Annotated in this window: 57 protein-coding genes and 3 pseudogenes (1 of these 60 only partly in view); 30 read left to right on the top strand and 30 right to left on the bottom strand. The window is 70.5% G+C overall.

Translation table 11 applies throughout. The features are described from left to right. Positions 1–70: the beginning of an enoyl-CoA hydratase/isomerase family protein gene (locus ACNYS0_RS40910; protein WP_422481683.1), read on the bottom strand. Its footprint begins 770 nt before the window's first position; only the first 70 of its 840 coding nucleotides appear in the window; its start codon is at positions 68–70; the stop codon falls past the left edge of the window. Between the two features lie 123 nt (positions 71–193). On the opposite strand from ACNYS0_RS40910, the gene ACNYS0_RS40905 reads away from it, so the two are divergent. After that, positions 194–832, top strand: a complete 639-nt coding sequence (locus tag ACNYS0_RS40905; RefSeq protein WP_422481681.1) for a LysE family translocator — start codon at positions 194–196, stop codon at positions 830–832. On the opposite strand, the gene ACNYS0_RS40900 is transcribed toward ACNYS0_RS40905, so the two are convergent. Further along, complete coding sequence (locus ACNYS0_RS40900; protein WP_422481679.1) at positions 822–1,817, bottom strand: SDR family NAD(P)-dependent oxidoreductase; 996 nt, start codon at positions 1,815–1,817, stop codon at positions 822–824. The two genes, ACNYS0_RS40905 and ACNYS0_RS40900, sit on opposite strands and share 11 nt — an antisense overlap. A 62-nt stretch (positions 1,818–1,879) precedes the next feature. Between ACNYS0_RS40900 and ACNYS0_RS40895 the strand changes: the two genes are divergently transcribed. The 3 genes from ACNYS0_RS40895 to ACNYS0_RS40885 all read left to right on the top strand — a co-directional run bounded on the left by ACNYS0_RS40895 (position 1,880) and on the right by ACNYS0_RS40885 (position 4,539). Beyond that, positions 1,880–2,455, top strand: coding sequence for a TetR/AcrR family transcriptional regulator (locus ACNYS0_RS40895; RefSeq protein ID WP_422481677.1), 576 nt, complete (start codon positions 1,880–1,882; stop codon positions 2,453–2,455). Positions 2,456–2,527: 72 nt separating this feature from the next. Next, entirely contained in the window at positions 2,528–3,115 is a 588-nt protein-coding gene (locus tag ACNYS0_RS40890; RefSeq protein ID WP_422481675.1) for a TetR/AcrR family transcriptional regulator, read from the top strand. Next, the gene (locus ACNYS0_RS40885; RefSeq protein ID WP_422481673.1) at positions 3,112–4,539 is read left to right on the top strand and encodes an MFS transporter; all 1,428 of its coding nucleotides are present in this window, start codon (positions 3,112–3,114) and stop codon (positions 4,537–4,539) included. The genes ACNYS0_RS40890 and ACNYS0_RS40885 overlap by 4 nt, the downstream gene beginning before the upstream one ends. 42 nt (positions 4,540–4,581) lie before the next feature. Here ACNYS0_RS40885 and ACNYS0_RS40880 read toward each other — a convergent pair whose 3' ends face one another. After that, a complete protein-coding gene (locus ACNYS0_RS40880) occupies positions 4,582–5,115 on the bottom strand; it encodes a MarR family winged helix-turn-helix transcriptional regulator (protein ID WP_422481671.1) in 534 nt (177 codons plus the stop codon). 58 nt (positions 5,116–5,173) lie between these two features. Here ACNYS0_RS40880 and ACNYS0_RS40875 point away from each other — a divergent pair, with 58 nt between their 5' ends. Beyond that, complete coding sequence (locus ACNYS0_RS40875; RefSeq protein WP_422481669.1) at positions 5,174–6,118, top strand: amidohydrolase family protein; 945 nt, start codon at positions 5,174–5,176, stop codon at positions 6,116–6,118. Between the two features lie 26 nt (positions 6,119–6,144). Here the strand turns inward: ACNYS0_RS40875 and ACNYS0_RS40870 are convergent, their stop codons facing one another. The 4 genes from ACNYS0_RS40870 to ACNYS0_RS40855 form a co-directional block, all read right to left on the bottom strand. Beyond that, positions 6,145–6,789 (bottom strand): LysE family translocator, encoded by a 645-nt coding sequence (locus ACNYS0_RS40870; protein ID WP_422481667.1) that lies wholly within the window; start codon positions 6,787–6,789, stop codon positions 6,145–6,147. Between the two features lie 121 nt (positions 6,790–6,910). After that, entirely contained in the window at positions 6,911–7,843 is a 933-nt protein-coding gene (gene hemC, locus ACNYS0_RS40865; protein ID WP_422481665.1) for a hydroxymethylbilane synthase, read from the bottom strand. Positions 7,844–7,904: 61 nt separating this feature from the next. After that, positions 7,905–8,585 carry an HD domain-containing protein gene (locus ACNYS0_RS40860; protein ID WP_422481663.1) on the bottom strand — a complete coding sequence of 227 codons (681 nt, stop codon included), beginning with the start codon at positions 8,583–8,585 and terminating at the stop codon, positions 7,905–7,907. A gap of 47 nt (positions 8,586–8,632) precedes the next feature. Further along, entirely contained in the window at positions 8,633–9,214 is a 582-nt protein-coding gene (locus tag ACNYS0_RS40855) for a TetR/AcrR family transcriptional regulator (protein ID WP_422481661.1), read from the bottom strand. A 178-nt stretch (positions 9,215–9,392) separates the two neighbouring features. Here ACNYS0_RS40855 and ACNYS0_RS40850 point away from each other — a divergent pair, with 178 nt between their 5' ends. Beyond that, a complete protein-coding gene (locus ACNYS0_RS40850) occupies positions 9,393–9,944 on the top strand; it encodes a hypothetical protein (RefSeq protein ID WP_422481659.1) in 552 nt (183 codons plus the stop codon). Between the two features lie 438 nt (positions 9,945–10,382). Beyond that, the gene (locus tag ACNYS0_RS40845) at positions 10,383–10,793 is read left to right on the top strand and encodes a hypothetical protein (RefSeq protein WP_422481657.1); all 411 of its coding nucleotides are present in this window, start codon (positions 10,383–10,385) and stop codon (positions 10,791–10,793) included. A gap of 29 nt (positions 10,794–10,822) precedes the next feature. Here the strand turns inward: ACNYS0_RS40845 and ACNYS0_RS40840 are convergent, their stop codons facing one another. Next, positions 10,823–11,575, bottom strand: coding sequence for a PIG-L deacetylase family protein (locus ACNYS0_RS40840; RefSeq protein ID WP_422481655.1), 753 nt, complete (start codon positions 11,573–11,575; stop codon positions 10,823–10,825). Positions 11,576–11,605: 30 nt separating this feature from the next. Beyond that, positions 11,606–12,910, bottom strand: a complete 1,305-nt coding sequence (locus tag ACNYS0_RS40835) for an alpha/beta fold hydrolase (protein WP_422481653.1) — start codon at positions 12,908–12,910, stop codon at positions 11,606–11,608. 157 nt (positions 12,911–13,067) lie between these two features. On the opposite strand from ACNYS0_RS40835, the gene ACNYS0_RS40830 reads away from it, so the two are divergent. After that, positions 13,068–13,541 carry a flavodoxin family protein gene (locus ACNYS0_RS40830; RefSeq protein ID WP_422481651.1) on the top strand — a complete coding sequence of 158 codons (474 nt, stop codon included), beginning with the start codon at positions 13,068–13,070 and terminating at the stop codon, positions 13,539–13,541. Positions 13,542–13,548: 7 nt separating this feature from the next. Here ACNYS0_RS40830 and ACNYS0_RS40825 read toward each other — a convergent pair whose 3' ends face one another. Both ACNYS0_RS40825 and ACNYS0_RS40820 read right to left on the bottom strand, forming a co-directional pair. After that, positions 13,549–14,016: a nitroreductase/quinone reductase family protein gene (locus ACNYS0_RS40825; RefSeq protein ID WP_422481649.1), complete on the bottom strand. Its 468-nt coding sequence runs from the start codon at positions 14,014–14,016 to the stop codon at positions 13,549–13,551. A gap of 91 nt (positions 14,017–14,107) precedes the next feature. Next, positions 14,108–15,136, bottom strand: coding sequence for a LacI family DNA-binding transcriptional regulator (locus ACNYS0_RS40820; RefSeq protein ID WP_422481647.1), 1,029 nt, complete (start codon positions 15,134–15,136; stop codon positions 14,108–14,110). A 278-nt stretch (positions 15,137–15,414) separates the two neighbouring features. Here ACNYS0_RS40820 and ACNYS0_RS40815 point away from each other — a divergent pair. Beyond that, positions 15,415–18,513, top strand: a pseudogene (locus tag ACNYS0_RS40815) (family 78 glycoside hydrolase catalytic domain). Positions 18,514–18,778: 265 nt separating this feature from the next. Here the strand turns inward: ACNYS0_RS40815 and ACNYS0_RS40810 are convergent. Further along, the gene (locus ACNYS0_RS40810; RefSeq protein WP_422481645.1) at positions 18,779–20,272 is read right to left on the bottom strand and encodes a serine/threonine-protein kinase; all 1,494 of its coding nucleotides are present in this window, start codon (positions 20,270–20,272) and stop codon (positions 18,779–18,781) included. Positions 20,273–20,518: 246 nt separating this feature from the next. Between ACNYS0_RS40810 and ACNYS0_RS40805 the strand changes: the two genes are divergently transcribed. After that, entirely contained in the window at positions 20,519–20,869 is a 351-nt protein-coding gene (locus ACNYS0_RS40805; RefSeq protein WP_422481643.1) for a hypothetical protein, read from the top strand. 15 nt (positions 20,870–20,884) lie between these two features. Here ACNYS0_RS40805 and ACNYS0_RS40800 read toward each other — a convergent pair whose 3' ends face one another. Genes ACNYS0_RS40800 through ACNYS0_RS40775 form a run of 6 tightly spaced genes read right to left on the bottom strand, consistent with a single transcriptional unit; the run spans position 20,885 to position 26,952 of the window. Then, positions 20,885–21,910, bottom strand: coding sequence for a LacI family DNA-binding transcriptional regulator (locus ACNYS0_RS40800; protein ID WP_422481641.1), 1,026 nt, complete (start codon positions 21,908–21,910; stop codon positions 20,885–20,887). Next, positions 21,903–22,223, bottom strand: a complete 321-nt coding sequence (locus ACNYS0_RS40795) for an L-rhamnose mutarotase (protein WP_422482903.1) — start codon at positions 22,221–22,223, stop codon at positions 21,903–21,905. The genes ACNYS0_RS40800 and ACNYS0_RS40795 overlap by 8 nt, the downstream gene beginning before the upstream one ends. Positions 22,224–22,246: 23 nt before the next feature. Continuing rightward, a complete protein-coding gene (gene rhaS, locus ACNYS0_RS40790; RefSeq protein WP_422481639.1) occupies positions 22,247–23,326 on the bottom strand; it encodes a rhamnose ABC transporter substrate-binding protein in 1,080 nt (359 codons plus the stop codon). A 24-nt stretch (positions 23,327–23,350) separates the two neighbouring features. Next, positions 23,351–24,346, bottom strand: coding sequence for an ABC transporter permease (locus tag ACNYS0_RS40785; protein ID WP_422481637.1), 996 nt, complete (start codon positions 24,344–24,346; stop codon positions 23,351–23,353). After that, entirely contained in the window at positions 24,339–25,394 is a 1,056-nt protein-coding gene (locus ACNYS0_RS40780; protein ID WP_422481635.1) for an ABC transporter permease, read from the bottom strand. The genes ACNYS0_RS40785 and ACNYS0_RS40780 overlap by 8 nt, the downstream gene beginning before the upstream one ends. Positions 25,395–25,440: 46 nt before the next feature. Further along, complete coding sequence (locus ACNYS0_RS40775) at positions 25,441–26,952, bottom strand: sugar ABC transporter ATP-binding protein (protein WP_422481633.1); 1,512 nt, start codon at positions 26,950–26,952, stop codon at positions 25,441–25,443. A gap of 276 nt (positions 26,953–27,228) precedes the next feature. On the opposite strand from ACNYS0_RS40775, the gene rhaI reads away from it, so the two are divergent. The 7 genes from rhaI to ACNYS0_RS40740 all read left to right on the top strand — a co-directional run bounded on the left by rhaI (position 27,229) and on the right by ACNYS0_RS40740 (position 36,431). Next, the gene (gene rhaI / locus ACNYS0_RS40770; protein WP_422481631.1) at positions 27,229–28,395 is read left to right on the top strand and encodes an L-rhamnose isomerase; all 1,167 of its coding nucleotides are present in this window, start codon (positions 27,229–27,231) and stop codon (positions 28,393–28,395) included. A 52-nt stretch (positions 28,396–28,447) separates the two neighbouring features. After that, positions 28,448–30,487, top strand: a complete 2,040-nt coding sequence (locus ACNYS0_RS40765) for a bifunctional aldolase/short-chain dehydrogenase (protein WP_422481629.1) — start codon at positions 28,448–28,450, stop codon at positions 30,485–30,487. 299 nt (positions 30,488–30,786) lie between these two features. Further along, positions 30,787–32,229, top strand: a complete 1,443-nt coding sequence (locus tag ACNYS0_RS40760; protein WP_422481627.1) for a rhamnulokinase — start codon at positions 30,787–30,789, stop codon at positions 32,227–32,229. A gap of 91 nt (positions 32,230–32,320) precedes the next feature. Next, the gene (locus ACNYS0_RS40755) at positions 32,321–33,097 is read left to right on the top strand and encodes a (Fe-S)-binding protein (RefSeq protein ID WP_422481625.1); all 777 of its coding nucleotides are present in this window, start codon (positions 32,321–32,323) and stop codon (positions 33,095–33,097) included. Continuing rightward, positions 33,094–34,575, top strand: coding sequence for a LutB/LldF family L-lactate oxidation iron-sulfur protein (locus tag ACNYS0_RS40750; protein WP_422481623.1), 1,482 nt, complete (start codon positions 33,094–33,096; stop codon positions 34,573–34,575). The genes ACNYS0_RS40755 and ACNYS0_RS40750 overlap by 4 nt, the downstream gene beginning before the upstream one ends. Then, entirely contained in the window at positions 34,572–35,216 is a 645-nt protein-coding gene (locus ACNYS0_RS40745) for a LutC/YkgG family protein (RefSeq protein ID WP_422481621.1), read from the top strand. Before ACNYS0_RS40750 ends, ACNYS0_RS40745 begins: the two co-directional genes overlap by 4 nt. A gap of 51 nt (positions 35,217–35,267) precedes the next feature. After that, a complete protein-coding gene (locus ACNYS0_RS40740) occupies positions 35,268–36,431 on the top strand; it encodes an ABC transporter ATP-binding protein (protein WP_422481619.1) in 1,164 nt (387 codons plus the stop codon). A gap of 39 nt (positions 36,432–36,470) precedes the next feature. Here ACNYS0_RS40740 and ACNYS0_RS40735 read toward each other — a convergent pair whose 3' ends face one another. The 4 genes from ACNYS0_RS40735 to ACNYS0_RS40720 form a co-directional block, all read right to left on the bottom strand. Beyond that, on the bottom strand, positions 36,471–37,634 hold the full coding sequence (locus ACNYS0_RS40735; RefSeq protein WP_422481617.1) for an NAD(P)/FAD-dependent oxidoreductase: 1,164 nt from the start codon (positions 37,632–37,634) through the stop codon (positions 36,471–36,473). A 76-nt stretch (positions 37,635–37,710) separates the two neighbouring features. After that, a complete protein-coding gene (locus tag ACNYS0_RS40730) occupies positions 37,711–38,673 on the bottom strand; it encodes an ABC transporter substrate-binding protein (protein WP_422481615.1) in 963 nt (320 codons plus the stop codon). Next, positions 38,667–39,347: an ABC transporter permease gene (locus ACNYS0_RS40725; protein ID WP_422481613.1), complete on the bottom strand. Its 681-nt coding sequence runs from the start codon at positions 39,345–39,347 to the stop codon at positions 38,667–38,669. Before ACNYS0_RS40725 ends, ACNYS0_RS40730 begins: the two co-directional genes overlap by 7 nt. Beyond that, complete coding sequence (locus tag ACNYS0_RS40720) at positions 39,344–40,039, bottom strand: ABC transporter permease (RefSeq protein ID WP_422481611.1); 696 nt, start codon at positions 40,037–40,039, stop codon at positions 39,344–39,346. The genes ACNYS0_RS40725 and ACNYS0_RS40720 overlap by 4 nt, the downstream gene beginning before the upstream one ends. Positions 40,040–40,167: 128 nt before the next feature. On the opposite strand from ACNYS0_RS40720, the gene ACNYS0_RS40715 reads away from it, so the two are divergent. Further along, on the top strand, positions 40,168–41,133 hold the full coding sequence (locus tag ACNYS0_RS40715; protein ID WP_422481609.1) for a pirin family protein: 966 nt from the start codon (positions 40,168–40,170) through the stop codon (positions 41,131–41,133). A gap of 668 nt (positions 41,134–41,801) precedes the next feature. On the opposite strand, the gene ACNYS0_RS40710 is transcribed toward ACNYS0_RS40715, so the two are convergent. Further along, the gene (locus ACNYS0_RS40710; RefSeq protein WP_422481607.1) at positions 41,802–42,017 is read right to left on the bottom strand and encodes a hypothetical protein; all 216 of its coding nucleotides are present in this window, start codon (positions 42,015–42,017) and stop codon (positions 41,802–41,804) included. A gap of 46 nt (positions 42,018–42,063) precedes the next feature. Then, positions 42,064–42,297: a hypothetical protein gene (locus ACNYS0_RS40705; RefSeq protein ID WP_422481605.1), complete on the bottom strand. Its 234-nt coding sequence runs from the start codon at positions 42,295–42,297 to the stop codon at positions 42,064–42,066. 253 nt (positions 42,298–42,550) lie between these two features. Between ACNYS0_RS40705 and ACNYS0_RS40700 the strand changes: the two genes are divergently transcribed. From ACNYS0_RS40700 to ACNYS0_RS40675, 6 genes are all read left to right on the top strand, one after another. Then, the gene (locus ACNYS0_RS40700) at positions 42,551–42,694 is read left to right on the top strand and encodes a hypothetical protein (protein WP_422481603.1); all 144 of its coding nucleotides are present in this window, start codon (positions 42,551–42,553) and stop codon (positions 42,692–42,694) included. 521 nt (positions 42,695–43,215) lie between these two features. Then, positions 43,216–43,452, top strand: coding sequence for a hypothetical protein (locus ACNYS0_RS40695; RefSeq protein ID WP_422481601.1), 237 nt, complete (start codon positions 43,216–43,218; stop codon positions 43,450–43,452). Further along, positions 43,449–43,664: a hypothetical protein gene (locus ACNYS0_RS40690; RefSeq protein ID WP_422481599.1), complete on the top strand. Its 216-nt coding sequence runs from the start codon at positions 43,449–43,451 to the stop codon at positions 43,662–43,664. The genes ACNYS0_RS40695 and ACNYS0_RS40690 overlap by 4 nt, the downstream gene beginning before the upstream one ends. Then, positions 43,661–43,870, top strand: a complete 210-nt coding sequence (locus tag ACNYS0_RS40685; protein WP_422481597.1) for a hypothetical protein — start codon at positions 43,661–43,663, stop codon at positions 43,868–43,870. Before ACNYS0_RS40690 ends, ACNYS0_RS40685 begins: the two co-directional genes overlap by 4 nt. Continuing rightward, complete coding sequence (locus ACNYS0_RS40680; protein ID WP_422481596.1) at positions 43,867–44,139, top strand: hypothetical protein; 273 nt, start codon at positions 43,867–43,869, stop codon at positions 44,137–44,139. Before ACNYS0_RS40685 ends, ACNYS0_RS40680 begins: the two co-directional genes overlap by 4 nt. After that, positions 44,115–44,252: a hypothetical protein gene (locus ACNYS0_RS40675; RefSeq protein ID WP_422481594.1), complete on the top strand. Its 138-nt coding sequence runs from the start codon at positions 44,115–44,117 to the stop codon at positions 44,250–44,252. Before ACNYS0_RS40680 ends, ACNYS0_RS40675 begins: the two co-directional genes overlap by 25 nt. Before the next feature lie 76 nt (positions 44,253–44,328). On the opposite strand, the gene ACNYS0_RS40670 is transcribed toward ACNYS0_RS40675, so the two are convergent. Beyond that, positions 44,329–44,562, bottom strand: a complete 234-nt coding sequence (locus ACNYS0_RS40670) for a hypothetical protein (RefSeq protein ID WP_422481592.1) — start codon at positions 44,560–44,562, stop codon at positions 44,329–44,331. An 819-nt stretch (positions 44,563–45,381) separates the two neighbouring features. Next, entirely contained in the window at positions 45,382–45,594 is a 213-nt protein-coding gene (locus ACNYS0_RS40665; RefSeq protein WP_422481590.1) for a hypothetical protein, read from the bottom strand. 285 nt (positions 45,595–45,879) lie between these two features. Between ACNYS0_RS40665 and ACNYS0_RS40660 the strand changes: the two genes are divergently transcribed. After that, positions 45,880–46,500, top strand: coding sequence for a dihydrofolate reductase family protein (locus tag ACNYS0_RS40660; protein ID WP_422481588.1), 621 nt, complete (start codon positions 45,880–45,882; stop codon positions 46,498–46,500). A 115-nt stretch (positions 46,501–46,615) separates the two neighbouring features. Here ACNYS0_RS40660 and ACNYS0_RS40655 read toward each other — a convergent pair. Beyond that, positions 46,616–46,999, bottom strand: a pseudogene (locus ACNYS0_RS40655) (BCCT family transporter); the annotation flags it as partial. After that, positions 46,972–47,570: pseudogene (locus ACNYS0_RS40650) on the bottom strand (BCCT family transporter). The pseudogenes ACNYS0_RS40655 and ACNYS0_RS40650, both read right to left, overlap by 28 nt. Positions 47,571–47,777: 207 nt before the next feature. Between ACNYS0_RS40650 and ACNYS0_RS40645 the strand changes: the two are divergent. Together ACNYS0_RS40645 and ACNYS0_RS40640 are read left to right on the top strand one after the other, a co-directional pair. Further along, positions 47,778–47,957, top strand: a complete 180-nt coding sequence (locus ACNYS0_RS40645; protein ID WP_422481586.1) for a hypothetical protein — start codon at positions 47,778–47,780, stop codon at positions 47,955–47,957. After that, complete coding sequence (locus ACNYS0_RS40640; RefSeq protein WP_422481584.1) at positions 47,954–48,463, top strand: DinB family protein; 510 nt, start codon at positions 47,954–47,956, stop codon at positions 48,461–48,463. Before ACNYS0_RS40645 ends, ACNYS0_RS40640 begins: the two co-directional genes overlap by 4 nt. A gap of 296 nt (positions 48,464–48,759) precedes the next feature. Here the strand turns inward: ACNYS0_RS40640 and ACNYS0_RS40635 are convergent, their stop codons facing one another. Then, on the bottom strand, positions 48,760–50,676 hold the full coding sequence (locus tag ACNYS0_RS40635) for an FAD-dependent monooxygenase (protein ID WP_422481582.1): 1,917 nt from the start codon (positions 50,674–50,676) through the stop codon (positions 48,760–48,762). Positions 50,677–50,762: 86 nt separating this feature from the next. On the opposite strand from ACNYS0_RS40635, the gene ACNYS0_RS40630 reads away from it, so the two are divergent. The 3 genes from ACNYS0_RS40630 to ACNYS0_RS40620 all read left to right on the top strand — a co-directional run bounded on the left by ACNYS0_RS40630 (position 50,763) and on the right by ACNYS0_RS40620 (position 52,861). Further along, the gene (locus tag ACNYS0_RS40630) at positions 50,763–51,503 is read left to right on the top strand and encodes an IclR family transcriptional regulator (protein WP_422481580.1); all 741 of its coding nucleotides are present in this window, start codon (positions 50,763–50,765) and stop codon (positions 51,501–51,503) included. 167 nt (positions 51,504–51,670) lie between these two features. Then, positions 51,671–51,919 carry an SCO4226 family nickel-binding protein gene (locus ACNYS0_RS40625; protein ID WP_422481578.1) on the top strand — a complete coding sequence of 83 codons (249 nt, stop codon included), beginning with the start codon at positions 51,671–51,673 and terminating at the stop codon, positions 51,917–51,919. 162 nt (positions 51,920–52,081) lie between these two features. Then, complete coding sequence (locus ACNYS0_RS40620) at positions 52,082–52,861, top strand: class I SAM-dependent methyltransferase (RefSeq protein WP_422482902.1); 780 nt, start codon at positions 52,082–52,084, stop codon at positions 52,859–52,861. Between the two features lie 250 nt (positions 52,862–53,111). Here the strand turns inward: ACNYS0_RS40620 and ACNYS0_RS40615 are convergent, their stop codons facing one another. Further along, positions 53,112–53,351: a lipoprotein gene (locus tag ACNYS0_RS40615; RefSeq protein WP_422481576.1), complete on the bottom strand. Its 240-nt coding sequence runs from the start codon at positions 53,349–53,351 to the stop codon at positions 53,112–53,114. Positions 53,352–53,434 lie beyond the last annotated feature (83 nt).

Raw genomic sequence — 53,434 nt, 5'->3', positions numbered from 1 at the left:
CCTTCCCGACATCGAGGCGCATCCGCCGCTCGTCGCCTTCGGGGATGCGGGTGTCGATCGTGTCGATCATCCGCGCAGGGTAGCGGCAGGGGGCCGCATCCTGAAGACACGTGCGCCTGTCGAACCGTGCACCCGGGCCACCGGCAGGGGCGAGTGCGCAGGTCGTATCGGCATTGTCGTACGCTGGCCTTCCATGGCAATAAGTACCTCGCTGTGGTCCTTCGCCCTCGTCGTAGGGCTTCTCACTCTCACTCCCGGTCTCGACACCGCCCTGATCCTGCGCACCTCGGCCCTCGGCCGGCGCAGAAGAGCCTGGGGCGTCGTCCTCGGAATCCAGTCCGGCACCCTCCTGTGGGGCGCACTCACCTCCTTGGGAGTCACCGCGCTCCTGACGGCCTCGCACCTCGCCTACGTGACGTTGCGCTGGGTCGGCGCCGCGTATCTCGTCTGGATGGGTGTCCGCATGCTGCGGGAGACCTTCCGGGGCCTGCCCGCGGCCGACATCGACGACTCGGAGCTGCTCTCGGGGAAAGACTCGGTGGCGGGCGGCTGGCGACAGGGGACGCTCACCAACCTCCTCAACCCGAAGATGGGCGCCTTCTACGTCGCCGTGCTGCCCCAGTTCGTCCCCGCTGGCACCGGGCATTTCGCCATGGGGCTGTTGCTCACCGCGGTGCACATCCTCATCGGCCTGGTGTGGTCGGCCGTCCTCATCGGGGCCGCCCGCGTGCTGCACGGCTGGCTGCGCAGGCCTCGCGCCCGTCGCCTGCTCGACCGGATCACCGGGACCGTCATCGCCGGCTTCGGAGTCCGGCTCGCCCTCAGCGACTGAACGACGTACCCGTCGCCTGGCGGAGCAGAGCGGCCGAGACGCCCCAGAGACGCTCGGCAGCCGCAGGATCGAGCGCCCACTCCTTGACACCGTGCGGGTGGTCCGCGAGTTCGGCGTCGTTCGGCACGGTGTACGCCTCCCGCCCGTCGTCGAGGTAGTGGCCTCCGGTGTGGGCGAACTGCGGGGCAACGGCCGCGACGACGCCGGTGGCGGCGCCCTGCTCGACCGTCTTGTACGTGAAGACACCCGCGGCCTCGGCGGCGTCGAGCGACGCCTTCTGCTCCGGAGTGAAGTTCCGTTGCAGCCCTGTGGCGACACCACCCGGGTTCACCGCGTTGGCCACGATGCCGTCGGACGCCCAGCGAAGGCTCGCCTCGACGGCGAAGAGCGAGTTCGCCGTCTTGGACTGGGCGTAGGCGAGCTGCGGGCCGTATGCACGACGCTCGAATTGCGGGTCGGCGAAGTCGACGCCGGCACGCATGTGTGCCGTGGAACTGACCGCGACGATCCGCGCCCCGTCGCGCTCGTCCGCTCCTCGCGCCAGCGCGCCACGCAGCCCGACGGCCAGGGCGAAGTGGCCGAGGTGGTTCGTCGCGAACTGCAACTCCCAGCCCTCACGGGTGCGTTCGAGACCTCCGGTGACCACGCCCGCGTTGTTGATCAGCAGATGGAGCGGCCCGTCCCAGGTGTCGACGAACCCCGCGACGGAGCCCGTATCAGCAAGGTCGAGCCGGACGACCCGCGGCCGGGTCCCACCGGTCGCCTGCGCGATCCGGTCGGCGGCGGCCGCTCCCGCGACCACGTCACGGACTGCGAGCGTCACCTCCGCCCCCGCGGCGGCCAGCGCACGCGCCGTCTCGGCGCCGAGCCCGGAGGAGGCTCCGGTCACGACCGCGCGGACACCTGCGAGATGGACGCCGCGCAGCACTTCATCGGCGGTGCTGGAGGCGGTGAAGGGCGTGGTGATGAGAACACGGTCAGCCATGCGACGACTATACGCACTGCACAGTGTTTGTATAGTTCGCATACCGCTCCTACGATCAGTCCATGAGCAGCCCCGACGCCGCCACCCCTGACACCGACCGCCGATCCCGGGTCCTGGACTCCGCCATGGCCACGTTCGCGCGATTCGGATACCGGAAGACCTCGATGGAGGAGGTGGCGCGGGCCGCGGACATCTCCCGGCCGGGCCTCTACTTCCTCTTCTCATCGAAGGAGTCCCTGTTCCGCGCCGCGGCCACCCGCACCCTGGAACAGGACCTCGACGCGATCGAGCACACCTTGGCCGACACCGACCGCCCTCTGTCCGACCGCCTCGTGGACGCGTTCGACCGATGGACCGGGCGGTACATCGGCCCGCTGGCGGGCGACATCGCCGCGGCCATCGAGGACAACCCGCACGTCCTCGGCGAGATCACCGAAACCGCGCCACGCCGCTTCGAGGAACTGATCACCGACGCGATCACCCACGGTTCGACACACGAGTCGGCGCGGAAGCCCGTCGCCCCTGCCGCCGTCGCCCAGACATTGATCAGCACATCGATCGGCCTCAAGCAGCAGGCCCGGACTCGGGAGTTCTACGTGGCCCGGATGAGGACCGCCGTCTCGCTGCTGGTGCACTGAGGACGACACAGGCACGCACGCACACCTTCAAGTCAGTAGACACTGTCTACCGCCATCCGGTAGACAGTGTCTATGCAGACGAACCGCTCCACCGGCGACAGCCTCCGCGACCGCCTCATCGACACCGGCGTGGCACTCGTGGACACAGAGGGCGCGGCAGCGCTGTCGCTGCGCGAGATCGCCCGACGGGCGGGTGTCTCGCACGGCGCGCCCCGCCGCTACTTCCCGACCCACCTCGAACTGCTGTCGGCCATCGCACGGCGCGGCTTCGAAGACCTCGGCGAGTGCGTCACGCGAGCGCTCGCCGACAGCGATCAGGGCCCGCGCACCCAGGTGGCCACCCTCTCCCGCACCTATCTCGACTTCGCCGCGCGACACCGCGGCATGTACGAGCTGATGTTCCGTCACGACCTGCTGGAGAGCGGCGAGTTGGGTCTGCGCGAGACCAGCCTTCCGCTGTTCAAAGTTCTCACGGAGCTGGTCGCCGCCGCCCGGCCCGACAGTCAACCCGCCCTCCTGGCCGGCGCACTGTGGGCGAATCTGCACGGCGTCGCCCAACTGTGGGGCTGGGGAAGCCTCCAACTGGCCGTCGCCGCCGAGGACATCGAGCCGTTGCTGGCCACGGTGCTCGACGCCCATCTGGGCCCGGCAGCCCGATGAACGCTTCCGCTCGTCGGCGCATCACGCTCACGGGCAGTGTCGTCGGCGCGGTCCTCGTCGCGCTCGACGGCACGGTCCTGACCGTCGCCCAGCCCGCGCTCCAGGACGACCTCGGCGCCTCCCTCGCACAGGTCCAGTGGACCAGCACCGGTTATCTCATCGCGGTGGCGAGCCTGCTGGTGTTCGCCGGGCGGCTCGGTGACCGCTACGGGCACGCGCGGCTCTTCGGGTACGGGACGCTCGGATTCGCGGCGGCCTCCGCCGGTATCGGCTTCGCGCCGGACATCCGCTGGGTGATCGGGCTGCGCATGCTCCAGGGGGTGTGCGGCGCACTGCTCCAGCCGGCGACGCTCGGCATGCTGCGGGCGGCCTACGCGGCCGATTCGCTCGGCATGCCGATCGCGCTGCGCACCAGTGCGATCGGTGTCGCGGCAGCCGCGGGCCCGCTGGTCGGCGGGGCGCTCACGGCCCAACTGGGCTGGCGTTCGGTGTTCTTCCTCGGGGTGCTGCCCGCCGTCGTGATCGCCGTGATCGTCCTGGCGGCGCGCCGGGACGCCGTCCTCGAGCGACCCGATGGCGTACCCGCCGATGACCGGACGGCTGCGCCCGCACCACGCGCCGTCGGGCTCGATCCGGGCGGCGCGCTGCTGCTCGCCGTGGCGCTCGGCTGCCTGGTGGCGACGCTGGCCGGGCTGCCGGGAGCCGGGTGGACGACGGGCACGACGCTGTTCGCGGCCGGTGCGGGTGCGTCCGCGGTGGGCTTCGTCGCGCACGAACGCCGCACGGCGGACCCGCTGCTGCCACCCGCCCTGCTCGCGTCACCGGCCGTCGCCCCCGCGCTGGCCATCCTGCTGACGGCGTCGGCGGCCCTGTTCGGCACGCTGTTCACGGCCACGTACTTTCTTCAGGACGTGCTCGGCCTCGACCCGCTCGGCACGGCGCTGCGCATGCTGCCCGCCGCCCTGTGCATGGTGCTGGCGGCGCCGCTCACCCCGGTATTGCTGCGCCGCTATGGGAGCCGGGCGACGACATCGGGCGGGATGCTGTTCCTGGCGGCGGGGGTGTTCGGCTTCGGCCGCCTCGACACGTCATCGCCCCAACTGGCCATCACGGTCTGCGCGTTCGCGATGGGAACGGGCTTCGGCACGGTGATGGTCGCCGCGACCGAATCGCTCGTCCGCCACGCCGACCTCGGCGCGGCCGGGGTGACGGGAGGCCTCCAGCAGACGGCGATGAACGTGGGCCCGACGCTCGGCGTGGCGACGGCGACGACGCTCCTCGCGACCGGCGCGGACTTCGTGGCATCGATGGGCGTGACGCTGACGGCACTCGCGGTCCTGCTGCTCCTCACCTGCGCGGCCGCCGTTCGACTTCCCGCCGGTGCGGCGCAGCGCGTGACCCGGGCGCGTACGCGAGCACCCTAGGGCGGCCAAGGCGGCGACGGCGAGCCCGGCACCTCCCACACGTCAGCCCTGCGCCGCCTTGCCTCCGACCGTCGAGCGCGACGCGGTGTCGCCGATGACGCCTGCGAGCCGCTGGAGCTGGGCGGCGAGCGCATGGCGCTCCGCGGGCGTGAAGTGCGCCAGGGCCTGGAACTGGCGCGCCCTCAGTTCGGCCCGCATGGCGGCGAGCCGGTCGGCGCCGTCCTCGGTGAGGCGGATCAGGACCTGCCGTTCGTCGCGTTCGGAGCGCCGCCGCGTGACCACTCCGTCGGCCTCGAGCTGTTTGAGCATACGAGTGGCAGTGGGGACGCTGACCTCCGCGCCCGCGGCGAGCGCCCCGACCGATACCCCCTCCCCCCGGACGTCCCCCACCAGCGGTTCCAGCATCGCCACCTGAGACATGGACAGACCGGCCCCTGACTGGCCGACGGACGCGGCACGAGACCGACGCATGGCGTAGAAGAGCTGGTCGGCGGCGCGCGCCAGCTCCTCCACGCCCGCCTCGTCACTGCCGTCGTCCCGCTGCTCTCCACCTGCGCGCTTGCCCACGTCTCCCATGACCGTTAGCTTACTAAATGAATCTGTTAGCAGGCTAACCAATAGGGAGCTAACCACCATGGACCTTCCCGCCCGCATCGACGTCCACCAGCACCTCGTCCCGCCCGTCTGGGCGCGGGCCCTCGACTCACGCGGCCTGGACTCGGGCGGCTGGGCCATCCCGTCCTGGACCCCGGAAAGCGCGATCGCGATGATGGATCAGCAGGGAATCGCCACCGGCGTCCTGTCCGTCACCGCGCCCGGCGTGCACCTGGACGGCGACGCTGCCGCCCGTGACCTCGCCCGCGCCGTCAACGAGTACGGCGCCGAAGTCGTCAAGGACCGCCCCGACCGCTTCGGCCACTTCGCGAGCGTTCCGCTGCCCGATGTCGACGCCGCCGTGGCCGAGGCCGTCCACGGGCTCGACACCCTGCGCGCCGACGGCGTGGTGCTGATGTCCAACGCCCATGGCCGCTACCTCGGCGACCCGGACTTCGAGCCGCTGTGGGCGGAGCTCGACCGCCGCGCGGCCAACGTCTTCGTCCACCCCGCCCAGCCGCCGATGCCGTTGCTCCCGGGCACCCCCGCCCCGCTCGCCGACTACGTCTTCGACACCACCCGCACCGCCCTGAACCTGGTGCTCAACGGCGTCATGAGCCGGTACCCGAACGTGCGCGTGATCCTCTCCCACGGCGGCGGCTTCCTTCCGTACGCCGCCTACCGGTTCACCGGGCTGACCTCGATGGTCGTCGACCCGGACCGCACGGAGGAGGACGTCCTGCGGGACCTCAAGCGGTTCTACTTCGACACCGCGCTGTCCGCGAGCCCCAGCGCCCTGCCCGCTCTGCTGGCCTTCGCCGAGCCCGGCCACGTCCTCTACGGGAGCGACTGGCCCTTCGCCCCGCAGGAAGCCGGAACCTACTACAACCGGTATCTGACGTCGTACCCCGACTTCACGCCCGGGCAGGCGAAGGCCATCGACCGCGACAACGCCGAGGCGCTCTTTCCCCGCCTCGCCCGCTGACCGCGCGCGACACCGGCGGGGGCCGCTCAGCCGGAGACCGGCGCCCGGGACAGCGCGGTGCGCACCGCGAAGACGCCGAGCAGTCCGCCCGCCGTGAACCGCTGTGCGGTCATGGCGCGGGGGCGGGCGGCCAGGAATCCCGAGACCCGTGCGGCACCCAGCACGATCAGGGTGTTCACGGTCATCCCCACGACGATCTGTACGCCGCCGAGTTGGAGCAGCTGCCCCCAGGTGGGCCCGGCGTGCGGATCGAGGAACTGGGGCAAGAGCGCGGCGTACAGGAGCGCGATCTTGGGGTTGAGCAGGTTGGTCAGCAGCCCCATCGAGAACAGCCGGGCGTCGGACACCGGAGGCAGGTCCCCCGCCGGGGCGAACGGCGAGCGCCCGCCGGGCTTGAGCATGCTCCAGGCCAGGTAGGCGAGGTACGCGGCGCCGGCCAGCTTGACCACCAGGTACGCCACCGGCACGGCGGCGAACAGCGCGGACAGCCCCGCGGCCGCGGCCAGCAGATAGGCCACGAAGCCGACGGCGGTCCCGCTCAGGCTGACCAGGCCCGCCCGGCGGCCCTGGGTGATCGCGCGCGAGGCCAGGTGAATCATGTTCGGCCCCGGAGTGAGCGCCATGCCCAGTTCGATCAGGGCCACTCCCCCGACCGCGGTCGCACTGATCACCGGTCACCCTCCTGGTCACTCACCGGACACCCGAACATCCGTGCCACAGATTACGCGATCGGGAGAGTCCGCCGATCGGACCAGCCCTCACCAGCCCTCAGGGCCTCAGTGCCTCAGCGCCTCAGTGCGGAATCCCGTCGATCAGTTCCCGCGCCCCCTGCCGCAGCAGCGCGACCGCCACCGACATCCCCAGCGTCGCCGGGTCCAACGGGCCCGCCCACTCCTGCGCATTCAGCACCCGCTTGCCGTCGGGGGTGAACACGCAGCCCCGCAGCGACAGGTCGCCGGAGCGCTCAGCACGGGCGTAACCGGCGATCGGTGAATTGCAGTGGCCCTGAAGGACGTGCAGGAACATTCGCTCGGCGGTCGCCTCGCGCCAAGTGTCGCGGTCGCCGAGCCCGGTCACCGCCTCCAGGGTCGACTCGTCGTCCTCGCGGCACTGCAACGCCAGGATTCCGGCGCCGATCGGCGGGCAGATCCGCTCCGGCGCGAGGACCTCCGTGATGACGTCGGTGCGGTTGATCCGCTCGAGGCCGGACAGCGCGAGGAGCAGGACGTCCGCGTCGCCCGCCGCCATCTTCTCCATGCGGCGGTTGGCGTTCCCGCGCATCGGGACGCATTCCAAGTGCGGGTGCGAGGCAGCGAGTTGGGCGACTCGGCGAACCGAGGACGTGCCGACGCGGGTGCCCTCGGGCAGCTCGTCGAGGGTGCGGCCCGCCGGGTCGATCAGGGCGTCCCGTACGTCGTCCCGCTTGAGGTACGCGCCGAACGTGCAGCCCTCCGGCAGCGGCCGGTCCGCCGGGATGTCCTTGAGGCAGTGCACGGCGAGGTCGGCCTGGCCGTCGAGCAGCGCCCGGTCGACCTCCTTGGTGAAGGCGCCCTTGCCGCCGAGCACCGACAGGTCGCCCATCCACTTGTCACCGCTGGTCGTGACCGGCACGACCTCGGTACGGATGCCGGGGTGGAGCGCGGCGAGTTCGGCGCGGACGCGCTCCACCTGGGCCAGCGCCATCGGCGACGAACGGGAGACGATACGGATCAACTCGGCTGACATGCCGACACGATAGCCCCTTCGGCGTCGCGGGAATCGACACCCGTGCGCGGAGCGACCGCACTCAGCGCGGCCCGGACCGCCGCGACCAGCCGCGCGCCTCGCCCTCGTCGATGAGTCGCTGCCCGGCCTGCCACAGGGACGTGGACGCGTCCCCGATGACCGCTTTGCGGGCGCGGACGTCGTCGGCGGTGACGCCAGGGGTGCGCCAGGTGCCGCCGCGCGCCATCCAGTTGAGGAGCAGGGGCTGGAGCCGGTCCATCGCCTTGGCGAACACCGCCTCAGGGGTGCGCCGTTCCTCGAACTCGTTCCACAGCGCCCTCATGCGCCGACCCTGGTCCGCGGGCAGCAGCCCGAACAGTTCGTCGGCCGCGGCACTCTCCCGCTCCTCCTGGTCGCGGCCCGCGGCGCTGTCGTACAGGGGCGTGTCGCCGGCGTAGATCTCCACCAGGTCGTGCAGGAGCACCAGTTGGACGGTGTGCCCGACATCGATGGGACGGTCGGAGTGCTCGGCGAGGACGAGCACCATCATCGCCAGGTGCCACGAGTGCTCCGCGTCGTTCTCGCGGCGCTCCGCCGCGGCCAGCGGCGACTGCCGGAGGACGGTCTTGAGCTGATCCACCTCGACGAGGAAGGTGAGTTGGTCCCGCAGCCGGTCGTCGAGGCCTTCGGGGAAGGGCGTCTTGTCGGCGAGCAGGCCGCGGCGCTCGTCACCCACGCCACTCACGCCTTCGTCGTGACTCATGCCGCCATCGTGGCATGCGTGGGCCGACACACGGCGGCGCGCCCCGTTCAGGACGCAGGGCGCAGGATGCCTTCCACCCCGTGCAGGAACGTCTCGGAGATGAGCCCGGGGTCGAAGAGGCAGCCGGCGGCCATGGCGCCGTCCCGGAGCATCACGAAGTGCCGCCCTGCCGCGTCCGCGGGCGCGCAACCGGCCTGGTCGAGCAGTTCGACGGCGGTTTCCAGGAACCACTGCCGGTGCGCGAGCACGGCCTGGTGGACCGGGTGGGACGGGTCGGGGTACTCGGCCGCGGCGTTCAGGAAGGCGCAGCCGCGAAAGCCCGTGGACCGGATGCCCTCGGTGATCGTGCGGGCGACGGCGCGGACCGTGTCGGGGGCGGGCAGCTCCTGGGCGCGGACGGCCTCGACCTGGCCGCGGATGCCCTGGTCGGCCTGTTGCAGGTAGGCGAGAACAAGGTCTTCCTTGCCTTTGAAGTGCCGGTACAGCGTGGCCCGGGTGACCTGGGCCTCTTCGATGATCCGGTCCACGCCGACCGAGTGGATCCCCTCGGTGTAGAAGATGCGGGTCGCCGTGGAGAGCAGCCGCGTCCGCGCCTCGGACGTCCTGCCGCCTGTCGTGCTCGCGCTCATGGCGCCACCGTACCAGGCATACGAGGGAGAACGTTCGGTCTTGACGACGGGCCGTGGACGGCTTTAGATGAGAAGAGGAAAGAGACCGAACGTTCTCCCTCGGTCGAACGCCGCGGGCGTGCCACGCCTCCTTCTCCGCTTTCCTCCGCTTGTTCTCCGCCCTCCGAAAGGGATCCTCATGGAAACCGTCGTCTCCACGCCCGCCCCCACGACGAACCCCGTCGCGTCGCTGCGCCGCCTGTACCTGCTCCGCTTCGCCTTCGCCGCCGTATGGGCCGGCCTGCTGTTCGCGAGCGCGGACAGCCTGGGGCCCCTCAGCAAGACGCTGCTGGTGCTCTATCCCCTGTTCGACGTGGCCTGCGCGATCGTCGACGTCCGCTCGGCCAGGGCCGACCGCGGGCCGGTGCTGGGCCTCTACGCGAACATCGCGCTCAGCGTCCTGACCACCGCGGGGCTGATCGCGGCCGTCTCCTCCGGCATCCCGTCCGTGCTGCGCGTGTGGGGCGCCTGGGCCATCACCGCGGGCCTCGTCCAACTGGCCGTCGGTGTCCTGCGGCGCGGCATGGGCGGACAGTGGCCGATGATCGCCAGCGGCGGCATCTCCGCCCTCGCCGGAGCCTCGTTCGTCGCCCAGGCGGCGAAGGACGGCGCGTCGCTGACCAACCTGGCCGGATACGCCTTCCTCGGCGGTGTGTTCTTCCTCGTCTCCGCGCTCCGTCTGCGGCGCTGAGGCGGACGAGCGCGATCCCTCGGCGCCGTCCACCCCCGACCGGCCGTCCTCGACGTCGAGGACGGCCGTCTCCGTGGTCCCGGAAGCGGCCGCCACCCGCCCGTGGCCGACACCAGCCACACGGGCGAAGCCGTCCGACACGGCCGGCACCTCGACGACGCGCTGCCCGTCCGGCCGCCTGCCTGCGCGCTCCTGCTCACCACCGGGCGAGCAAGGGCGCGCCCTTGTTCAACCACTGCGGAGTCGATCCGGCCATCCTCACCAGAACCCTCCACCTCGGCCCCCGAGAAGCAACACGATGCAACACGAAGATTGCACCGGCACCCTCCGCCACGACTGCCACGAACACCGCTGCTGCCCACCCTGCCCCTACGAGCTCTCCCACCGTTGCGCCCGCGAATGCCACTGCTTCGAACGTCGCGCCTGTGAGGACTGATCATGACCCGCGCACTCCGCACCGCCCGCGCCCACCTCTTCGCCGCGGCCGCGCTCACCGTCGGTGCCGTCCACATCGGCATGACCGAAGCCCCGTGGCACTGCTTGCCCGGCCTGTGCTTGGCCGCGGTGCTCGTCCGGTCCGCGCTGCGGTCCTACGCCGAGCACCAGACACTCCTCTCCGAATGCGAGCGGGCCCGGCATGCGGCGATCGTCGAGGAGCTCGACACAGCCGTCGAGTGCTGTCGCCTCGCGCACCTCTCGGGCGGCTACGCCCATGGCAAGGGCTGCATGCTGTCCGCGGACGCGTTCGCCGAGCTCTACACCGCGTGCTGCGCCGAAGGGTTCGTGTCGCGCGGCGCCCGGCACTGGCCCACGTGCCGGGTCAACTCGGCGCGGAGCAGCGCCCTATGAGCGGCGGGGCCCCACCCGGCGCGCGGGCCCTACCGCCCGAACACCTCGAACGGCACCGCCGGTTTCCCGCCGAAGCGCTCCGCCGCCGCCTGCGCGTTCCCCGTGAGGAAGGTGCGGCAGTACGTCTCCGGGTCCTCGTCGGTCAACACCTCGATGTACGTACGGTGTTCGAGGAGCGAGGCGATGGAGCGCTCCAGGCCGACCGTGGCGTCGACGGCGTGCGTGGGCTGCGCGGAACCGGCGATGGCGACCCACCGCACCCCGTTCCACGGCTCAAGTCCCTGTTCGGTGAGCTCGGGGAAGATCCACCGGTTGCCCGCGTCGCCCGCCGCGTCGAGCGTGGCCCGGCCGACGGCGACGTGGTCGGGCGTGTTCCAGGCGACGCCGCCCCAGGTGTCACGGTGGTTGAGGGTGATGACGAGTTCCGGACGGTGCCGGCGGATGGCGGCGGCGATGTCGCGGCGCAGCGCGATGCCGTACTCGATGACACCGTCCTGGTGGTCGAGGAACTCGACCGTCTCCACACCCACGACGGCCGCGCCGGCCCGCTGCTCCTGTTCGCGCAGCGGGCCGCACTTGGCGGGTTCGACGGTGTCGATGCCGGCCTCGCCGCGGGTGGCGAGTACGTAGGTGACCTCGCGGCCCGCGTCGGTCCAGGCCGCGATGGCGGCGGAGCAGCCGTACTCCAGGTCGTCCGGGTGGGCGACGACGGCAAGGGCCCGCTGCCAGTCCTCCGGCATGGGCTTCAGCGGGACTTGGGCGTTCGAATCGGGCAGGGTCATGCGGGCAAGCCTATGACTCCGCCCGAAGGCTCACACCTCTCCGCGCACCATCGCCAGCAAGCGGTCGAGGACGCGCGGGCCGCCCGCCCGCAGGCCGTCGTGCTCGAACTCGTTCGTCACCCAGGGGCGCAGGCTGCGGATGGTGCGGGCGGTGCGCAGGGCGTGCTCCGTGTCGACGTACATGTCGTCGTGGTAGACGGCGGCGACCGCCGGGACCTCGTTCGCGGCGAGCCGGGTCGGGTCGTACAGCGGCGCCCAGTCGGTGCGCGCCGCGACCCGCTCGGCGACCTCGCGCAGCGGGCGCAGCGCCGGGTCGCAGTCGAACTGCCACGGGTGGATGGTCTCGCCGGTGAACAGGAGCGGCCCGCCGTCCGCGAGCGCCTTCTCCCCGTCGAACTGCGGGAATTCCCCGCGCACGCGCTCCGCTGACCAGTCGGTGGCCCGCCCGCCCTGCGCGTAGATCGCCTCGTGAAGGACCGCGTACAAGGGGTGGGGGCGGTACGAGAGCGCGCCCGCGAGCTGTTCCTGGAACGCGTCGGACAGCTCCCGCCCACCCGGGGTCCGCACGAACGCCTCCTCAAGGAGGTAGTGCAGCCGGTCGCTGCCGTCGCCCGCGCCGAGCCAGATGCCGAGCGACTGGAAGGCGGGGACGGTCAGGCGGTAGCCGTTCGGAAGGACCGGCTCGTGCTCCTGGACGTACGCGGCGATCTCCTTCGCCCGCTCGACGTCCATCGGGTAACGGGCGTAGTGCGCCCGGACCTTGCGCTCGACGCGCGGGTACGCGGCGCGGTAGACGTCGTCGGCGTGGCCGTCGAGCGTCGGCAGGCCGCCCGTGATGATCGCGGTCTCCAGGCCCTCCGGCGCGGACGACAGATAGCGGACGGCGCAGAAGCCGCCGAAGCTCTGCCCGAGGATCGTCCAGGGCGCGCCGCCGGTGACCTCGCGGCGGATGTACTCGCAGTCGCGCACGATCGAGTCGGCGCGGAAGTGGCCCACGTACGCGGCCTGCTGTTCCGCGTCGCCGCGCAGGGGGAGCGTCTGGCGGTTCACGGTGGCGGAGGCGCCGGTGCCGCGCTGGTCGAGCAGGAGGACCCGGTAGTCCTTCAGGGCCCGGCCGAGCCAGGCCGCCGGGCCGGAGAAGCGGTTGGCACCGAAGCCGGGACCGCCCTGGAGGTAGAGCAGCCACGGCAGGTTCTCGTGCGCGCGCCCCGGGGCGACGGCCTCGCGCGCGAAGAGCTCGATGCGCTCTCCGTCGGGGACGTCGTGGTCCAGGGGGACGGAGAACCGGCGGTCGGTCAGGACGACCCCGGCCTGGCGGTAGGTGGCGGCGCTCAATGCGGCTCCTGTGCGGTGGGCGGTGGTGCGGGTGGTGCGTCCGGCCAGTCTCCCACCCCCATGATCGACACCTTCTGCCACATCCGGTTGTCACATCCGGGGCTCCTGACCGGTTCTCCCTTTTGAAAGCTCAGGAGCCACAGAAAGGATCGTCCCGATGAAAGCCGTCATCGTGTGCCACTCCGTGTCGCACGGCAATACGCGCCGTGTCGCCGACGCCATGGCCGAGGTACTGGACGCGAAGGTCCTCGGCCCCGACGAGGCCGACCCCACGGAGCTCGCGGAGGCCGACCTCGTGGGATTCGGCTCCGGCGTCTTCCACACCAAGCTGCACCCGCTTCTGACCGAGTTCGCCGGGTCACTGCTACCCACCACTCGCGGCCGGGCCTTCGTGTTCGCCACCAGCGGGCTTCCCGAGACACCTGTGACGCGTTTCGCGCGCCCCTTGGTCCGTCTCCTGGAGAGCAAGGGCTTCGTGGTGGACGGGTCCTTCTCGTGCCGGGCGTTCGACACCTGGGCGCCCTTCAAGGTCGTCGGAGGCATCAATAAACACCGGCCGAACGACGCGGATCTCGCCGCGGCGCGGGAGTTCGCCACGCGGCTACGGGAAGTCCGTGGGCCGGTCTCCTGACAGCGGTTCAAGAAAGTGGTTCGAGGACCACCACCGTGGTCTCGAACGACCGCTTCGCCGCGTACGCGTCCAGGTTCGTCTCGATCGCGCGCCAGCGGTCCCACAGCCGCGCCCGCTCCTCGCCCGTCGCGGCACGCGCGCGTACCGTCCGCCGCCCGGTGACCAGGTGGACGCTCGCCTCGGGGTGTGCCTGGAGGTTGAGCCACCAGGCGGGCTCGCCCTCGCCCCAGCCGTTCATCGCCAGCGTGACCAGGTGCGGGCCGTCCTCGACGTAGGCGACGATGACGCCGCGCGGGCGGCCGGTGCGGCGGCCCGTGATGGTCAGGCGCAGGGTGCCCCATTTGCCGGGGCGCGGCTTCCAGAGTCCGATCCGGCCGCCGAAGGCCCGGTACGCGCCCCGGTGCACCGACCAGGCCAGGCGGATGAACCAGCGCGGCGGCAGCCACGGCGCTTTCGTACGGTCCCCGGTCGGCATGGCGGCCTCCCCACGCACGGTTCGGCGGCGGTTGCGCAGCACGCTAACCGCGGGCGACCGCGCCCGGTAGGGCCGAACGGTCCGCTGACGCTCAGCGCGCGCCCAGGCTCGATCCGCGCACCACCAACTCCGGTTGCAGCACGACCCGCCGATGCTCGTGCGCGCTCTCCGGGTCGTCCGCCGCCTCGATCTCCTCCAGGAGCAGGTCCGCGGCAAGCGCGCCCATGTGCACCGCGGGCTGGCGCACCGACGTGAGCGGGACCGCCGCCGCCGACGCGAACTCGATGTCGTCGTAGCCGACGATCGCGATGTCCTCGGGGACCCGGACCCCGGCCGCGTACAGGGACTGGAGGACACCGAGCGCGAGGAGGTCGTTGGCGCAGAAGACGGCGGTGGGGCGCTCGGTGAGGCCGAGGAGACGGGCGCCCGCGTCGCGGCCCGCGGCCACGTCGAGGCGGTCGGTCGGGAGTTCGCGCAGCACGGAGGACGGGAGGCCGGCCTCCTTCAGCGCGCGCAGGGCGCCCTGGCGGCGGTCCGCGACCTGATTGAGGGTGGGCGGTCCGCTGACGTACGCGATGGAACGGTGGCCCGCGTCGACGAGGTGGCGCACGGCGAGCGCGCCTCCGTTGACGTCGTCGACCGAGACCGAGCACTCGGTGGCGCCCTCCGCGACCCGGTCGACCAGCACGAACGGGATGTCGTGCCTGCGGAAGGCCTCCACGGTGGGGCCGGTCGCCTCTGCGGGCGTCAGCAGCACCCCGCGCACCCGCTGCTCGGCGAAGAGCGACAGGTAGTCGGCCTCCTCTGCGGGGCTCTGCGCGCTGTTGCACACCATCACCCCGAGCCCGGCGTCGCGGGCGGCACGCTCGGCGCCGCGTGCGACATCCACGAAGAAGGGGTTGCCCATGTCGAGGACGAGCAGGCCCATGATGCGGCTGCGTCCGGCACGCAGCTGGCGGGCGGACTCGCTGCGGACGTAGCCGAGCCGCTCGATGGCGGCCTGGACGCGGGCACGCGTCGCGTCGGCCACGGCCTCGGGCCGGTTGATCACATTCGAGACCGTGCCCACGGACACCCCCGCTTCACGGGCGACGTCCTTGATCCCCACGGACTGTCCCATCGGGTGTGGTCCTCCTGGTGAGCTGGTGCGGCAGTCGGAGTGTACGTGGCGGGGGCCGGTCGGTGTTCGATACGCCGGACGATCGGGTGAATCGTTTCGGTCAGTCCGGGGGTCCGGACCAGCGGGGACGCCACCCGCCGCACCTCCATACGCGCGATCTGCCGTACTAGTAAGCCCAATACACCTCACGCATACCTCGTGCACGCCTCTTGCCTCTCGCGGCGCGGACCTGAATCGTTTGAACCGGAACACCTTCACCGACGAAGGGACACCCCGAGATGCGCAGCGACATACGTCGCAGAACCGTCCTCGCCGCGAGCGCGGGCGCGGTGCCCGTCATCGCGGCAGCGGCCCCGCCCGCCGCCGCGGCCCCCATGAAAGCCGCCGCTCTCCCGACGCCCCCGGGCGGCGCGGTCACCGGCCTCACCACCGAGCACCGCGTCGACCCCCTCGGCACCGATGCCACCCGCCCCCGCTTCGGGTGGCGGCTCGGCTCCCAGAAGCGCGGCCTGGCGCAGGGCGCGTACCGGATCCGGGTGGCTTCCAGCGCGGAGCGGCTCGCCCGCGCGGACGTGTGGGACAGCGGCCGCGTGACATCGTCCGACTCGGTGGCCGTGCGCTACGACGGGCCCGAACTGCGGCCGTCCACCGGCTACTTCTGGTCCGTGACGGTGTGGGACGCGGACGGCCGCGAGGTCGGCACCTCCCCCGCCGCCCGCTTCGAGACGGCCCTGCTCAGCAGCGACGGCGTCACCCGCTGGGACGGCGCCCAGTGGATCGGCATGAAGGGCAAGAAGCCCAACTCGGCGGGCGCGCCGCTGCTGCGCGGCCAGACCGCGCTGCGCAAGGGCGGCCGGGTCCGCGAGGCGCGCCTGTACGTCACGGCGCTCGGCGTCTACGAGGCGTACGTCAACGGCGAGCGCGTCACGGTCCCCGAGGGCGAGGGCCGCACGGCCGAACTCCTCACCCCGGGCTGGACCAACTACGACACGAGCGTCAACTACATGACGTACGACGTCACGGACCTGGTCACACGGGGCGGCGGCCGCGACGTGACGCTCGCCGCCGTGCTCGGCAACGGCTGGTACAATGCCCGCGTCTCCGAGGGCAGCACGTACTACTCCAAGGACGGCAACCCGCTCGCCCTCAAGGCCAAGCTGCTCGTCCGGTACGCCGACGGCAGCACGCAGAGCATCGTCACGAAACCCGGCGCCGCCTGGAAGGCCACCGACACCGGCCCCTATCGCGCCGACGACATCTACGACGGCCAGACCTACGACGCCCGCAAGGAACTCCCCGGCTGGACGGCGAGCGGCTTCGACACGTCGGCTTGGTCGGACGTCGAGGAGGTCGGCTACGCCGCGAAGTACCCGGACGCCAAACTGACCGCCTACCCCGGCGAGACGGCCCGCCTGATGGCGAAGTGGGACCGCACGCCGCAGTCGTTGACGGTCTACTCCGAGGTCACGGGCGAGGAGTCGAGCGCCAACGGCAAGGGCCACATCGTCCCCGACCCCGCCCGCTCCACCAGCGGCAAGCCGGGCCCCGTCACCCTGCGCCCCGGTGACACCGCCGTCTTCGACCTCGGCCAGAACATGGTCGGCGTCCCCCGCTACACGCTGCGCGGCCCGGCCGGAGCCGAAGTCGTCGTCAGGTTCGGCGAGATGCTCAACGACGACAGCAAGGGCGCGGACGGTCCCGTCGGCTCCCTGTACCGGGCCAATCTCCGCTCGGCGAAGGCCACGAGCACGTACATCCTCAAGGGCACCGGCGGCGAGGGCGAGACCCACGAGGACACGCTCACCTTCTACGGCTTCCGCTACGTGTCGGTGGCGGTGACCACGAAGGACGCCGAGGTCACGGTCTCCGGCCTCACCGGAAGGGTCGCCACCTCCGCGATCCGCGAGACCGGCAGCGTCCGGACCAACGACGAAGACGTCAACCAGCTGATCAGCAACGTCCATTGGGGACAGCGCGGCAACTACCTGTGGGTGCCCACCGACTGCCCGCAGCGCGACGAGCGGCTCGGCTGGACCGGCGACACCCAGGTGTTCTCCCGCACCGGCCTCTACAACACGGACTCGGTCGCCTTCCTCAGCCACTTCGAGGACATCCTGATCGAGTCGCAGAAGACGTATGGCGTCGACGGCGCGCAGTTCACGGCGGTGGCACCCGGCAACCGGTACAACGCGGCGCAGCCGTGCAGCGGTTGGGCGGACTGCGGGGTCGTCGTGCCGTGGACGGTGTGGCAGATGAGCGGCGACCGGACGGTCGTCGACCGCAGCTGGGACGCGATGGTCGCGTACATCGACTGGATCAAGAAGAAGGGCGGCGACAGCTACGCCGGGCAGGGCGCGATCTTCGCCGACTGGCTCGCCTTCCAGAACACCGGCACGCAGTTGATGAGCGACGTCTACTACGCGTACAGCGTCCGCCTGATGGCACAGATGGCACGCGCGACGGGCCGGTCCACGGAGTCCAAGTCATACGACGCCCTCTTCACCCACATCCGCCGCGCCTTCATGGCGAAGTACATCGCGGTCGACGGCGACAGGATCACCGTCCGCTCCAGCCTCGGCGGCAAGCCGCCCATGGGCGGCGACCCGGAGGACAACAGCCAGTCGGCCCTCCTCTGGGTCCTCAAGCTCGGCTTTTACGACACGCAGGCCCAACGCCGCGCCCTGGTCGGCCTGTTGGCGGACAACATCGGCAACGACGCGGCGTACAAGGCGGCCCACCCCGACAGCGCCCGCGTCGACTACGCCGAGAACACCCTCTCCGTCGGCTTCCTCGGCGCGAACGTCCTCGCCCCGGTCCTCACCGACGAGGGCCGCCCCGACCTGGCGTACGAACTCCTCCACCAGGACGCCATGCCCTCCTGGCTCTACTCGGTGAAGAACGGCGCGACGACGATCTGGGAACGCTGGAACTCCTACTCCAAGGAGGACGGCTTCGGCCCGGTCGAGATGAACTCCTTCAACCACTACTCGTACGGCGCGATCATGGAATGGATGTACGCGTACATGGCCGGCATCGCCACCGACCCCGACCACCCCGGCTTCCGCCGCTTCCGCCTCTAGCCCCACCTGGACCCAACGGGCAGGATCACCGAGGTCGAGGCCCGCCACCTCTCCCCCTACGGCGAGATCACGAGCACCTGGTCCCTGTCCCCCGACGGCACCCTCACGTACGAGGCCGTGGTCCCACCCAACACCGAGGCGACCCTCGCCCTCCCGGCGGTCTCAGCGGACACGGTCCGCGAGGGCCGGACCCCACTGGCGAAGACCGCCGGAGTCCGCTTCGAGAACTTCACGGACAAGGTGGCGACGTATCGGCTGTCGCCGGGGAGGTATCGGGTGACGAGTTCGGTGCGCTGACGCGAGGAGGCAGAACTGAAGACGGTCGTAGCCCGCCCAGGAATTCCGTCAGCGGGCTACTTCCTGCCGGGAGTCCATTTCATACCGAGCCGGTAAGCCCGCGAGATCACGTCATGGATCGCGCGACCGTCCTGAGGCGTGAACCACCTCACCTCGCGTCCCACGACGAGTTCCCCCCTTCTGCCTCTTGATCAAAGCAATTGCGCACGCTTGCCCCTGCGGCGGACATCAATCGAGGCGCACTGTGAAGCAGTCGCCACGGTCATCACGGCTTCTGCCAGCGTTTGCCGCCGAAGCGGGCGAGTGCCTGGACGAGCGTGGTGCGCTGGCGTGAGGTGAGGGGGCCCAGGACGCAGGCGACAAGGGGCTCGCCGCCGTCTCGCATGGGCGGTACACGGTAGGGCCAGCCGGCAGGGCAGTCTCTCCGCCTCGGCCGTGAGTTTCCGCGTGGTGTCAGCAGAATGCCGTTGTGCGCATACGGTGCGTCGGACCGGATCGAGCCGATTTCGATGCGCTGGATCGTGTCCCACCCGAACTCTCGCCGTCCGACACTGCTCGTGGTGGTGATGCCATGAGGCCCGACCTCCAGCGTCCAGCCTCGATGCCCCGTGTGGAGCCGCCGCATGCGACGGTCCCACGCCGTGTGCACCAGCACCCCGAGGGAGTAGAAAGACATGAGCGCGGAGAGCAAGCAGACAGCAGCCCAACCGGTGAATTGCTCACCGGAGACAGCTCCGTAATTCAATCCGAGAGACAGGTAGAAGCCCACGGCCGCCGCCGTCGCTGCGATCCCTACCTTGGCTGTCTGCCGCCGACCGTCGAACGGCGCGCGCATCTGTGCGCCGTACGTCTCCAGCGGGTCGGTACCGGTCCACGACATGGTGAATGGGGCATCCCGAGCGGGGCCGGACTGCGAAGTAGTGCCCATCGTCGAAGACGACGAGGTCGTCAGGCCCGTCTGGGTTCGATGGTGCGATTGGCCGAGGGGTCGCAGCGCCTGGGCGACGGCGTCCGCCGAGGCGTATCGCTTGTCGGGGTCTTTGCTCAGGAGCGTGAGCACCAGGTCGTCCCACGCGGCGCCGACACCCGGGCGCACGGTACTGGGGGCCGGCGGCTCTTCGGTCAGATGTGCAGAGAGATAGCCCACGGCGTCGGGGGCCTGAAAGGGCAGGCGGCTGGTGATCAGTTCGAACAGCAGGCAGCCGAGTGCGTAAAGGTCGCTGCGGGGCTCGGGACGGCCGCGTGCCTGCTCGGGAGCCATGTACGCAGGTGTCCCCACGACGTACCCGGTGTGAGTGAGCCGGTCAGCGCTCTTGTCAGGGGCGACGGCGCGGGCGATGCCAAAGTCGAGCACTTTTGCTCCGCCGCCCGCGTGCGGGACGAGGATGTTGGACGGTTTGATGTCCCGGTGCATAACGCCAAGAGCGTGGGCATGAGCGAGCGCATCACATATCTGTGCGCCCCACTGCGCCGCGTCACGCGCTGATACGGCACCTTGGCGCAGCCTCTCGTCGAGCCCCACTCCCTGGACGAGTTCCATGACCAGGAACGGCATCGCGTCCGCTCCCGTCCCCGTCTGCCCCAGGTCGTGCACTGTCACAATGTTGGCCTGCTGGAGACGTGCGGTGATCTGCGCCTCACGCAAGAACCGGGCGCGCGCTTCGTCGCCGGCACGGCCGGCTCCGGCGAGCAGCGAAATCACCTTCACCGCGACCAGCCGGTTCAAGGTCTCGTCCTGGGCCTCCCATACCTCGCCCATGCCTCCCTCGCCCAGTTGCCGACGCAACTGGTAACGCCCCCCGAGGAGTTGTCCTCGCACACTCGCCCCCTGCCCCAGCCCAGACCGTTGCAAGAAGCATGATGACGCACGAGTGCAAGCCGGTGACAGTGGGCGCTCTGAGAGGGGCGTTAGGTTTGACGTTGACGGCTGGTTTGTTGGTGGGCACGCTGAGGAGGTCGTGCGGCTCGCGGGCTCGGTGGTTCAGGGAGCTCCGAAGGGAAGGCTGTGGAGCGCGACGTACTGGCGCGGCTATTGGCCGCTCACGAGGCGGAACCCGCCACGGCCGCCGCGGCGATGGCGGCTCTTCGCGGTGGCGCCACCTACGTGGTGTGGGGTGGAGCTTCTTCGTCCGAGGCGTATGCCCACATCTATGCCCGCCGGCTCCGGCACACGCAGCGCAGAGGAACGCGCACCTTGGGTCTTGAGCGTGCGGTCCAGCTGCTCCGCGAGCATCACGGGTCCGTGTGTCTCGGGCATATCGTCGCCGCCGACGGCGCCTGGGCCTTCATGCTCTTCCTCAGCGAGGATGCGGAATCTCTTGTTGCTTGCACTGGCGTGCAGCGGGCGGTCGAGTAGATACCAGCCGGGCACTCAGCGGGGGCTCCGGCTCGACCCCCGTACCACCAACTCCGGCCTCAGCACGATGTGTTCGTGGTGGTGGTCCGACGCGTGGGGGCCTGTTTCCTGGAGGAGGAGGTGGGCGGCGATGGTGCCGAGGCTTGTGGCCGGTTGGCGGATTGAGGTGAGGGGGACCGCGGCCGCCGAGGCGAATTCGATGTCGTCGTAGCCGACCAGGGAGATGTCGCCGGGGACGCGGATACCGGCCGCGTAGAGGGATTGCAGGACGCCGAGGGCCAGGAGGTCGTTGGCGCAGAAGACGGCCGTGGGGCGGTGGGCCAGGCCCAGGAAGCGGGCGCCCGCGTCGCGGCCTGCCGCCACGTCGAGGCGGTCCGTGGGGAGTTCGTGGAGCAGAGACGTAGGCAGCCCTGTTTCCGCCAGGGCCTTGTGGGCGCCCTCGCGGCGGTCTTGGACCTGTTTGAGGTGGGGCGGGCCGCTCACGTAGGCGAGGGAGCGGTGACCCGTGTCGAGGAGGTGGCGGAGGGCGAGTGAGCCGCCCGCCACGTCGTCGACCGCCACCGAGCAGCCCGGTTCGTCGCCCGCGACCCGGTCCACGACGACGTACGGGATGCCGTGGCGGCGGAAGGCCCGGAGGGTGGCGCCGCTGGGGTCCGCCGGGGTGATGAGGGCGCCGCGTACCCGTTGTTCGGCGAACATGGAGAGGTATTCGGCCTCCACGGACGGGCTCTGGGCGCTGTTGCACACCATCACGCCGAGCCCGGCCTCGCGCGCGGCGCGTTCGGCGCCGCGTGCGAGGTCCACGAAGAACGGGTTGCCCATGTCGAGGACGAGCAGCGACACGATCCGGCTCTGCCCGGCCCGCAGTTGGCGGGCGTACTCGCTGCGGACGTAGCCGAGCCGGGCGATGACCTGCTGGACATGCCGGCGGGTGGGTCCGGAGACCCGGTCGGGCTGGTTGAGGACGTTGGAGACGGTGCCGACCGAGACACCGGCCTCCCTGGCCACGTCCTTGATGCCCACCGCGGAGCGCTCAGGCAAGGTGGAAGACCTCGGTGAGCGGGCGCATCGCGACGTCGGGCGCCTGCCCGTCCAACGCCTCGAAGAACTCGCCCATCTCGGCCTGCCAGCGCGCGTTCACGTCGGTGGCGTCCATCGCCGCGCGCGCCTTGTCGAAGTCCTCGGTCTCCAGGTAGCCGACGAGCAGTCCGTCCTCGCGCAGGAAGAGCGAGTAGTTGTGCCAGCCGGTGGCCGTCAGGGCGTCCCGCATCTCCTGCCATACGTGCGCGTGGCGTTCGCGGTACTCGTCGATGCGGTCCGACTTGACCTTGAGCAGGAAGCAGACCCGTTGCATGTCCCTCATGTGTCGCTTCCCGCTCAGAACTTGTAGTCGTCGATGTTCTTCTTGTCGAAGACGGTCGGCTTGCCGAGGGTGACGACGCCGTCCTTCTCGATCGTGTACTCGCCCATGTCGCCGGCCTTGAACTTCTCCCCCGCCTTGCCGGTGATCTGCCCGGACTCCAGGGCCACCGCGGTGTGCGCCGCGAGCGCGCCGAGCTTCGCCGGGTCCCACAGCTCGAACGCGTCGACCGTGCCGTTCTTGACGTAGGCGCGCATGTCGTTGGGGGTGCCGAGGCCGGTCAGCTTGACCTTGCCCTTGTACTTGGAGCCGGAGAGGTACTGGGCGGCCGCCTTGATGCCGACGGTGGTCGGGGAGATGATCCCCTTCAGCTTCGGGTGCTCCTGGAGGAGGCCCTGCGTCTGCTGGAACGACTTCTGCGCGTCGTCGTCCCCGTACGCGGTCGTGACGAGCTTGATGTCCTTGTAGGCGGGCTTCTTCAGCTCGTCCTTCATGTACTTGATCCACGTGTTCTGGTTGGTGGCCGTCTGGGCCGCCGACAGAATCGCGATCTCGCCCTTGTTGCCGATCTGCTTGGCGATCTGCTGCACCTGGGTGCGGCCGAGGTCCTCGGCGGAGGCCTGCGAGACGAAGGCGTTGCGGCAGTCGACCTTGGTGTCGGAGTCGTACGTGACGATGCTGACGCCGCTCTTCATCGCCTGCTTGAGCGCTGTGCACAGCGCGCCCGGGTCCTGCGCGGACACCGCGATGGCGTCGGCCTGCTGCTGGGTGAGGGTGTTGACGTAGGAGACCTGTCCTGAGGTGTCGGTGCCGGAGCTGGTGCCGACCTCCTTGTACGTGGAACCGAGCTGCTGCACCGCCTTCTTGCCGCCGTTGTCGGAGGTCGTGAAGTACGGGTTGTTGACCTGCTTGGGCAGGAAGGCGACCGTGAGGCCCTTCTTGGTCTCGGCGTTCGGGTCGGCCTTGCCCGCGGCGGCGGACTTGGCGTCCTCCTTGTTGGAGTCCGACTTGGTGGTGCCGCCGCAGGCGGTGGCGGCCACCATGAGGGCGGTGGAGACGGCGAGCGCGGCGGACAGCCGGCGGGTGCGTGCGTTCATGGCGTTTCCTTACGGGACGTGGGGCTACGGAGCGACGGGGGCGGCTGTGGCCGTCTTCTTGCGGGACCTCGCCTGCGCGACCTGGCGGCCGACGCGCGGCGCCAGCACGGAGATGACGAGCAGGACGCCGGTGACGACGATCTGGGACTGCGCGGAGACGTTGAGCAGGCTCATCACGTTCTGGAGCGAGCCGAGCAGGAACACACCGGCGATGGCACCGCCGAGGGTGCCCTTGCCGCCGTCGAAGTCGATGCCGCCGAGCAGCACGGCCGCGATGACGGAGAGTTCGAGCCCGGTGGCGTTGTCGTAGCGGGCGCTCGCGTAGTGCAGGGCCCAGAAGACACCGGTGAGCGCGGAGAGCACGCCCGTCGTGACGAACATCGACAGCTTGAGCCGCTTGACGCGCACGCCCGCGAACCGGGCGGCCTCCTCGTTCGCACCGATCGCGAAGAGGGAACGGCCCATGCGAGTGGCGTGCAGCACGACGATCGCGATGGCGAGGAGGACGACGAAGGGCAGGGCGGCGTACGGGACGAAGGTGTCACCGATCCGGTTCGCGCCGAAGTCCAGGTACTGGGAGGGGAAGTCGGTGACCGAGTCGGAGCCGAGGACGATCTGGGCGATGCCGCGGTAGGCGGCCATGGTGCCGATGGTGACGGCGAGGGACGGCAGGCCGAGGCGGGTGACGAGCAGCCCGTTGACCAGGCCGCAGACGACGCCGAGCAGCAGGCACAACGGGATGATCGTCTCGATGGCCATGCCGTTGTTCCACAGCGCGCCCATCACCGCGCCGGACAGGCCGACCGTGGAGCCGACCGACAGGTCGACCTCGCCGGAGATGACCAGCATCGTCATCGGCAGCGCGATGATCGCGATGGGCAGGGTGTTGCCGATCAGGAACGACAGGTTCAGCGCGTTGCCGAAATTGTCGACGAACGCGAAGGAGCAGAGCAGCAGTACGACGAGCAGGGCGCCGACGGCGGTGTCCCAGCGCACCGAGTGCTTCAACGAATCAGGCATGGCGGGCGCTCCTCATTTGTGCGGCCTGCTTGCGCAGCACGGCGGCGACGCGCAGCGCGACGATCCGGTCGACGGCGATGGCGAGCAGCAGCAGGATTCCGTTGATCGCGGTGACCCAGACGGAGCTGACGCCGATGGCGGGAAGCACGCTGTTGATGGAGGTCAGCAGCAGGGCACCGAGGGCGGCGCCGTAGACGGTGCCCGCGCCTCCGGTGAAGGCGACGCCGCCGACGACGACGGCGCTGACGACGGTGAGTTCGTAGCCGTTTCCGGTGCCGGAGTCGACGTTGCCGAAGCGCGCCAGGTACAGGGCGCCGGCGAGGCCGGCGAGCGCGCCGCACAGCACGTACGCGGTCATGATCCGCTTGCGGACGGGGATGCCGGCGAGGTTCGCGGCCTCGGGGCTCGAGCCGAGCGCGTACATCTCGCGGCCGCTGCGGTAGCTGCGCAGGTAGTAGCCGACGCAGAGCAGGACGGCGACGGCGAGCAGCGCGAGGTAGGGCACGATCCAGACGCCGTCGTGGCCGAAGTCGACGAAGGCGTCGGGCAGGTCGGCGGCGACGATCTGCTGCGAGCCGACCCAGATGGAGTCGATGCCGCGCACCACGTAGAGCGTGCCAAGGGTGACGACGAGGGCGGGCACCCTGCCGAGGCTGACGAGCGCGCCGTTCAGGACACCGAAGACGGTGCCGATGGCGACGGCGTACACGACGGCGATCAGTGAACTGCCGCCACCCTGAAGGTAGTCACCGGCGGCGAAGGCGGAGATGCCGAGCACCGAGCCGACGGACAGGTCGACGTTGCGGGTGATGACGACGATCGCCTGTCCGGTGGCGACGAGGACGAGGATGGTGGCGTTCAGGAGGAGGTCCTTGACGCCCTGCTGCGACAGGAACTCGGTGTTGGAGACCTGCGTGGCGAGCAGCATCACCACGAGCACGGCGGCGACGGCGAGTTCGCGCGCCTTGAACACCTTGTCGAGCAGCCGCCGCCCGGCGGTGGGCGGCGGCGCGGCGTCCTCGCGGACGGGTGGTGCGGTGATGGTCATGGGGTGCTCCTTGCGGTGCGGGCGACGGGCCCGAAGGGGGCGAGGCTCATGCCGCCCTCCCCGTCGCCGCCGCCATCACGGACTCCTCGTTCGCCTCGGCGCGCGGCAGCTCCGCGGAGAGCCGGCCCTCGTGCATCACGAGCACCCGGTCGGCCATGCCGAGGATCTCGGGCAGGTCGGAGGAGATCATCAGGACGGCGACGCCGTCGGCCGCGAGGGAGGACAGCAGGCGGTGCACCTCGGCCTTGGTGCCGACGTCGATGCCGCGCGTGGGCTCGTCGACGATGAGCACCTGGGGGCCCGTGGCGAGCCACTTGGCGAGGACGACCTTCTGCTGGTTGCCGCCGGAGAGCGTGCCGACGACGTCGGCGAGGCGCGCGTACTTGACCTGGAGCTTCACCGACCAGTCCAGGGACCGGCTGCGTTCCGCCTTGCGGTTCATGAGGCCCGCGCGGGAGGTGTCGGCGAAGCCGGTGAGCCCGATGTTGCGCTCGATGGACATGTCCATCACGAGGCCCTGGGCCCGCCGGTCTTCGGGGACGAGCGCGAGGCCCGCGTGCATGGCGAGGCTCGGAGCGCCGGGCTTGAGCTTCTGTCCGAGGACCTCCACCTCGCCGCCGTCGAAGCGGTCGACGCCGAACACGGCGCGGGCCACCTCGCTGCGGCCCGCGCCGACGAGCCCGGCGAGGCCGACGATCTCGCCGCGCCGCACCTCGAAGGACACGTCGGTGAACACACCTTCGCGGGTCAACCGGCTCACCTTGAGGGCGACTTCGCCGAGTTCGGTGTCCTGCTTGGGGTACAGCTCGTCGAGGTCGCGTCCGACCATGCGGCGCACGAGGTCGTCCTCGGTGAGCCCGTCGACCGGTTCGCTCGCCACCCACGCCCCGTCGCGCAGCGTCGTCACGCGCTGGCACAGCTCGAAGATCTCCTCCAGGCGGTGCGAGATGAACAGTACGGCGGCGCCCTGCTCGCGCAGTGTCCGTACGACGCCGAACAGGCGGGCCACCTCGCTGCCGGTCAGCGCGGCGGTCGGCTCGTCCATGATCAGCACGCGGGCGTCGAAGGAGAGCGCCTTGGCGATCTCGACGAGCTGCTGGTCGGCGATGGACAGGCCGCGGGCCGGCTGGTCCGGGTCGAGCTCCACGCCGAGCCGCTTGAACAGGGCGGCGGTGGACTCCTTGACCGTGGCGTGGTCGACGCGACCGAAGGAGCGGCGCGGCTGGCGGCCCATGAAGATGTTCTCGGCGATGGACAGGTCGGGGAAGAGCGTCGGCTCCTGGTAGATGACGGCGACACCGGCGTCGCGGGCGTCGGCGGGGCCGTGGAACTCGACCGGGGAGCCGTCGAGCAGCACCGTCCCGGTGTCCGGGCGGTGCACCCCGGCGAGGGCCTTGATGAGCGTCGACTTTCCGGCGCCGTTCTCACCGGCGAGGGCGTGCGCCTCACCGGCGTGCAGGCTCAGTGACACACCGCGCAGGGCGCGCACGGCGCCGAAGGACTTGCTCACCCCCTCCAGGGCGAGCACCGGAGTCGTCTCCGGTTCAGGTGGCGTCATGACAGGTCTCCAGGGGTCGAAGGGCACCCGACGTGAAATGTTTCAGTGAAACGTTCCGGAAGCTAGCCACGCCCCGGCGCCCCGGTCAAGGGGTCTGGTCGGCTCGAATACGCCGTCGTACGAAACGATTCCGTAACGCACGGAAGTCCTCGCACACCCCCTTGACGCACCCCACCAGGGGGACTAGCTTCGCTGCACAATGAATCGATTCACAGAGGATTCATTGTGCAGACGATTCATCGGACGGCTCGCAGACCCGTGTACTCAGAGGTGGACATGCCTGACATCGCTGCCGTGAAGGCCGCACTCGCCAACCAGCGGATCGAGACGCCGTCCTGGGGCTACGGCAACTCCGGCACCCGGTTCAAGGTGTTCGCCCAGGCCGGTGTGCCCCGCACACCCCACGAGAAGCTCGACGACGCGGCGAAAGTGCACGAGTTCACCGGCATCGCCCCGAAGGTCGCGCTGCACATCCCGTGGGACAAGGTCGACGACTATGCGGCCCTGTCGGCGTACGCGAAGGAGCGCGGCGTCGATCTCGGCACGATCAACTCCAACACCTTCCAGGACGACGACTACAAGTTCGGCAGTGTCTGCCACCCGGACCCGAAGGTCCGCCGCAAGGCGCTCGACCACCTCCTGGACTGCGTCGACATCATGGACGCCACGGGTTCCAAGGACCTGAAGATCTGGCTCGCCGACGGCACCAACTACCCGGGCCAGGACGACATCGTGGCCCGCCAGGACCGCCTCGCCGAGTCCCTCGCCGCCGTCTACGAGCGGCTCGGCGACGGCCAGCGCCTCCTCCTGGAGTACAAGTTCTTCGAGCCGGCCTTCTACACGACCGATGTGCCGGACTGGGGCACCTCGTACATGCAGTGCATGAAGCTGGGCGACAAGGCGCAGGTCGTGGTGGACACCGGCCACCACGCACCTGGCACGAACATCGAGTTCATCGTGGCGCTGCTGCTGCGCGAGAAGAAGCTCGGCGGCTTCGACTTCAACTCCCGCTTCTACGCGGACGACGACCTGATGGTGGGTGCCGCCGACCCGTTCCAACTCTTCCGCATCCTGCATGAGGTGGCGAAGAACGGCGGCTTCGACCCGGCCACGAATGTGGCGTTCATGCTCGACCAGTGCCACAACATCGAGGCGAAGATCCCGGCGGTCATCCGCTCCGTGATGAATGTGCAGGAGGCCACCGCGAAGGCGCTGCTCGTGGACCGCGAGGCGCTGAGCACCGCGCAGGCGGCGGGCGACGTCCTGACCGCGAACTCCGTGATCATGGACGCGTACAACACCGATGTGCGGCCGCTGCTCGCAGAGTGGCGCGAGGAGCAGGGACTCGCGGCCGATCCCGTCGCCGCGTACGCCGCCTCCGGGTGGCAGGAGCGGATCGTGGCCGAGCGGGTCGGCGGGGAGCAGGCGGGGTGGGGCGCGTAACCACCTCCCCGCAGTCCTCCGCAATCAACTCCCTTGGAATTTAGGACCTTTCATGGCTACGCACCCTCAGGTCGCCGCCCTCATCGACCGTTCGAACCGGCTCGGCGCCGACCCCCGCAACACCAACTACGCCGGCGGGAACACCTCCGCCAAGGCCACCGGGACGGACCCGGTCACCGGCGGCGACGTCGAGCTGATGTGGGTCAAGGGCTCGGGCGGCGACCTGGGCACGCTCAAGGAGGCCGGGCTCGCCGTCCTGCGCGTGGACCGCCTCAAGGCGCTGACCGAGGTGTACCCGGGCGTGGAGCGCGAGGACGAGATGGTCGCCGCGTTCGACTACTGCTTGCACGGCAAGGGCGGCGCCGCGCCGTCCATCGACACGGCCATGCACGGCCTGGTGGACGCGGCGCACGTCGACCACCTGCACCCGGACTCAGGCATCGCGCTCGCCTGCGCGGCCGACGGCGAGAAGCTGACGGCCGAGTGCTTCGGCGACAAGGTCGTGTGGGTGCCGTGGCGGCGCCCCGGCTTTCAACTCGGCCTGGACATCGCGGAGATCAAGACCTCGAACCCGGACGCGATCGGCTGCATCCTCGGCGGCCACGGCATCACGGCGTGGGGCGACACGGCCGAGGAGTGCGAGGCCAACTCGCTGTACATGATCCGCACCGCCGAGACCTTCCTCGCCGAGCGCGGCAAGGAGGAGCCGTTCGGCCCGGTCGTCGAGGGCTACGCGGCGCTCGGCGCGGCCGAGCGCCGGGCGCGGGCCGCCGAACTCGCCCCGCTCATCCGGGGCCTGGCCTCCACGGACCGCCCGCAGGTCGGCCACTTCGACGACTCGGGCCCCGTCCTGGACTTCCTGGCGTCCGCCGAGCACCCGCGCCTCGCCGCGCTCGGCACCTCGTGCCCGGACCACTTCCTGCGTACGAAGGTCCGCCCGCTCGCCCTCGACCTGCCGCCGACGGCCGAACTCGACGTCGTGGCCGAGCGGTTGAAGGAGCTGCACGCCGAGTACCGCACCGAGTACGCGGCGTACTACGAGCGGCACACGAGCCCCGACTCCCCCGCGATGCGCGGCGCGGACCCGGCGATCGTGCTGGTGCCGGGTGTCGGCATGTTCTCGTTCGGCAAGGACAAGCAGACGGCGCGCGTGGCGGGCGAGTTCTACCTCAACGCCATCAACGTGATGCGCGGCGCGGAGGCCGTGTCGACGTATGCGCCGATCGAGGAGTCGGAGAAGTTCCGCATCGAGTACTGGGCCCTCGAGGAGGCCAAGCTCCGGCGGATGCCGAAGCCGAAGCCGCTCGCCACGCGGGTGGCGCTGGTGACCGGCGCGGGCTCGGGCATCGGCAGGGCCATCGCGCACCGGCTCGTCGCGGAGGGCGCGTGCGTGGTCGTCGCCGACCTGAACGCGGACGGGGCGGCGGCGGTGGCCGAGGAGTTGGGCGGCCCCGACAAGGCGGTCGCCGTGACGGTCGACGTCACGTCCGAGGAGCAGATCGCGGACGCGTTCCGGGCGGCGGCGCTCGCCTTCGGCGGGGTCGACCTGGTCGTCAACAACGCGGGCATCTCCATCTCGAAGCCGCTCTTGGAGACCACGACCGAGGACTGGGACCTTCAGCACGACATCATGGCGCGCGGCTCGTTCCTCGTCTCGCGGGAGGCGGCGCGGGTGATGCGGGCGCAGGACATGGGCGGCGACATCGTCTACATCGCCTCCAAGAACGCGGTGTTCGCCGGGCCCAACAATGTGGCGTACTCGGCGACGAAGGCGGACCAGGCCCACCAAGTGCGGCTGCTGGCGGCCGAGTTGGGTGGGGACGGGATCCGGGTCAACGGGGTCAACCCGGATGGCGTGGTGCGCGGGTCCGGGATCTTCGCCGGGGGCTGGGGGGCGAAGCGTGCCGCGGTGTACGGGGTGGAGGAGGAGAAGCTGGGCGAGTTCTACGCGCAGCGGACCCTTTTGAAGCGGGAGGTGCTTCCGGAGCATGTCGCGAACGCGGTCTTCGCGTTGACCGGCGGGGACCTTACGCATACGACGGGGTTGCATGTTCCGGTCGACGCGGGTGTCGCGGCGGCGTTCCTCCGCTGACCCGTCGTGGGCACGCCCAGTACGCCTCGGCGCGCCCACCCGCACGGGGCTCCGCCCCGGACCCCGCTGCTCAATCGCCGCAGGGGCTCCACATACACACCCCCGCCCGCCGCCTTGGGCAGTCTGCCGCCCGGGGCGGCAGGGTGGGCAAGGCGGCGCCCCGGTGCTGCGCAACAGGGCGCGGGCGCCAACCGCGCGCGGGGTCCGGGGCCCGCCCCGGTTTGGGACGGGAAGGGGCGGCAGGGGCGATTCCACTCCCCCGCCGCCCACCACACCGCACACTCACGAAGGCCAACCTCATGCCCACCACCCCCTACGCCGCGATAGACCTGGGCGCCTCCAGCGGCCGGGTCATGACGGCCCGCGTCACCCCGGACACCCTCGCCCTCACCGAAGCCCACCGCTTCCCGAACACCCCCGTCCGCACCCCCGACGGCCTGCACTGGGACATCCTCGGGCTCTACGCCGGCATCCTGGAGGGCCTCCGCAAAGCCGGCCCGGTCCGCTCCATCGGCATCGACAGCTGGGCCGTCGACTACGGCCTCCTCGACGCGGACGGCACCCTCCTCGGCAACCCGTACCACTACCGCGACACCCGCACGGACCACACCGCCGAGAAGCTGTGGGCGACGATCCCGCCGCAGGAGCTGTACGCGGCCACCGGCCTCCAGTACGTCCCGTTCAACACGATCTACCAGCTCACGGCAGCCCGCGGCACCGCGCAACTCGACGCCTCCCGCCGCCTGTTGCTCATCCCCGACCTTCTCACGTACTGGCTGACGGGACAGCAGGGCACCGAGCTGACCAACGCCTCCACCACCCAGCTCATCGACCCCCGCTCCGGCGACTGGGCCCACGACATCGCCGCCCGCGCCGGCATCGACGTGAACCTGTTCGCCCCGATCCGCCACCCCGGCGCCCCGGCGGGCGAACTCCTTCCGCACGTGCTCGACGAGACCGGCCTCACCGGCCCCGTCCCGGTCACCACCGTCGCCTCGCACGACACCGCGTCCGCCGTGGCCGCCGTCCCGGCGACCGAGGAGAACTTCGCGTACATCTGCACCGGCACCTGGTCCCTCGCCGGCCTCGAACTGGACGCGCCCGTCCTCACGGAGGAGAGCCGCGCCGCGAACTTCACGAACGAGCTCGGCATCGACGGCACGGTCCGCTACCTCCGCAACATCATGGGCCTGTGGCTCCTCCAGGAGTGCCAACGCGCCTGGAATCAACCGGACTTGACCGCCCTCCTCGACGAGGCCGCGAAGGCGACCCCGCTGCGCTCGGTCGTCGACGCGGGCGACCCCACGTTCCTGCCGCCCGGCGGCATGCCCGACCGGATCGCCGCCGCCTGCCGCGCCACCGGCCAGCCGGAACCCCGCACCCGCGCCGAGATCACCCGCTGCATCCTCGACTCGCTCGCCCTCGCCCACCGCCGCGCCATCGAGGACGCCTCCCGCCTGGCCGACCGCCCGGTCGACGTGGTGCACATCGTCGGCGGCGGCGCCCGCGGCGCTCTGCTGTGCCAACTCACGGCCGACGCCTGTGGCCTGCCGGTCGTGGCGGGGCCCGCCGAGGGCGCCGCGCTGGGCAACGTACTCGTTCAGGCGCGGGCCGATGGCGTCGTCGGCGACCGCGCCGCGATGCGCCGGCTCGTCGCCGACACCCAGCCGCTCGGGCGCTACGAGCCGAGCGGCGACCGTGGCGCGTGGGACGCGGCGGCGGCACGCGTCCGCACCCCGTGACCAGCCACCGTTCACGACGTACGCTGCACCCGTCCGATGATCACTCACAGACCGGCCGTGCCAACCGAATCCGACCGACCGAAGGGGCCCCATGCGTGTCGCGCTCTTCCTGACCTGTGTCAACGGCACGCTGTACCCGGACACGGGCCGCGCCGTCGTGAAGCTTCTGAACCGGCTCGGCGTGGACGTCGACTTCCCGGCGGCACAGACCTGCTGCGGCCAGCCGCACTACAACACCGGCTACCGCCGCGAGGCCGAGCCACTGGCCACCCACTACGCCGACACCTTCGGCCCCGGCCTCGCCTCGGGTGATTACGACGCAATCATCACGCCGTCCGGATCGTGCGCGGCGATGGTGCGTGAGCTGTATCCGCGGATGGGCGAACGGGCGCGCGCGGAGGGCCGCGGCGACACCCTCACCACGACCCTCGCACCGGTGATCCCGAAGACGTACGAGCTGACCGAGTTCCTCGTCGACGTACTCAAGGTGACGGACGTCGGTGCCTATTACCCGCACAAGGTGACCTACCACCCCACCTGTCACGGTCTGCGTTCCCTCGGGCTCGGCGACCGCCCCATTCAACTGCTCAGCAAGGTCAAGGGACTTGAGCTGGCCGAGCTGCCGGGCGCGACCGAGTGCTGCGGCTTCGGCGGCACGTTCGCGGTGAAGAACGCGGACGTGTCGACGGCGATGGGCACCGACAAGGTCCGCAACGCCGAGTCCACCGGCGCGGACGTGCTGTGCGCCGCCGACAACTCCTGCCTGATGCACATCGGCGGCACCATGTCCCGCCTGAAGGTCGGCATGCGCCCCGTCCACATCGCGGAGATCCTGGCCGGCACCGAGGACGAGGAGGCCCTGGTATGAGCGGCGGAACGTTTGTCGGGATGCCGGCCTTCCCGAAGGCCGCGCACGACGCCGTACGCGACACCACCCTGCGCGCCAACCTGAAGCACGCCACCCACACCATCCGCGACAAACGCGAACGCGCGGTGGCGGAGCTGGACGACTGGGCGCGCCTTCGCCAGGCCGGCAAGGAGATCAAGGACCACACCCTCCACCACCTGGAGCACTATCTCGTCCAGTTGGAGGAGTCGGTGACGGCGGCCGGCGGCACCGTGCACTGGGCGCGCGACGCCGACGAGGCCAACCGCATCGTCACCGGCCTCGTCCGCGAGACCGGCGAGTCCGAGGTCGTGAAGGTCAAGTCGATGGCCACGCAGGAGATCGGCCTCAACGAGCACCTCGAGGCCGAGGGCATCCACGCCTACGAGACCGACCTCGCCGAGCTCATCGTCCAGCTCGGCGACGACCGGCCCTCGCACATCCTGGTCCCCGCGATCCACCGCAACCGCGGCGAGATCCGCGACATCTTCCGCAAGGAGATGGGCAGTTGGGGGCGTCCGGCCCCGGAAGGCCTGACCGACACCCCGGCCGAACTGGCCGAGGCGGCCCGCCTGCACCTGCGGGAGAAGTTCCTGCGCGCCAAGGTCGGCATCTCGGGCGCCAACTTCATGGTCGCCGAGACCGGCACGCTCGTCGTGGTGGAGTCCGAGGGCAACGGCCGCATGTGTCTGACCCTGCCCGAGACACTGATCTCGGTCGTCGGCATCGAGAAGATCGTGCCGACGTGGCAGGACCTGGAGGTGTTTCTCCAGACACTGCCGCGTTCCTCCACGGCCGAGCGGATGAACCCGTACACGTCGACCTGGACGGGCACCACCGACTCCGACGGCCCCCAGACCTTCCACCTCGTCCTGATCGACAACGGCCGCACCGACACCCTCGCCGACGAGGTCGGCCGTCAGGCCCTGCGCTGCATCCGCTGCTCCGCCTGCCTGAATGTCTGCCCCGTCTACGAGCGAGCGGGAGGGCATGCGTACGGCTCGGTCTACCCGGGCCCGATCGGCGCGATCCTCAGCCCGCAACTGCGCGGCACGGGAAGCGAGATCGACGCCTCCCTCCCGTACGCGTCGTCGTTGTGCGGCGCCTGTTACGAGGTGTGTCCCGTCGCCATCGACATCCCCGAGGTCCTCGTCCACCTGCGTGAACGGGTCGTGGCCGGCGGCCCCGCCACCCGCAACGGCAACAAGGTCATGCTCCGCCCGGCCAAGGGGCACGCCGCCGAACGCGCCGCGATGCGCGCCGCCACCTGGGCGTTCACCCACCCGGGCGCCCTGGCCACCGGCCAGCGCCTGGCCTCGCGCACCCGCCGCTTCCACCCGCGCACCATGCCCGGCCCCGGCAAGGCCTGGACGGACAGCCGCGACCTGCCCACGGTGCCCGCGGAACCCTTCCGCGACTGGTGGAAGCGTACGAACGGCGGAAAGGACACCCCGAAGTGAGCAGCAGAGACGTCATCCTGGGCCGGGTCCGCCGCGCCCTCGGCGGCCCGGTCGAGGCCCCGGACACGTACGCCAAGGACATCGACCGCAGCTACCTGCGCGAACACGGCTCCCGCACCACCGAGCAGACGGTGGAACTCCTCGCGGAGAACCTCGCGGACTACCGGGCCATCGTGCACCGCTGTACCTCTGAAGAGCTGCCGGAGGTGGTCATGCGGCTGCTCGCCGAACACGGATCACGCAACGTCGTGGTGCCTCCCGGCCTGCCGCCGCACTGGATGAAGGCCGCCGACCCGGTCCGCATCCACGACCGCGCCGAGAACACCCCGGCCGAACTCGACGAGGTCGACAGCGTCGTCACCGCCTGCGCCGTCGCCGTCGCCGAGACCGGCACCATCGTCCTCGACGGCTCCCCCGACCAGGGACGCCGCCGCATCACCCTCGTCCCCGACCACCACATCTGCGTCGTGAACGTCCCCGACCAGGTCGTCTCCTCCGTCCCCCAGGCCCTCGAACGCCTCGACCCCACCCGCCCCCTCACCTGGATCTCCGGACCGTCCGCCACCAGCGACATCGAACTCGACCGCGTCGAAGGCGTCCACGGCCCCCGCACCCTCGAGGTCATCCTGGTGAGCGCCTGATGGGCGGCGGCTGAAGGGCGGCGGCGCACAGGCGCGGCTAGCGTTGGTGGCATGATCCGGTTCGACCATGTCACCAAGCGGTACGCGGACGGCACGACGGCGGTGGACGACCTCTCGTTCGAGGTGAACGAGGGCGAACTGGTCACGCTCGTCGGCCCTTCCGGCTGCGGCAAGACCACCACGATGATGATGGTGAACCGGCTGATCGAGCCGACGTCGGGTCACATCCACGTCGAGGGCCAAGACATCTCGTCCGTCGACCCGGTGCAGCTGCGCCGCCGCATCGGGTACGTGATTCAGCAGGTCGGCCTCTTCCCGCACCGCACGATCCTCGACAACACGGCGACCGTGCCCGCGCTCATCGGCTGGAAGAAGGCGAAGGCCAGGGCGCGCGCCGCGGAGCTGCTCGATCTGGTGGGCCTGGACCCGGCCACGTACGGGAGCCGCTACCCGGAACAGCTGTCGGGCGGTCAGCGCCAGCGCGTCGGGGTAGCCCGCGCGCTCGCCGCCGACCCGCCGGTTCTCCTCATGGACGAGCCCTTCGGGGCCGTCGACCCGGTGGTACGCGAGCAGTTGCAGGACGAGTTCCTGAAGATGCAGGCGGCCGTGCGCAAGACGGTTCTCCTTGTCACGCACGACATCGAGGAGGCGGTCCGGCTCGGCGACCGCATCGCGGTGTACGGGCAGGGCCGCATCGAGCAGTACGACACACCGGGGGCGGTGCTCGGCTCGCCGGCCACCCCGTACGTCGCCGAGTTCGTCGGCGCGGACCGGGGCCTGAAGCGCCTTTCGGTCACCGAGATCGAGCCGGACGACCTGGAGCAGCCGTCGGTGGTCCGCTTCGAGGAGCCGCCCGCGCGGGCGGCCGCTCAGATGCGGGAGGACGGGGTGCGGTGGGCGGTGGTCCTCGACGAGGGCGGTGACCTGCACGGTTGGGTCGGCGTCGATGAAGCGTCGCTGGCCGGTCCCGGTGGCCGGGTGGGCGATCTGGCGCACCGGATGCGTGCGTGGGTGCCGGTCGGCGCGCCGCTCAAGCAGGCGTTCGGCGTGATGCTCCAGCACGACGCGGGTTGGGTCGCGGTGCTCGACGGCGCCCGTTTCCTCGGCGTCCTGACTCCGGCGAAGCTGCACGAGGCGCTGCGGCGGTCGGTGGACGCGGACGCGCAGGGCGTGGCGCGCGACGAGGTCGAGTTCGACTCGGTGGCGGACGCCTGATCGAGCTACAAGGACACGCGGACACTCGCGAACGTAACCCTAAAGTTGAGGTTGAGAGTCTGTCCCGTGCTGGTTCATCGCGCGCAGATTCTCGTCCTGTACGTCTCCGTCGATCTCCCGGCCGGGGCGGTACGCCTCCAGTTCCTCGGTCGCCTTCTCACTCGTGATCTCCTGTGCGGCGAGCCGGCCGAGCACCGGCGCGAGCGTCACCGCGCTGTGCGACACCAGGTGGTACAGGCCGGGCGCCGACTCCGCCTCGCCGACCAGCGGCAGCCCGTCCAGTGGCACGGGTCGTACGCCGATGCGCGCGTCGGCGATCCGCGCGCCGTCGAGGCCCGGCACCACCGTGCTCGCGCGCCGGTGCAGCTCCGACGGCAGGCCGTCGGCGGCCGTGCCCTCCAAGCGCGCGTCGACCTCCCACGACAGCGCGAGCACGCCGCCGTCCGCCGTGGGCCGCAGGTCGATGCCGGGTGCCGAGAGGATCGCGGTCAGCGGCTCCTCTGCCAGTGGCGCGCTCTCGGCGACGAGTCCGGGCACGTGCCGCAGCGGAAGGCGTTCCCCGGCGAGCGCGGCGATCTGGTCGGCGGCGGGCCCCGCACAGTTCACGACGGTGTCCGCGCCCCAGCTGCGCTCCCCCGCCTCCGCCCCGACGACCCGTGAGCCGCGGCGGAGCAGGCCGGTGACGCGGGTGCCGTAGTGCGTCTCGGCGCCGTGCCTGCGGACGGCCGCGTCCAGCAGGGTGCGCACCAGGCGAGGGGCGTCGAACCATGCGGTGCCGGTGTGCACGACGATCTCTTCGGCGGTACAGGCGGCCGGGTCGGCGGCGGGCGCGAGTTCGCGCAGCGCGGAGGCCGGGGCGGTGCGGCAGTCGTGGCCCCACTCCCGTACGCGTGAAGCACGTTCGCGCAGTGTGCGCTGTGCGTCGTCGGTGTCGGCCCACTGCACGAGCGGCACCGGATGCCGCCAGGTGGGGCCGTCGAGTTCCTCGGCGAGGGCACGGTGGCCGTCGGAGCCCTGGCGGTTGAGGCGGTAGTAGGCGTGCGGGGTCTTCAGGTGGGTGACGTCGGCGGCGAAGGTGGCGCTGGAGGTGCCCGAGGCGGGTCCCGCCTCCTCCAGGACGACGACTTCGACTCCCGCGCGGGCGAGGTGGTAGGCGACGCAGGCGCCCAGCACGCCCGCTCCGACGACGACGGCTCGATTCATGCGGCTTCCTGTACGTGTTCCTGTCGCGGCGATGGGTCAGTCCCCCGGTTGCCCACCGAACCGCGAAACACACCTGTCAACCACCCCGCCGCAACAGCCCCTTGTCCTCCAGGTAGGTCCGCACGACGTCCTCGGGAAGCCTTCGCCAGCTGTCGACCTGCTGGTTCATGGAGGCGAGGTCGGCGGTGGTGAGGACGGAGTTGAGCGCGCCGAGCGCCTTCGCGACCTTCTCGTTGCCGGCCCGCGAGCGGTTGACGACGGGCACGAGGTAGTCGGCGTTCTGGAGCTTCTTGTCGTCGTCGAGCAGGACGAGCCCGAAGTCGCCGAGGGTGGCGTCGGTGGTCGTGGTGAGCACCATCTGGTCCTGCCCGTTCTGCACGGCGTTCTTGGCCTGCGTGGTGCCGACGCCCTTGGGGTCGATGCCGGTGACGTCGATGCCGTAGACCTTTTCGAGGCCTGGCTGGCAGTAGGGCCGCTGTACGCACTCGTCCCCGGCGGCGATGCGCACCTTCAGGCCGGAGGCGCCGAGGTCGCTGAGTGTCTTGAGGTCGTGCTTCTTCGCGTAGGCCTCGGTCACCGCGAACGCGTTCTGGTCGACGGCCCTCCCCGCGTCGAGCACGTCGAGCCCGCGGGGCTTGGCGAGCGCCCGCAGGCTCTTCATGGTGGCGTCGAGATCGGGCGAGCCGACGGGTTTCGCGTCGGCGCCATGGGCCTTGGCGTTGAGCCAGTCGGCGAAGGTGGCGGCGTACTCGGGCACGACGTCGATCTGCCCGGACTCCAGGGCGGGTTCGTACAGCTCGCGGTTGCCGACGGACAGCAGCTCGGTCCCGTACCCCGCCTGCTTCAGCAGCAGCGCGTACATGTTGGCCAGCAGATCGCTCTCGGTGAATCCGGCGGACCCGATGACGAGATTCTTGCTGTCACCTGGCGGCGCGGTCACTTCGCCCCGGTCCTCCAGCGAGGGCCCAGTGGCACAGCCACCGGCGAACAGCAGGAGCCCGAGAAGCAGCGCGACCCGACGCAGCACCTTGCTCACCATCCGGTCCTCCTCCCCCGCAGCCATCCGGGACCGAACCGCTCGACGAGCTCGAACAGCCCCTCGACGATCAGCGCGAAGACGGCGACGAGCACGGCGCCCGCGACGACCTGCGGCGTACTGGCGAGATTGAACCCGGCGGTGATGATCCGCCCGAGCCCGCCGCCACCTGCAATGGCGGCGATGGTGGCCGTGGCGACGAGCTGCACGGCGGCGATCCGCACCCCGTTGAGGATCATCGGCAGCGCGAGCGGCGCCTCGACCCTCAACAGCATCTGCCGCCCCGTCATCCCCATGCCCCGCGCGGCCCGCACGACCTCCCGGTCGACGCCGCGCATCCCGACGTACGCGTTGGTGAGCAGCGGCGGCACCGCGAACAGCACGAGGGCGACGACGGTGGGCCCCTCGCTGTACTGCCCGAGCGGCGTGAGCAGCAACAGCACGAGCACGGCAAAGGTGGGCACGGCACGCCCCACGTTGGCGATGTTGACGGCGAGCGCCCCGCCCTTGCCGAGATGCCCGAGCACAAGGGCGATCGGCAGCGCGATGAGACAGCTGATGACGAGACAGACGACGGTCAACGTCACGTGCTGGGCGAGCCGGTGCCAGACGCCGTTGTCACCGGCCCAGTGCGCGGAGTCGGCCAGCCAGTTCCAGGAGTCGGAGAGCAGCTTCACGCGCGACTCGCTCTCGTCCAGGGGGTGAGCACCCGTCCGATGGCAAGGAGCACGACATCAGCGACGAGCGCAATGACGACACACAGCACGGAGGCGGTGAGGACTTGCGCCTTGAAGTACGTGTTCATGCCGCTGTAGATCAGATTCCCGAGACCGCCGTAGCCGACGATGGCGCCGACGGTCACGAGCGAGACGGCGGACACGGTGGCGATGCGCAGACCGGCGAGCGCGGCGGGCAGTGCGAGCGGCAGTTCGACCGTGAGCAGCAGCCGGATCGGCCCGTACCCCATGCCGCGCGCGGCCTGCCGGGTCTCCTCGGGCACGGAGCGCAGCCCGGCGAGGATGTTCCGTACGAGGAGGGTCAGCGAGTAGAGCACGAGCCCGGCGATGACCAGCGTGGCGGACAGGCCGTACACGGGCAGCAGCAGGGAGAACATCGCGAGCGATGGGATCGTGTAGAGCACGGTCGTCAGCGCGAGCACCGGCCCGGCGGCCCACCCCCACCGCCGCGCGAGCAGCGCGAGCGGCACGGCGATGACGACCGCGATGGCCACGGCGACGAGCGTGATCTCCAGATGCTGCACGGTGGCGTCGACGAGCATGTGCCGACGCGTGCTCAGGTACTCGCCGCAGATCCAGTCGTTGCGGGCGAGGCAGTCGTCGGGCGGCGCGGTGCCGGACCCACCGTTCACGAGGCGCACCCGACCATTCCAGTGGCTCGGCCCAAGCTCTGCGCGCCGGGTGACCCGTACGGGCGGCACTCCGCGTTCCCCGGCCCACACACCTGACGTGGCGCTGCGCCAGGGCTAGGGTCTGCGTCATGAGCAATCTTGACCGCGAACCAGTGCCCTCGGTGTGCGGCGGACGCGGCTTCGTCGTGGCGGAACCGGTGCGCGAACTCCTCAGCCCGCGCCGCGTGCGCCTCGGCGGCTCCACGGAGGTGCGTCGGCTCCTGCCCAACCTGGGCCGCCGCATGGTCGGGGCCTGGGCGTTCGTCGACCACTACGGCCCGGACGACATCGCGGACGAGCCCGGCATGCAGGTGCCGCCGCACCCGCACATGGGTCTCCAGACGGTGAGCTGGCTGCACGACGGTGAGGTCCTGCACCGGGACTCGACGGGCAGCCTCCAGACGATCCGCCCCCGCGAGCTGGGCCTCATGACCTCGGGCCGGGCGATCTCCCACTCCGAGGAGAGCCCCAAGTCGCACGCCCGCTTCCTGCACGGCGCACAGCTCTGGGTGGCGCTCCCCGACTCCCACCGCCACGTGGACCCGCACTTCGAGCACCACGGCGCGCTGCCGACGGCGACGGCGCCCGGCCTGACGGCCACGGTCATCCTCGGCTCGCTCGACGGCGCGGCGTCCCCCGGCACGACGTACACCCCGATCGTGGGCGCGGACCTGTCCCTCACCCACGGCACGGAGACCCGCCTCCCCCTGAACCCGGACTTCGAGTACGCGGTCCTGTCGATGTCCGGCGAGGCCCACGTCGACGACGTCCCCCTGCTCCCCGGCTCCATGCTCTACCTCGGCTGCGGCCGCACCGAACTCCCGCTGCGCGCGGAGTCGGACGCGGGGCTGATGTTGCTTGGCGGGGAGCCGTTCGAGGAGGAGCTGGTGATGTTCTGGAACTTCATCGGCAGGTCGCAGGACGAGATCACGCAGGCTCGTGAGGACTGGATGACCGGGACTCGGTTCGGTGAGGTGAAGGGGTACGACGGAGATCCGTTGCCGGCGCCTGAGCTTCCGCCTGTGCCCTTGAAACCACGGGGTCGCGTCCGCTGAGCAGCGGTTTTGCCTGTGCAGTACAGGTGAACTCACCCGCCCTTCGGAGTGCACTCCGAAGGGCGGGTGAGGCGCCCTGTCGGTCAACGCCTCATCGGCCACGAGTTCGGCTTTCAACTGCGTACAAGCACCGTCAGGTGCGACTAGGTCCAGCCAGACAGATGCTGGCTCACTGCCGGCTCAGTTGACGACCCGTCAGGAGAGTCCGTGCCGGTGTCTGGCGATCGGTGCCGCGGAATCCGCTGCACCATCCCAGACAAGGCTGACCAAGCACGCAACCGCCGGAAGCTCGGACCCCTCGATGGACGTCCACCGCGCTTCGACCCGGTCGACTGCCGCGAGCTTCATGCGGTGGAGTGCGGGATCAACCGTCTCAAACGGAACCGCGCTGTCGCGATGCGATACGAAGAGCTCGCGGTCCGCCATGAGGCGACCGCCCTCATCGCTGCCATCAACGAGTGGCTATGACCTCTTGTGTGAAGTGACCGAGTTGCCGCTCAGCTTGCCGTCACGGCGGCCAGGTACGCGGTGACGGCGGCTGCGTCCCGGGCGCGCAGTCCGATGTGTCCGTCCGGACGCGACCAGGACGAGTTCGCCGTCGTGAGCCTGATACGCAGACCGTGCCGTGGCGTGCGGGCCCCCGGTGAAAGGCCTTGACTGCGTAACCGTCAGGGCGTCCAACGGTCAGGGCCGCCGCCGCGCCACTCGATCAGCGCCGAGTAGGCGACGCGCGTCTCGTCGAAAGCCCTTAGCCCGGCCTCCTGCAAGATCGCGGCCACATCCTTCACGGACGACGCCCGGCCGAGGATCGCCCCGTCAATACGGACGCGCCGGCCACCATCCTCGTCGGGTGGACAGATCACGACTGGCTGCGCAGAAGACATGCCGCCATCGTGTGGCTGACTCGGTCTTCGCGCAGCCGGGCGTGGGCTACTTGGGGTCGAGCACGTTGCCGTTCACGCAGTGGTTGGCCACGTCCCCCACCGACGCGCCACCGGCCGGCACAACGGCCAGCTCCTGGAAGCAGACCGAGGCGGCGGTGAAGTTCCAGTTGTTCGCGGCGTTGATCCCGCCTCCGAAGTTGGAGTCACTGTCGGCGTGGGCCGGGGCTGCGATGCCGACAGCGGCGAGGGCGAGAGCGGAGACGCTGATGATCTTCTTCATGTCCGAGTGAACGAGAGCCAGCGCGTGACGGCACGGCCGCGCCGATCACCTCGCCTACCTGGGGTAACGCTCATCGAGGTGCGTGTCTCGTTGCCTAGATAATCGAACGCATGCTCTAGTAAGTAGGAAGTGATCGCCGAGACCGGGGGTGACCTAGCCTCGCACCATCCACTCGCAGCCCGCCGACATCCGACAGGCCGGCATCGAGCGGGCCCACCGCGAGCTGGGGCTGACGCTCGACGGCGAGCCGAGCGTGCCCGAGCCGGCCGACGCGGTCGGCATCACCCCGTCGACGATCAGCCTCCAGCTCAAGAAGATGCGCGCCCGCGGTATCGACATCCGCACGCGCGGCTGGAGACGCCGGCGCATGCGCCCGCACTGCGGCGGAGACCTGTGAGCGACATCCCCTGGCCAGTATCACGTCGCCCTCGACCGCGATGGTGCGCGCATCTTGGACGGCTGGTGGGACACCTCCGACACCGCCGACCGGAAATTCGATGGGCTCCAGCGCGAGCACGAGGAGCACGCCGGCACACGGCCGCGAGGCGCTCGACTTCCTAACCGTGTGAGTCATGCAACGAACCCTCGTGATCAACTTTCCTCCGCTCCACCCCTCCGCCTAGCGTCCCCCGGACATATCGACAGCCGGGGGGCTAATCGAGCGGAGCAAGACAATGACCCACCGGACCTTGGCCCTGAGAAGCCACTACGGCTACGGCAGCGGCGATTCGATGCCGAACTGGCTGTTCATCACGATCATCGTCGTGGGTGGCGCCTACCTCGCCTACCGCTACTGGCAAGGCAGGTGAACGTGATGGTCACCCCGCCGCTGACGCACGACCAAGGGCTCGTGGTCCTGATCGTGGGGGCCGCCATCGTCGTCGGGGTCGCTGTCTACATGTTCCGGAGTCGCAAGTGATGACGCGCGAAGACAAGTGGCTCGTCGTCGCCCTGGGCGGGATGGCCGTGTCCACTGCCAGTCAGCTCGTCAACTACACCGGTTGGGCTCGCGTGTTCTGGGTGGCCCTCGGCCTGTTCGCCATGGGCTCTCTGAGCTGGCAACTGCGCCGGGACCGCCGCAAGCGCCGCGCCCGGCGCCAAGAATGGCTGACCCACTTCGACCGCCTCCTGCGCGACGAGGTGAGGCGGCGATGACCTCCCTGGCATACGGGCGCGGGAAACTCTTCGACGCGCTGGTCCCCGACTGGCTGGAAATGCCGCTCGGGATCGTGTTCCTCGGCGCACTGGCCGTGGCGTGGATCGTCATCATCCTCAGCCTCAACAAGACGCGCCGCGCGAGGGGCGAGGGGTGGGGCGACCTGATCCACACCCTCGTCAAGATGAGCCGCAGCAGGAAGTGGCGATGAAGAAGCACCTGAAGAAGATCGGTGTGACGCCTGGTGGTGCTGCTGTCGGTTTCGGCGGAGGCGGTGGGAGTCTCCTCGGCGAGAGGGGCGGCGCTCCCATGGCGTGGTGGCTGTGCGCCGTCCTGGGCGTTGTCCTCGCCCTGACGATCGTCTACATCGTCAAGGGCATCCGTGACGTGGACCGCATGTCGGATCTGAACCGATGAACCGCCGCGAGAAGTTGCGGCCGGCGTTCGTGAGGGCGCGTCACGCGGAGCCGCCGAAGCAGCTGACCGGCCGGGCGGAGATCGCGGCGACCGCCGTCGCGGCCATCGTCGCCTTTGGCCTCCTGGGGCTCATCACCGGCACGTGGGGCGAATGGACTTGGATGATCTACACGGCAATGACCTTTGCCGTGTTCCGCTCCATGGTCCAGTGGGTGTGGCTGCAGTCCGGCCGGGCCGTGTCCCTGTGGTCACCCCTGCCGGCCTGGTGATCGGTCTCGCCGTGGTGGCGCTCGCCGGGGTGCTGGTCTGGCTCGGCCTCGGCGACTGCCCTCCAACGCCCGGCCCCATGCCCTGCGATGTGCCCAGCCACATGAACTGGTAGCAAAGCAGAGGGCCCGCCCGCCCCAACCTGACGGGGCAAACGAGCTGCGCTCCCGCCGAGGCCGCTCCGGGACGCACTAACCCTGCGGCGGCTGCGGGTGTCGGGTGACCTGCCGGAGCTGCTTCTCGACGTCGTACCGGTTGAGGTCGTTGTCCTGCGCGAACTTGACGACCGCGGCCTGAGCCATCGCCACGGCTTCGAACCAGACCTCGCGCTGCTTCTCGCGCTCATCATTGTCCAGATGCTCCAGCTTCCGACCTTCATCGTCGGCCGCACGCTGCAATTCGATCAAGTCGTCAGGTAGCTCCACGACTGGATCGTAAACGGGGCATGCACGGCAGAACGCGGCGGCACGTCGGAACCTCCAGCGCAGCCCCAAGACATCGACGGACGAAGGAGACGGGACCGGACGACCCAACCCTCCTCCCTGGTAGCGCCCTGAAGTCCCGCACTGTCCGCAGTGACACCCCTAGTGCGGCCGCGATCTTCCGGTACGACACCGGCGACTCCTGCCCGCAACTTCAGCACGACCGCCCGCAACGTCTCGCCGCGCGAGCCCGCGCGTTCCTCGACGTCCTGGCCCGCCTCGGTCGCGACTCCCGCGCCATGGTGCTGCGGCTCGTCGGCCACTCCGGGGGGCGGTCTCGGCGGCGCTGTCGTCGCCGTGTACTCGACCGCCCACTACCGGACGTGGATCGCGTGGGGCGTCCTCGCCGGGGCCCCTCCGCGTGGCCGACACGAAGGCCGTCCGCGGGCTGCTCGCCGCGGCCGACATCCCGGTCCGCTCAGGGGTGCGCCCCCGGGCGGCTACGGGTCCGGCATCAACACGACGGACGTGCCCGCCCCGAGACCGACTTCAACCGACGCCGGCGTTGGCGTTGTTGCCGCAGGTGAGAGCACCAACACCAACGCCAAGAACAATCCGAGGGCGGGGGCCCAAGAAGGGATGACGATCACCACCGACCCTGCCGACTCCCACCGGACCCACAACCTCCGCAAGACCTGAAACGGCGTGGGCAAGGTCCACGCCGCGGGCCGCACCGGCAGCTGCTCGGGCTCGCTGCTGTTCGTCCTGTTCCTGGTCGCCGCTGCCCTCAGCAACTGCTGGGGCAGGCGATGCCCGTATGCCTCATGCGCGGGGGCGCTTGATCACAACGCCCCACGTCGTGACGGAGCCAGTGCGGCTGATGGGCGTGAACCCGACGATGAGGGTGCGGATGCTCGCGACCCACCCCACGGCTATCGCGGCCAGGAACACGATCAGGAGCGGAATTTCCAGCCAGTCGGGGATCAGCGCGCTCAGCAGTCTGCCCGTCCCACGCCCGTATGCCAGGGCGGTCACTTGCGCGGCCAGAGGGCCCAGACGCAGACAGCGGCCATCAGGACCAGCAGAGGTATCCCACCCAGTTCGAGACCGGCCCGCCGCCGTAGTGGAAGCCTCTCAGGGCGTACGTGTACATCCGCCGTGATCCGCTCGAATTGGCCCCCGTTACGTTAGGTGATCGAGCGCCTCGCCGCCGCAGGAGACCGCGATGAGTTGGCAGGCCCGGAACAGTCCACCCCAGTGAGAACGGATCGGACTGCTCACCGCGAAAACACGGAACATCGCCACGAAGGGGACGGCACTGTGACCCAACGTTCAGGCAGGGTGACCTGCGACCTCTCGATCTCCGTCGACGGGTACTCGGCCGGGCTCAACCAGACCGAGAAACGCCCGTTCGGCGACGACGCCGGTGACGGCTGGGGCGACAGGCTGCACGGCTGGATGTTCGAAACCCCAGAGCAGCGACAGGCTGAGCTCGACCGGCTGACGGAGGTCGGCGCCTTCATCATGGGGCGCAACATGTTCGGCCCCGTACGCGGCGCATGGGATCGACAGTGGAAGGGCTGGTGGGGCGACAATCCGCCGTACCACGCAGCGGTCTTCGTGCTCACCCACCACCCGCGCGGCCCGCAACCGATGGACGGCGGCACCACGTTCCACTTCGTCACCGACGGCATTGAATCCGCGCTGCGGCAGGCGCGCGACGCGGCAGGGGACCGCAACGTGTCGATCCACGGGGGCGCGACCACCATCAACCAGTACCTCGCCGCAGGCTTGATCGACGAGCTGCGGCTGCACATTGTGCCGTTCACGCTCGGCGCCGGTACGCGGCTGTTCGACGGCGTGCCGTCTATGAATCTTGAACAGGTGGAGTCGCGAGCAGCGAACTCCGTCACACACGTGACCTATCGCGTGCTGCCCTGAGCGACGCACGGACAGATCCTCGGCCTCGCGCACTCCGATCAGGAGGTCGTGGAGTTCCTGCGGCGGGTCGGCGACACCGTGGTGTCGTGCACGCCGCCGGCGCCGTCTCGCTCGCTCAGGGCGCGCCCTGCACCTTGTCCCGGAACGGGCTGTTCTTCGGGTCCACGCATTCGGGGACGCGCTCGTGCTTCGGATCCGAGAGGGTGACGCGGTCGAGCGGCAACCGGCGGTCGTCCGCGTACAGCGCGCGCACCAGCCCGTAGCACATCACGATCATCACCACGCTGAACGGCAACGCGGTCGTGATCGAGGCCGTTTGCAGCGCCACGAGCCCGCCGGAGCCCACGAGCAGCAGGACCGCCGCGGCGGCGCCCTCGAGCACGGACCAGAAGACACGCTGGATCTTCGGCGCATCGACGTTGCCTCCCGAGGTCAGCAGATCGATGACCAGGGATGCCGAATCCGACGACGTCACGGAGTACAGCGCCACGAGCACCGTCGCGAGTACGGTCGGCCGCCTTCGCCAGCGGCAGCTCGTCGGCTCGCGAGCCCGGCATTCACCTGCAGAACGCCGAACGCCGGCGAGGTGGCGATGCCGAACATCGTCCCGAAGACCGCCAGGGTGTCGACCGCGTCACCGATACGGCCGTGGATGCGCTTGCCGAGCAGCGGGTACAGCGCACTGCGGATCGACAGCGGGAGAACGTGAAGCGCATCGCCTCCGTGCGCGCGGCGGCTACCCCGGCTGCGCCATCGGCGGGTCGGCGAGGTGCGACAAGGGCTCGGCAACCGAGCAGAACACCAATCCGATCCCCCATGCCCGCGGTGAACAGCATCGCGAACCACGTGAGGTAGCGGTTCTTCGGCCGACTGTCGGGCGGTCCGAGGCGGATCCGGCCGAAGCGGCTCGCACCGAGCCAGATCACGAATACGAGGAAACAGCCGACCACGAGGATGTAGTACCAGTCGAGCGATTCGGCGATGCCCTCCTGGACCGTTTCGAAGAATCCGTGCAGGGAGTCGGTGACAACGAACCAGCGCGGGTGGATGGAGAGCGGTGCGTCATGCAATTCGCGCTTTGGCCAGGGATGCGCCGGTCACGCGAGGCGGATGCCCGGCCTCCGGCCCGTCGCGGCCGGCTCGTTGGTGACCTCGACGATGCCGCGCCGCACCAACCGACGGCATGTGCTGCGTCCCCGGCGAGGCGTTGTCGTACCCCCGGTGTAGCGTCCAGGGCGAAGTCGGGCTCATGCTCTGCGGTTGACGGAGGCGCACGGATGACGAGTACGACAGGCCAGGCCGCGGTGGCGGTGGGCCTGCGCATCGAGGCCCCAGCGGAGGACCTCTTCCGGACCCTGGCCGACCCCGGACGGCACCCGGACAGCGGCCGCGCCTGGTGGCACACACAGATGGAAAGCACCCTGGAACGCCTCGCCGAACTGTGCGCCGCCCGGTGAACGCCGAACTCGACGCCCTCAAGGGCGCTTTGGACGGCCAGCGCGGGCACGTCCTCGGAGCACTGGAGGGGCTCTCCGATGAGGACCTGCGGCGGCCGATACTGCCCAGCGGCTGGAGCTGTCTGGCCCTGCTGCGCCACCTCACCCTGGACGTCGAACGCTTCTGGTTCGCCGGGGTGATCGCGGGCGAGCCGAATGTGGCCGGACAACTCACGGCAGGCGCCGAGGCGCACTGGTACGTGCCCGAGGGGATGACCACCGACGAGGTCTTCGCCGACTACCGGTCGGCCATCGCGCGTGCCGACGCCGTGCTCGGCGCCGTCACGCCCGAACAGGAGCCCGCCGCCTGGCCCGTGGAGATCTGGCCGACCTGGCGGCTGCCCGATGTGCGGCACATCCTGATCCATGTGCTCACCGAAGTCGCCTGCCACACCGGGCACCTGGACGCGGCACGCGAACTGATCGACGGCAACACCTGGCTCGGCGGCAACCCCTACGCCGGATAGTCCTGTGCCCGGGTGAGGTTCGTTGGGGTCTTCACGCCGCGGCCGCGCTGGGGCGTCGCCTCCTACGGCTACCGAATCCTGCGGTCCGTCCGCGGCGCGGTGCCCCTTGAGGCCGCCAAGATCTCCCCGACGTGGTTGCATGCCATTCCCGGGAACGGCACCACCTCGGATCCCTCCGCGCTGCGCCCCAACCAGCGGGACGGGCTGCGTGAGACCTGCGGGAAGACCATCGCGGCAGGCTCGGCGGAGGGCCTGCCGGGGCGAAGGTGCCGGGTGAACTGGTCGTTGTATCGCCCTCAGTTCACCTCGCGCAGGAGGCCCTGGAGGAAGTCGGACAGCTGCGCGGTGGCGTCCAGCGGCAGGATGTGGGCGACGTACTGGTCGGGACGGACCAGCACCATGCAGCCCCGGTCCCGGTCGATTCCTCGCAGGTCGAAGATGTCCGCCTGCCGCGGGTCGGGGCAGAATGCCTTCTCGTGGTCCACCAGAGCGAAGCGGCCCTTGCGGGGGCGCAGCACCGCAGGCAGCGCGGTCGGCTCGAGGGTGCGATGCGGCTGCTGAAGGATCGCGCGGACGTCGAGGACCGCGTCCGGTTCGGCGCCCGCGGGGGTGAAGCGGGCCAACGGGGAGGCCGCAGAGGCGAGATGGTCGCAGAGTCGGCGGAACGGGCCATCGGCGGCCTGCGGCCCCATCCGGTCGGCGAAGAGGTAGAGCCTCCAGGCGCCGTCGGCCCGGGCGGCATGCCCCAGCTGTACGGGGCGGGCATCGGCGAGGCGCACCACCGGCGCGGAGTGGAAGCGCATCCCGATCGGGAAGCCCTTCGCGAGGTGCTGGTGCTCACCGGTACCCGTGATCATCGACGGCTTGTAACGGACGGACAGACCGGCGGTGTAGAGGCCCTGGGCGCGGAAGTAGTCGGAGAACTCCTCCCGTTCGCCCTCTGGCGCGGCCGTCTTGTTGCCCCCTCCCGCGGCCATCTTGGAGGCGAAGTCGCGGTCGAAGTCGATGAGGTCCTGGGCGACCCGCTGCCGCTCGGCGGAGTAGGTGTGCAGCAGTTCGGGGGCCGCCGTGCCGGTCAGTACGGCGGCCAGCTTCCAGCCGAGGTTGAAGGCGTCGGCCATCGAGACGTTCATGCCCTGTCCGGCCTTGGCGCTGTGGGTGTGGCAGGCGTCGCCCGCGATGAAGACGCGGGGCAGCCGGTCGCCCGTCTCCTCCTGCGGTACGTCGTCGAACTTCGCGCACAGACGCTGGCCGACCTCGTACACCGCCCACCAGCCGACGTCCTTCACCTCGACCCGGTAGGGCCGCAGGATCCGGTTCGCGGCCCCGGCGAGGACCTCGGGGGTGACGGCCTTCTCCCTCAGCAGGTCCCCGTACCGCTCGGCGTCCAGCTCGATGTAGAGCCGCACCAGGTAGCCGCCCTCACGCGGGATGATCAGCAGTGATCCGGCCTCGGACTGGATCACGGACTTCAGGCGGATGTCGGGGAAGTCGGTGTCCACCAGGACGTCCAGGACGCCCCACGTTTGGTTCAGCGCGTCGCCCTCGAGCCGCCGGCCGATCGCCTTGCGCACCGAGCTGCGCGCCCCGTCGGTGCCGACCAGGTACTTGGCGCGCACCACTGACGTGCCGCCGCTCTCGTGCTCCAGGGTCACGGTGACCGGGTACTCCCCCGCGTCCGCGCCCTGGGCGATGTCCACGGCGGTGGCGTTCAAGGAGTAGTGCGGGGCGATGCGGGCGGCCGAGCGGGCCATGTGCTCGCGCAGGAAGTCCATCATGCGGGCCTGGTTCACGATCAGGTGCGGCATCTCGGAGATGCCCTCCTCGACGTCGTCGATCCGGCCGGTACGGACGATCGTGGAGCTGTCCGAGCCGTCGCGGGGACCGGGCGTCCAGAAGGTCACCTCGTTGACCTGGTACGCCTCTTGCTTCAGCTGCTCGGCCAGGCCGAAGGCCTCGAACATCTCCACGGTGCGGCAGGCGACCCCGTCGGCCTGCCCCACCAGCAGCGGACCGTCCTTGCGATCCACCAGCACCGTCCGGATCCCGGGGAAGGCCGCCAGTTGCGCCGCCAGGACCAGGCCGGCCGGGCCGCAACCGACGATCAGCACATCGGCGGTCTCGGGCAGGCCGGCCTCCGGGGCCTGGGCGGCGGGATGCGCCTCCTTCACCGAAGGGTCGCCGGGACGGTATCCGTCGAGATGGAACTGCACGATGCGAACTCCTGGGCAGGCAGGGAAAGGGCGGATGACGCCACGATTCTCCGCACGTCCCACCATGAGGGATAGACTTTTCTGCCATGCGGAACAAACCTGCCTACGCCGTCGGCTCCGTGGACTCCGCCCTGCTGCTGGCGATCGTGCTGCGCCAGGAGGGCCCGCTGCGGGTCACCGATGCCGCGCAGCGGGTCGGGGTGTCCGTCTCGACCGCACACCGGCTGCTCGCCACGCTCGTGCACCGCGACTTCGCCGTGCAGTTGCCCGACCGCCGCTACGACGCCGGCCCACAGCTGGGCCAGGCCCCCACCCGCGCACCCGTGGCCCGGCTGCGCGAGGCCGCCGGTCCGCACCTGCGCGCGCTGCGCGACCACTGGCACGAGACCGCCAACCTTCTGCTGCTGGACGAAGGAGGCACCGGCGTCCGCTTCCTCGCCACCGAGGAGGCCGACCAAGTGCTCCGCGTCGGCGACCGCACCGGCCGCATCCTGCCCGCCTACGCCGCCTCCGGCGGCCGTGCCCTGCTCGCCCGGTACGACGACGAAGCTGTGGAAGCGGTCCTGGAGCGCTGCGGCCTCGCCCCGGAGCAGCGCGGCACACACCGGCGTGCCATCCAGCGCGCCCGCCGCGAGGGCCACGCCCTCAACCAGGAGGCCACCGAAACCGGACTCACCGCGCTCGGCGTCGCCCTGCCCACCGGCACGGCCGGCTACCCGCCCGCCGCGATCTCCCTGTCCATGCCGTCCGCCCGCTGGTCCCGCGAACTACTGCCGTCCATGTCGAGCGCGCTCAAGAGTGCGGCGGCCCACATAGCCGCGGGCTGAGTGTCTCTGACAAAAGCTGCTGATTCCTCACATCTCCTGGGTGGGTATCCGGACACCCCGCTCCTGTCGCCGCCCGAGTGGCGGCGGAGGAGGATGGAGGGTAAGGGGTCGGCCGGTGAGCAGTCAGATCTGACCGACGGGCCGACTGAGAGAGGAGGTGCGACGTCATGTCGCAGTTCATGGACGTCCACCACGGAATGAAAGGCCTCACGGCCGACGACCTGATGAAGGCGCACCAGGCCGATCTCGCGATCGAGAAGGAAGAAGGCGTCCACTTCGAGAAGGCATGGGCGGACCCGCAGTCCGGCACGGTCTACTGCCTGTCCGAGGCCCCCTCGGCGGACGCGGTCCAGCGCATCCACGAGCGGGCAGGGCACAAGGCCGACGAGATTCACGCCGTCCCCCTGGCCGTGTGACCCCGGGCGCGAGGTCCGGGAAGCGGCGCCGTGCGGGAACCTCCGCCCGGGCCCGCACGGCGCTGCCGCTGCTCCGCCGCCTATCCTGAGACGCTTCAGTGGGGCGCGGGTACCGTCGATGGTGTGAACGGAAACGATGCGAACCGGCGGTGGACGCAGTCCATGCCGGATGCCTACGAGCGCCACCTCGTGCCGGTGTTCTTCCGGCCCTTCGCGGCCGATCTCGCGGCGCGGGCGGCGGCCCTGCGCCCTCACCGGGTGCTCGAACTCGCCGCGGGCACCGGGGCCCTCACCACCGCGCTGCTCGACGCGGCACCGGACACCCAGGTCCTGGCGACCGACCTCAACGACGCGATGGTGACCCGCGGTTCGGCCCAGGAGCCGCGCGCGCAATGGCGGCAGGCGGACGCGCAGAAGCTGCCGTTCGAGGACGAATCGTTCGACCTCGTCCTGTGCCAGTTCGGCGCCATGTTCTTCCCCGACAGGCCCGGTACCTACGCGGAGGTGCGCAGGGTCCTCGCGCCGGAAGGGCGCTTCCTGTTCAGCAGTTGGGGGCCCGTGGCCTCGCACGGATTCGGTGCGGCCTTCCAGGACGCCCTGGAGGCCGCGATCCCCGAGGGCGCGCCGACCTTCCTCCGCGACATTCCGCACGGCTACACCGACCCGGCGGTGGTGGCCGAGGACCTCGCGGCGGCGGGGCTCGCCCTGGACGCCGCCGAGGAAGTGACACTGGAGGGCGTCGCGGAGTCGGCCGCCTCCGTGGCCACCGGATTCCTGACCGGCACACCGGTGAGCGCAGCGCTCGCCCTTCGACCGGACGCGGCGGCGGTCCGGGACACCGTCATCCGGGCCATGACGGACGCCCTGGGCACCGGCCCGGTGACCGCCCCGATGACGGCGACGGTCTATGCGGCACGGCGCATGCCGGGCGGAGCCGCATAGCCTCCTCCTCATGTCCGAGCCCGACCCCGACCCGCGCCTTCAGTCCTTGGTCCACCGGCTCGGGCCGGGACCCGTACGAAGGGTGAAGGTCATCGGGTTCGACGGGGACGACGTCCTGGTGCGGCTCCTCGACGCGGAAAGAGGAGGGGCGGCCCCCGCCGAGGTCGGCCGGATTTCCCGGCAAGGCCCGACGAGAAGGTCCGCACACCGAGTGAGCGGACGGGCGAACCGGTGCTCCCCGGCTCGCTTACTACTTGCCGTGCGTGATCAGGCTGCCGCCCTTGCAGTGCTCGGTGTGCTCGCCCATGTGGCCGCCTCCGAGCGCCGGGGTGACGGCGACCTCCTGGAGGCAGGTGGCCGCGTCGGCGGCGTTCACGTCGTCCGCGATGCCGACTCCGGAGCCGAGGTTGCTGCCGTTGGCGGCCTGGGCCGGTGCGGCGAGTCCCGTGAGGGCAAGGGCGAGGCCGGCGGCGCTGATGATCTTCTTCATGCCCGGTGAACGATGCGGTGCGCCGCCTGGGTGCGGGGCGGCGGGCAGGATCACCTGCCCAGGCGAGAAGGCGTACGTTCGCG

The sequence above is a fragment of the Streptomyces anthophorae genome, from assembly GCF_049310305.1.
Classification (GTDB): domain Bacteria; phylum Actinomycetota; class Actinomycetes; order Streptomycetales; family Streptomycetaceae; genus Streptomyces.
This window is presented reverse-complemented; position numbering and strand designations above follow the sequence as displayed.

What these genes read in the sequence shown, in the direction of transcription:
- ACNYS0_RS40830 (WP_422481651.1), top strand. Translation starts at nt 13,068, where the DNA reads ATGAAAGCCGTCATCGTGTGCCACTCCGTGTCGCACGGCAATACGCGC.
- ACNYS0_RS40750 (WP_422481623.1), top strand. Translation starts at nt 33,094, where the DNA reads ATGAGCGGCGGAACGTTTGTCGGGATGCCGGCCTTCCCGAAGGCCGCG.
- ACNYS0_RS40775 (WP_422481633.1), bottom strand. Translation starts at nt 26,952, where the DNA reads ATGACGCCACCTGAACCGGAGACGACTCCGGTGCTCGCCCTGGAGGGG.
- ACNYS0_RS40735 (WP_422481617.1), bottom strand. Translation starts at nt 37,634, where the DNA reads ATGAATCGAGCCGTCGTCGTCGGAGCGGGCGTGCTGGGCGCCTGCGTC.
- ACNYS0_RS40900 (WP_422481679.1), bottom strand. Translation starts at nt 1,817, where the DNA reads ATGGCTGACCGTGTTCTCATCACCACGCCCTTCACCGCCTCCAGCACC.
- ACNYS0_RS40795 (WP_422482903.1), bottom strand. Translation starts at nt 22,223, where the DNA reads ATGCAACGGGTCTGCTTCCTGCTCAAGGTCAAGTCGGACCGCATCGAC.
- ACNYS0_RS40890 (WP_422481675.1), top strand. Translation starts at nt 2,528, where the DNA reads ATGCAGACGAACCGCTCCACCGGCGACAGCCTCCGCGACCGCCTCATC.
- ACNYS0_RS40685 (WP_422481597.1), top strand. Translation starts at nt 43,661, where the DNA reads ATGAAGAAGCACCTGAAGAAGATCGGTGTGACGCCTGGTGGTGCTGCT.
- ACNYS0_RS40755 (WP_422481625.1), top strand. Translation starts at nt 32,321, where the DNA reads ATGCGTGTCGCGCTCTTCCTGACCTGTGTCAACGGCACGCTGTACCCG.
- ACNYS0_RS40615 (WP_422481576.1), bottom strand. Translation starts at nt 53,351, where the DNA reads ATGAAGAAGATCATCAGCGCCGCCGGCCTCGCCCTTGCCCTCACGGGA.
- ACNYS0_RS40885 (WP_422481673.1), top strand. Translation starts at nt 3,112, where the DNA reads ATGAACGCTTCCGCTCGTCGGCGCATCACGCTCACGGGCAGTGTCGTC.
- ACNYS0_RS40620 (WP_422482902.1), top strand. Translation starts at nt 52,082, where the DNA reads ATGCCGGATGCCTACGAGCGCCACCTCGTGCCGGTGTTCTTCCGGCCC.
- ACNYS0_RS40820 (WP_422481647.1), bottom strand. Translation starts at nt 15,136, where the DNA reads ATGGGACAGTCCGTGGGGATCAAGGACGTCGCCCGTGAAGCGGGGGTG.
- ACNYS0_RS40680 (WP_422481596.1), top strand. Translation starts at nt 43,867, where the DNA reads ATGAACCGCCGCGAGAAGTTGCGGCCGGCGTTCGTGAGGGCGCGTCAC.
- ACNYS0_RS40875 (WP_422481669.1), top strand. Translation starts at nt 5,174, where the DNA reads ATGGACCTTCCCGCCCGCATCGACGTCCACCAGCACCTCGTCCCGCCC.
- ACNYS0_RS40860 (WP_422481663.1), bottom strand. Translation starts at nt 8,585, where the DNA reads ATGAGTCACGACGAAGGCGTGAGTGGCGTGGGTGACGAGCGCCGCGGC.
- ACNYS0_RS40690 (WP_422481599.1), top strand. Translation starts at nt 43,449, where the DNA reads ATGACCTCCCTGGCATACGGGCGCGGGAAACTCTTCGACGCGCTGGTC.
- hemC (WP_422481665.1), bottom strand. Translation starts at nt 7,843, where the DNA reads ATGTCAGCCGAGTTGATCCGTATCGTCTCCCGTTCGTCGCCGATGGCG.
- ACNYS0_RS40780 (WP_422481635.1), bottom strand. Translation starts at nt 25,394, where the DNA reads ATGACCATCACCGCACCACCCGTCCGCGAGGACGCCGCGCCGCCGCCC.
- ACNYS0_RS40730 (WP_422481615.1), bottom strand. Translation starts at nt 38,673, where the DNA reads ATGGTGAGCAAGGTGCTGCGTCGGGTCGCGCTGCTTCTCGGGCTCCTG.
- ACNYS0_RS40630 (WP_422481580.1), top strand. Translation starts at nt 50,763, where the DNA reads ATGCGGAACAAACCTGCCTACGCCGTCGGCTCCGTGGACTCCGCCCTG.
- ACNYS0_RS40625 (WP_422481578.1), top strand. Translation starts at nt 51,671, where the DNA reads ATGTCGCAGTTCATGGACGTCCACCACGGAATGAAAGGCCTCACGGCC.
- ACNYS0_RS40825 (WP_422481649.1), bottom strand. Translation starts at nt 14,016, where the DNA reads ATGCCGACCGGGGACCGTACGAAAGCGCCGTGGCTGCCGCCGCGCTGG.
- ACNYS0_RS40645 (WP_422481586.1), top strand. Translation starts at nt 47,778, where the DNA reads ATGACGAGTACGACAGGCCAGGCCGCGGTGGCGGTGGGCCTGCGCATC.
- ACNYS0_RS40895 (WP_422481677.1), top strand. Translation starts at nt 1,880, where the DNA reads ATGAGCAGCCCCGACGCCGCCACCCCTGACACCGACCGCCGATCCCGG.
- rhaI (WP_422481631.1), top strand. Translation starts at nt 27,229, where the DNA reads ATGCCTGACATCGCTGCCGTGAAGGCCGCACTCGCCAACCAGCGGATC.
- ACNYS0_RS40710 (WP_422481607.1), bottom strand. Translation starts at nt 42,017, where the DNA reads ATGTCTTCTGCGCAGCCAGTCGTGATCTGTCCACCCGACGAGGATGGT.
- ACNYS0_RS40765 (WP_422481629.1), top strand. Translation starts at nt 28,448, where the DNA reads ATGGCTACGCACCCTCAGGTCGCCGCCCTCATCGACCGTTCGAACCGG.
- ACNYS0_RS40785 (WP_422481637.1), bottom strand. Translation starts at nt 24,346, where the DNA reads ATGCCTGATTCGTTGAAGCACTCGGTGCGCTGGGACACCGCCGTCGGC.
- ACNYS0_RS40705 (WP_422481605.1), bottom strand. Translation starts at nt 42,297, where the DNA reads ATGAAGAAGATCATCAGCGTCTCCGCTCTCGCCCTCGCCGCTGTCGGC.
- ACNYS0_RS40810 (WP_422481645.1), bottom strand. Translation starts at nt 20,272, where the DNA reads ATGGGCGAGGTATGGGAGGCCCAGGACGAGACCTTGAACCGGCTGGTC.
- ACNYS0_RS40845 (WP_422481657.1), top strand. Translation starts at nt 10,383, where the DNA reads ATGACCCGCGCACTCCGCACCGCCCGCGCCCACCTCTTCGCCGCGGCC.
- ACNYS0_RS40695 (WP_422481601.1), top strand. Translation starts at nt 43,216, where the DNA reads ATGACGCGCGAAGACAAGTGGCTCGTCGTCGCCCTGGGCGGGATGGCC.
- ACNYS0_RS40840 (WP_422481655.1), bottom strand. Translation starts at nt 11,575, where the DNA reads ATGACCCTGCCCGATTCGAACGCCCAAGTCCCGCTGAAGCCCATGCCG.
- rhaS (WP_422481639.1), bottom strand. Translation starts at nt 23,326, where the DNA reads ATGAACGCACGCACCCGCCGGCTGTCCGCCGCGCTCGCCGTCTCCACC.
- ACNYS0_RS40880 (WP_422481671.1), bottom strand. Translation starts at nt 5,115, where the DNA reads ATGGGAGACGTGGGCAAGCGCGCAGGTGGAGAGCAGCGGGACGACGGC.
- ACNYS0_RS40855 (WP_422481661.1), bottom strand. Translation starts at nt 9,214, where the DNA reads ATGAGCGCGAGCACGACAGGCGGCAGGACGTCCGAGGCGCGGACGCGG.
- ACNYS0_RS40905 (WP_422481681.1), top strand. Translation starts at nt 194, where the DNA reads ATGGCAATAAGTACCTCGCTGTGGTCCTTCGCCCTCGTCGTAGGGCTT.
- ACNYS0_RS40760 (WP_422481627.1), top strand. Translation starts at nt 30,787, where the DNA reads ATGCCCACCACCCCCTACGCCGCGATAGACCTGGGCGCCTCCAGCGGC.
- ACNYS0_RS40715 (WP_422481609.1), top strand. Translation starts at nt 40,168, where the DNA reads ATGAGCAATCTTGACCGCGAACCAGTGCCCTCGGTGTGCGGCGGACGC.
- ACNYS0_RS40740 (WP_422481619.1), top strand. Translation starts at nt 35,268, where the DNA reads ATGATCCGGTTCGACCATGTCACCAAGCGGTACGCGGACGGCACGACG.
- ACNYS0_RS40850 (WP_422481659.1), top strand. Translation starts at nt 9,393, where the DNA reads ATGGAAACCGTCGTCTCCACGCCCGCCCCCACGACGAACCCCGTCGCG.